The following is a 55,044-nucleotide window of genomic DNA, read 5'->3' on the forward strand; positions in this document are numbered from 1 at the left end:
CAACTTTGTTTTTCGTCGCTAATTGGATAAATGTGGCAAATACAGGTTGAACAGTTTTGTTGTCTTCAAGGCCAATTATTATATTTGTGTCAATTAGATATATTTGTCTGCTCATCCATGAGGGCTCTGCGTACTTCCTGCTTGGCATAAATAAAGGACTGAGGCGGGGTAAAATTAAAGCGCTCTCTAAGTTCTTTAAGGTTGATCGGGGTTTCAAAAGTTTGTGCGTTCTTTAACTCTAGCGCATAACCTTCGGTTAATCCCTGGAAATATGCTTCAAAGTCCTTCTTTTTGATGAATGCGGATTTTGAATATTTTTCCCAGATGTTTTTGATTGGAAGCTTGATTATGTCGGATATTTCTGCGCATCCAACGATAGCTCTTACTGGTGATGTGGAGTAAATATAGATCTTTGTCCCTCTGGCTGTAGATATAGGGAATCTTCTACGAAGCTCTACTGTCTTTTTGCCTTCGAGGATTTTTTCTGAATAAGTTGGATGTATGCTGATGATAAAATCTTTAGTTGTCCCTAAGGCTAGTTCATCACTGCTGAATATTGGTAATACTAACTGTCTGTTAGAGTGCTGATCCAAGTTTAGCTCGTCATACAGACGAGCTGAAATTTCGCTATCTTTATTAAATGCAGCCTCGATACGCAATGAGGCTCCAAGAGCTTCAACGTACTTTGTTAATGAAGATATTTGCACATCGCCTCTAGCTTCGATTTTCGAAACAGCCCCTTGGCCTATACCTAATCTTTCCGCCATTTGAAGTTGAGTATAGCCAACAGCCTCTCTCAAGCTTTTTAGCGATTGACCAACAACCCTGCCAGCATCGTTTTCTTTTCCGTATACGGCAGCGATTACTCTATTTTTTTGAGCCATACCAACCTCCATGCGCGGAGCGGACCATATCACAGGATATATTCCGTTAACGGAATATATCTCCTTGCGGAGTGTGAGGCCACAGCATCTACCACTCCTATCCTCCCCGGATTCTCTACCTCTTGGTGCCTCTGGACGTGTACCAGCGCCTAGTCACTTCCTTTGTGATCGCTATACCACGTTTAGATCCGTCAAGTTTCGATTGGCTTCATCGTAGTCAGGACTTCGGTGGCCATTTTCAGGCTCGATTCGCCCAGAGATGAGCCACAGCGCGTACTCAGGGTAGGCACCCGCAAGAACCCCTACTTCTACTGTGCTGATCCGGATTGCACCTCGGCTGATGTTTTTCCACCTGTCGTGGTTCTTACCGCCAAGCTCGCTTAGCTGCTTGGGGCCAATCTGTTTGATCAATTGAAGAGCTCTATCTCTCACTGCATCCATTTATCAAAAAATCAATAGGCGTAAAATTTACTCCAGGTGAATATTGGCGTAATATTCACTCCAAGCGTAAATATTACGCTTTCTGGAGGGCTCTTATTAGCTCCCAAAAAATTGAAGCTTTGGGCCGGATTATAGGGGTAATTGCATGGAACAGTCTGGGGTAGTGGGGTTCAACGCAGAGGGAAATGCACAGCGCGTCACTGACTTCCGTGATTCGCCTTTTTGCTCCCAGCTGGTTTTCGCCGAAATGATCGGTTTGGAAGAGGTTAGCCCAGACGTAGTGCGCGGTTGGGTCGAGTCCCACGCCATACCTACCGTCAAAATCGGCCGCCGCCGCGTCATTAACCTGCACCGCATCCGCCGCGATATCGACCGTGGCAAAACCATCTTCTGCTCAGGGGATTACGCCGATGACTAACTCCGTCGAGCTGCTGCCCCCAGAGTTGCAAAGTGCGTTGCTGCAACTGGTGCACGCCCAAGACTTTTACGACCTCTGCGTTGTCGAGCCTTCAAACCGCGAAACCGGCGCGCTCCGTGACGCCAAGGTTCAGCTGCGCGAAGCCGCCTATGACGTGGTGGCAATCCTGCGAGGTGAGCAATGACCCATGCACAAGTATCTGCATCTGCCGCACTCCGTGGACTGTGGCTGCTCTGTCTGCTGGTCAAAGGCCGCGATGGTGAGCGTCGCTTCCTCCCCATCCACACGATGCGAGCACTGCCGCCCCGCATCAGCACACCCGACACGCCCCTTAAAGATGGGCCTGGTAGCTGGCGTGTGGCGAGTCTTGCTATCGGAGTGGGAAGTAACGCCGGCCTTTACCTGCGAGAAACATTCGCCACCGCTCCGGCCCCCGAAGTACTGGCACGTTGTGTACGACACCGGCAAGCCAACGCCCTACGTGCCCCGGTACGACCTGTTCGAGCTGGAGAGCTGAACTGATGGCCATGAACGAATGGGCGCTGCTTGGCGTGGTGCTCAACCTGCCGTTGTTGGCCTACCTGCTTATTCGCTGGTGGTTCAACAACCGCTTTACCTATGTGGGGCCTAGCCCCCAACCGAATGCTCCGTTGGTCGACCGGCATAAACATCAATCGCCGCCCGTGTCCGGGGCTGGCCCGCCAGACGCGGGCACGGGTGGCGAAACGGGATAACAAGGGCATGGCCCTTGGTTTTAAAGCTTCAAGCGGCCACGTAGGCCGGTAACCAAAACCCCAGCAATCCGATTCACCCCAGCGGCTTTGAAATTTCAAAGTTCATCCGCTCGGGATCGCTCGGCCTGCTGAAAGGCAAAACCGCGCAATAACGCGCAACTAAGCGAGGAAACAACGATGGCTCGTTCGACTATGGAAGTGGCATTTCTCGGCACTCAGCGCTTCGACGGTGAAGGCGGCACCAAGTACATCAAAGTGTTTTACGGCGATGAGCCGGACGGCAAAACCGAACACGGCCTGTCGATTATCGGCATGGCGGCTGACGACAACGTGGCCGATGAAATCTTCGCCGCCGGTGCTCACTTCTCGCCCCTGGAACTGGTGCGCATCACCTTCGACGTGGCCCGTGGTGGGCAGAACAAGGGCAAAAATCTCGCCCTGCACATTGAGTCGGTCAAGCCCCGCGCTGCCACTCAAACCGCCCAACAAACCCCAAGCAAACCCACTGCCGAAGCGCCCAAGGCGTAACGGCTAACCGGGAGGGTTTGCCATGTATCGCTATCTGTTCATCGCTGCGCTTGGGGCCATTGGCGGCTACCTGTGGGGCCTCTCTGACGGCCTCGCCATTGCCGATTCGGTGATCGCCCAGGTGCAAGCGTTCGGCGGCCTTCCCCTGGTGGGTAACTACTGATGGTCGTTGCTGTTCAGGTTTGCATGGAGTGGGTCACCAACGCTGATGCCTCTATCAGCTGCTCCCAACTTGGATGGCAACAGGCCTACCTGATTCCGCCTGAGGCCGCTGGCTATGTAGACATTCTGGTCTCGGGTGGATTTTCGGCAGAAGCCTTCGCCATTGGTTTTGGCGGTGTGCTCCTGACGTTCGTAATCGGGCTATCCGGTGGATGGATAGCCTCAATCCTTCGACGTATGAGGTAAGAAACCATGAAACAACTGCAACTGCGTAACAAGTTCTCCGCTCTGGGTCTGGCTGCTGGTTTGGCTGTGTTCTCTGCTGGTCAGGCGATGGCTGCTGCTATCCCAATCGAGATCACCGGCATTCAGGATCAAATCACCGCAGGCGGTACTTCCGCTGGCACCGTCGCTGGTTATGTCGCACTCGCCCTGGCTGTACTCGCGTGTGCTGGCGTGATCTTCGGCATGTTGCGCAAGGCGTAACCCGTGCTCTGGTCAGTGTGGCTCGGCGCATTCGTGGCCGGGGCCTTCATCACCGGTTACCGCTGCGGCGAGTTCTTCTGATCTGGAGGGAAAAGGGGCCGAAAGGCTCCTTTTTTATTGCATGCGATCTTTCATATTTTTACTGCTTCTAGCCTTTGGGCCCCCGGCTCTTGCAGTCGACTATTACTGGCAGTCAAACACGGTTTCAGGTGGTGTATTCCCCGATAGGGCTTCAGCCTGTGAGGCTAGTAGGGTCGCCTATGCCGCTGGGTCCACCAACTTCACATTTACGATCAAATCGATCACCCGCGTTAATGACACCACTTATACCTGTGTCATTGATCGAGTTCGTAAGTCAGACGGTCAAGTCACCAATCCGACTTCAACCCTTTTTCGCCTTGGTACATCTTGCCCCGCCGGTGGGTTGTACAACCCAGACACTGGCGGCTGCGATATTCCTCCCTGCCCAGTAGGGCAGATCCGCGACACCATGACTGGGTTCTGTGTCCCGGCACCGTCTGAATGCAAATCCAAGATCGGTCAAAGCCACAGCATGTGGCTGCACTCATTCGACTTTGAAATGTGCGTTTCTGGCTGCGCCTTGGCCATCACCAGCGCTCAGCCCGTAAAGCGCCTGGTCGACGAGGGTGTCGACTACGACGTGCAAGGCGAATACACCGGCGAAACCTGCACGGCAAACACGCCGATCGACGCAACCTGCGGCGACAACTGCCAAATGTCGCCGCCTACCGAGTCGTCCACCGATACCGAGTGCACCGCCACGGTGACCGATGCGGAAGGTCGTCAGCAGTCCAACTGCCAGACCACCGACATCATGAAAGACAACCAAGCCTGTGCAGCCAAAGGGGGTGCCGTTGGTGAAATCAACGGCATGCTTACGTGCGTACAGGCCAACAAAGGCCCCAAGGCCACGCAGTCCACAAAGGAGGTCAAACAAACCACCGAGGCAACGCCAGATGGTGGGATGAAGACCACGACAGAAACCACCACGACCACCAAAAACTGCATCGGCATTAAAGCGTGCTCGACCACCAGCACCACCGTGACCAACGTCAGCAACACCAACTCAAACGGCACCAAGGGCAGTGAGTCTTCCAGCTGCAAAGGCGATAACTGCGGCTCCGGCGGTAAGGAGTCAACCACCCCTGGTGAGTCGGAAGAGAAGGAAGAAGAAGGCGTTGCCGGCCCGACCAAGTCCCTGGTGAAAATCGACTCCGTGGGCTTTGGCCAAACCGGTAAAGAGTGGGAAGACAAGATTGCTGCCGGCCGCCAGCAACTGGATGGCCTGATTGATCAATATTCAAACCTCTTCTCGGGTGCCTTCGATCTGAACATCGGCACCGGTGGCGGCGCGTTGCCTTGCTACAAAATTCCGGTCAACGCCCTAAAGATCAACACCACCCTCGATTTCTGCCCCGCCAAGTTTGAAGACCAACTCATCTACCTCAAATACATCCTCCTAGCCTGCGCCACGATCCTGGCCGGCTTCTTCATTCTGAGGGACTAACTCATGGAATGGCTCAGTGGTGCGCTCGACCAAGTTTTTACCTTCTTCCAGTACGTGTGGGATTTCCTAACCACCGGCATCTACACGCTGATCAAAGAGACCATGGTGATTCTCACCAAGGCGGCTTTGTACTCGTTTATTCAGATGCAGATTTTTGCCCTTGAGGTCGCGTTCGAAGCGGCTCAGGACATCGTCAACAGCATCGGCATTACCCAGCAGATAAAGCAGATGTATTCAGGGCTTCCGGCTGAGGTGCTGTCCGGTCTGTCCTTCTTCGGCATCCCGCAGGCGCTAAACATTCTGTTCTCCGGGCTCTCTACCCGGTTCGTTCTGCGCTTCGTACCGTTCATAGGGCGCTGACCATGGCCATCAAAATTCACCATGGCCCCAACGGCTCCTACAAGACTTCCGGCGCTATCCAAGACGATGCTGTACGCGCCTTAAAGGCCGGTCGGCTGATCATCACCAACATACGTGGCTTCACCCTGGAAAGGGTCCTGCAGGTGATGCCGGAGCTGCCCGAATCGGTCGACATCATCAACCTCGACCTCGAGGTTCGGGCCGACATGGAAAAGATGCGTTCGTGGTTCCAATGGGCACCGCGGGGCGCGTTCATCATCTTCGACGAAACCCAGCTGGTGTTCCCCAAGGCGTGGCGGGAAAAGGACCTGGCTCAGTTCGATTTCCCTGGTGGGAGTGAAGCGGCGGCCGCTGCCGATCGGCCGATGGATTGGCTCGACGGCTGGACCCGTCACCGACACTGGAACTGGGACGTTGTTCTGACCACGCCGAACATCAGCTACATCCGCGACGACATCCGCATGACCAGCGAGATGGCCTACAAGCATTCCAACCTCGCCGTGATCGGCATATCCGGCCGCTACAAGGAGGCCCAGCATGACGCCCAGCTCAACCGTGCCCCCGCTGAAGGCACCATCATTGAATACAAGCGAATCAAGCCCGACACCTTCAAGCTCTACCAGTCCACCGCCACCGGGGTCTCCCAAGACACCACGGCCGGGAAAAGCTTTTGGCGCCAACCTAAATTACTTTTTCTCCTGGCATTTATTGCCGCTGTTTTTGTCGCTGTATTTTCTCTTGGCGGCGTCGATTTCGGCCCTGCTAACGCCCATAAAGAAACACCTGCTCCCGCCGCTGTTAAAGCTGCTCCGCCTGGTCCTGCGCCTGCTCAAAATATTGGTGACGTGGCTGCTGATGTACTGCCTGTTTCTTTGGGTGGCCGCCAAGCTGCTGCACCACCTGTTGAGCTAAACCACCCATTCGCACCACGTAGCTTTGTTATCCGGGCCATCCTCGAAACCAAGACCGAACCGCTCGGCTTGGTCGATGTGGTGGATGAAAGCGGGGCGGTGCTCAGGCAATCGCTCAAGGATCTGGCCAAGCTGGGGTATCAGGTCAGAGTCCGCTCACCGTGCCTGGTGGATATCTCGCACCCGCTGGGCTTCAAGGGCCAAGCCACGTGCCCTGGCATCGCGCCGCAGGTCAACCAACGTGGCCAGCGCGTCGAAATGGCGGGCATCAACGCTGCGCCGACCATCACCCAGCCAACCACTCAGAACACCCCGCCAGAGGCTCAAACGGGCACGCGTGTTGTGGGCATCCCGTACACCCCTGCACCAAGAACATTGCTCGATTGAGGGCTAGCCAGGCGGCGAGCGCGCGGCTCGGTACAGAGCAAGCGAGCCGCCAGGTGACGTCCCTGTAACACGTCATACAAAACGAACTGAACGACCAGACTAAACCAGAGTAATTGGAAAAAATGGCCAAGATAAAAGACTTCACACGCATCAACTTGCTGACCGGTTTGGTCGATTCGGCAAGCCGTCTTTTTGTCGACCCAGAGCAGATGGGTTTCGTGGATCTGGCAGACGTTCGCCTGCTCCGATGTGGTGTCGATACCGTGCGCCAGTTGTACAAAGGCATGATCCGTCCGGAAATCATGGCCCTGTTTGAAACCCCTGGTGCCATTGTCGATTTCGCTGGTCACCGTTGGCATTCCGGCAGGGTAGGGAAGGACTCTGGTTACCAGTACAAGCTCCAGAATGCTGACCTCGGCATCATCCTATTGGTGAAGAACTTCAACGCCAAAATCGACAGCATTGGCCCACACCTGAAAATCGAAGTCTCGCCCCACGCCATCGACAACTTGTCGCCTGCGCGCCTGCAAGCGCGGCTCGACTTCTACGCTGACGCTGTGCTCTCCCACTTGGAAATCAACCAATGCGCCGTGCACCTGGCGCTAGATCTACAGGGCTGGGTTCCACCGCAGGATCTGGTGGCACGCATGCACTGCCGGGCTCGTACCCATCGTGATATCTCGGGTATCAATGAACTGCACTGGCACATGAAATCCAGCGTCTACGGGCGTGGTGAAACCTCGATGTTTGGCTCGGCCAACGGCGTGCAACTCTGCCTCTACAACAAAACCGAGCAAGCCCGAGCCACTGACAAACTGGACTACTGGGAAAGCGTGTGGCGTCGCCGTGACTCGTTCGATCACGACGACCCCAACAACTACAACCCAGAGCAAGACGTCTGGCGCATCGAGCTGCGGTATCACCATTCCATCATCCAGCAGTTTGCGAGTGGATCTACTGATCTGGCTACCGGCAACACTATCGACACCCGGTCGTTTGAGGCGTTTTCCTCCCATCTGGACGGCCTGTGGCGGTACGGCTTGGCCCAGTTCAAGCTGCTGGCCCGCCCGGGTTATTTCATGCCCATCTGGTCGCTTATTCGCGATGACGTGAAGGTCGAAATTGAGGCCGATTCGCTGCTCGACGAGACCGACTACAAACGCTATTACAAGACCAGCAGAGGCTTTAGCGGTAAGAACGTGGAGCTTTTCCTGGGCAACTTCGTCAGCTTGCTGGCAAGGGAAAAGGTGGGCGCAAAAAAGGCGTTTGAGACGCTCACGCAATGGGATTGCTGGGCAGTCATCCGCGATCATTACGCCGCTAAGGACATGACTGAACACGACCTCTACAAGCACATCAAAGCCCTTCTTGAAGAGCGCAGTGTTCGGTGGGGAAGGGCTGTATGACGGTTCGCAAGGATGGCAAAACGTGGACCGCTGATTTCTATGAGGATGGTCGGTCCGGGCGTCGGGTCCGCAAGAAAGGGTTCGCTACGAAGTCTGCTGCGCAGCGGTATGAGGCCGACTACTTCAACACCCTGAACCAGACCGGACGGCCCCTGGATGATCGCCTTTTAGATCTGGTGCAGGTTTGGTATGACCTTCACGGGTGCTCGCTTAAAGACGAAAAAGCGCGACTTGCTCGTACTCAGGCTGTCGTCGAACGTTTGGGGAATCCTAGGGCTTCGCAGTTCGACTCGTTGGCCTGGGCCAGGTACAGGCAAGCCCGCCTCAAAGACGTTTCTCCGCACACGGTTAACCATGAACAGCGCTACCTGTCGGCGGTGTTTTCCGAGCTAATTCGCCTTGGTGCATGGATTGGCACCAACCCACTAGCCAACATCCGGCAGATCAAGACCGACCAAACGGAGCTGTCGTTTCTCACCCTGGAGCAAGTCGGCCAATTGCTGAGTGAGTGCCGCAAATCGACCAATAACCACACGTACCCGGTTGCCCTGATTTGCCTGGCTGCTGGCGCTCGCTGGGATGAGGCGGAAAGCCTGACACGCTCGGCCATCTACGGCGGGAAGGTGCATTTTCACCGCACCAAGAATGGTAAGTCTCGCTCGGTGCCGATCCCGCCAGAGGTTGAGGCGGAAGCGTTTAAGGTGGGGATGCCTGGGGGAGGGCGGTTGTTCATGTCCTGCCGTGCTGCCTTCCGTGGTGCCTATGAGCGCTGCGGCTTCAACACGCCAGGCCAGCTGACCCACATCCTGCGGCACACCTTCGCCAGCCATTACATGATGGGCGGCGGTGACATTCTCAGCCTTCAGCGGATCTTGGGGCATTCGTCGATCGCGATGACCATGCGCTATGCCCACTTGTCACCTGATCACCTTGAGTCGGCGCTAAGGTTTTCACCGTTGGCACAGTCAGGTTTTTCTAGAGCTTCCATTACCTGATTGAATAATTCCTGGCCTTCTGCTGAGGCGAAGTACTCAGCAAGCCGCCGTCTACTTTTGTCGATTCTGTCTGCGATTGCTTCGATATGCAGCACTGACCTTTTGGCCTCAGCATTTAGGCTATCAAGGAAAGTTTTCGCCGCTAAACAGTCGTCTTCGCTTTGAAGCTTATAGTGGTCACGGAAATGATGGATCAGTAGATTTCTCTTTGCGACCAAGTCTGTAAGGTCGTTCTTTATCTGCTCGACTTCACTTGCGTCGGCTCCGACGCTGAAACGAGTGGTAAATCTCATGGTAGTGGCTGGCGTTAGTGGTCGTTCCTGCTTGGCCTCGTGTTCATAGGCCTTGTCCACCAACTGACCGACAAGGCCGCCCAACGTCATTTTAGAAAACTTTTCTGTCTGCTCTTCGATGGTGGGGCCATCGCTCGAGAACTCAAAATGAGGCAATACGCGCTTGAGCCTTCGCTCGTAGAGCTGAAGGTTAAGCATGCATTTCCCGATCAGAACGAAAACATCGTTTCGAACTTGATCAAGGGCGCTGTTTGTTTGCTCGATCATCCGTTATCCAGCCAGTTGGTATTTGCGGGAAGTCTAAACGGGGATTCGATGGAATTCGAGGGAGGGGAGAAGGCGTAGACAGTCTGTAGTCTGTTTGTAGTCTGGACCCAGAAACAACAAAGGCCTACCCGAAGGTAAGCCTTTGTTTTGTTTGGTGGCTACACAGGGACTTGAACCCCGGACCCCAGCATTATGAAAAAGCGCCGCTTCCCCTTGTGGGATGTGGAGGCGAGGTAATCAGCAGCGCGCCCAGGAAATGCGCGTGACCATTAGGAGGATGAGTTGTGAGCGAAATTTATACAATTGACCCGCCGTTGAGCGAGGCTCAGGAGTTAGCGGTAAGTAAGCTTTCTTCGTCAGATGTAAACGAAATTGATAATGGGCTTTTAGAAAACGTTATAGAAAGCTGGCGCAAGAATGCAATGGTTGTGGGGCTAACCATGATCAAGACACAAGGCCGATTCAATGACATTCCAGATGTCTACTACTCGCAGCGACTGGTAAGTCTTTTTGAGCAAGGACGGATTGAGGCGCAAGGGGACTTGCTGAAAATTGGGCGCGGTGAGGTAAGGCGTTTACCGCGTACCTGATCCTGACGAGGTTTGCTCGGAGGCTGTGCGGTCGCAGGTGTCGCGAAGCTGCTAGCTTCCGCTGTAGACAAGCTGTAGTCACTTTGTAGTCACTACCCAGAAACAACAAAGGCCTACCCGAAGGTAAGCCTTTGTTTTGTTTGGTGGCTACACAGGGACTTGAACCCCGGACCCCAGCATTATGAATGCTATGCTCTAACCAACTGAGCTATGTAGCCAAGTGGCGCGCATTATTCTTGGCTCGGGCTTGGCTGTCAAGCTTAAATTCCTTCCTTTTTTCACGCACGATCAAGCGCTTAGGTATTTAGTGGGTGTCGCTCTGGGCGACGCCGTTGGGCTGCATGAGCGGGTTTTGGGTGAGTTGCTCAAGGGCCAGGGGTTTGGCGAAGAAGTAGCCTTGTGCTTGGCCGGCGCCGATCTCGCGCAGCAGTTGCAGGGTGGCTTCGTCTTCGACGCCTTCGGCCACTACCGACAGTCCCAATGATTCGGCCATGCGCACGATGGCGCGCACGATGGCGCGGCTGCGTGAGCTGGTGGTGAGTTCGAAGATGAAGGATTTGTCGATCTTCAGGCCACTGAATTGGTACTGGTGCACGTAGCTCAGGGATGAAAAGCCGGAGCCGAAGTCGTCGAGTACCACGCTCATCCCTTGGTCGGAGAGCTGCTGCATGGTCCGTTGCGCTTGTGCGGGTTCGGCCACCAGGGCGCCTTCGGTGAGTTCCAGGCAGATGCGCGCCGGGGCGATCTGGTGGCGGGCCAGCAGGGCCAGGACTTCTTCGGCGAATTCCGGGCGGGTGATGCTGTAGCTGGAGCAGTTGACGTGCACCGGTGGCCAGTTGGCGTGTTCGGGCTGGGCGAGTATTTCCGCGACGCCGTTGAGCATGTACAGGTCGAGCCGGCCGATCAGGCGCAGGCCTTCCAGGGCCGGCAGGAAGTAGCCGGGGGCGAGCACGCTGCCGTCTGGTTGGTGCCAGCGAATCAATGCTTCCAGGGCCACCAGTTCGCCGCTCCGTACGTTGACGATGGGCTGGAAGTAGGGAATCAGTTCGTCGCTGCGCTTCAGGGCGTTGCGCAGGGCGCCTTCGCGTTCCATCTGGTCGGAGACTTCGCGGCGCAGTTCCTGGTTGAACACGGCAAAGCTGTCGCGGCCGGCGTTTTTTACCCGGTACATGGCAGTGTCGGCGTCGCGCAGCAGGTCGGCGGGTTCCTGGTGGAACTGTTGGTCGGCGCTGACGATGCCGATGCTGCATGACGAAAACAGGGTGTGGCCGTCGATGGCGAAGGGCACATCGAATTCGGTGAGGATGCGTTCGGCAATGCCGATGGCCACTTCCAGCGGGGCGCCGGGGGCGAGCACGGCGAATTCGTCACCGCCCAGGCGCGCCAGCAGGTCGCTGCCGCGCAGGCAGGCGCGCAGGCGGGCGGCGGCTTCGGTGAGCAGCAGGTCGCCGAAGTGGTGGCCGAGGCTGTCGTTGATCAGTTTGAAACGGTCGAGGTCGATGAACATCACCACCAGTTGCTTGCCGTGGTCGTGGAAGTCGTTCCAGGCCAGGTTCAGGCGGTGTTGCAGGTGGCTGCGGTTGGGCAGGCCGGTCAGCGCGTCGTGGGTGTTCTCGTGCTGCAGTTTGGCGTTGGCGTAGTCCAGTTCGCGGGTGCGGCTTTGCACCCTTTCTTCAAGCTGCAGGTTGGCGGCCTGCACCGCTTCGGCGGCGTTGCGGCGGGAGAAGGCGGTGTCGATGTGCCGTGATACGAAGGTCAGCAAGTCCTGGTCGCGCAGGCTGTAGCGCACGTTGGGTTCGTAGCTTTGTACTACCAGCACGCCGCGCACGTCGTTGTCGGCGAACAGTGGAATGCCCAGCCAGGATTGCGAGCGCACCGGTTCTTTGGTCCGTTCGATCTCGCCGATGTCCATCAGTCGCGAAGCTTCGTCGTAGTCGATCAGGCAGGGGCGGCGCTGGCGAATCACGTATTCGGTCAGGCCTCGGCGGCCGCGGCGCGAGGGCGGTGGGTCGCTGCGTTGTTCGTCGACGAAGTAGGGGAAACTCACTTCGTCGGTCTGCCGGTCGAACTGGGCGATATAGAAGTTGAGGGCGAACAGCAGCTCGCCGACGATGCTGTGCAGGCCGCGGAACAGGTCGACCATTTCCCCCGGCTGGCTGGACAGTTCGGTGATCTGGAACAGGGCGCTTTGCAGGTGTTCGGCGCGTTCGCGGTCGGCCACTTCCTGGCGCAGGGTGTGGTTCAGTTCGGACAGTTGCAGGGTACGGCGCGACACCGTTTCTTCAAGGTCGGCGCGGTGCAGGATACGGTCCAGCGCCATGGCCACGTGGCGCACCACCACCAGAAACAGGGCGCGGTCTTCGGAGCTGTAGACCCGCGACTTTTCGTACACCTGCATGGCGAGCATGCCGAAGACTTCGTCGGAGGCGTTCTTCAGCGGCGCCCCCATCCAGAATTCCGGTTTGTGCCCCACGCAGAAAAACCGCCCCGCGGCTTCGGCGGCATAAATGCCTGCTGCGTCGATCAGCAGTGGTTGGCCGCTGGTGAGCACCATGCCGGTAAGGGACAGGTGGTCCGGGTTCAGGTACTCGTAGGTCTCGGCTTCCAGCGCCTCGGTGTCGATGATGTCGACGTAGTAGGGGTAGGTGATCTTGCGGGTGTCGCAGTCGTACAGCGCCAGGTAGAAGTTTTCCGCGTCGATCAGGCTGGCCAGTTGCTGGTGCACGCCCATTAGAAATTCGGAGCGCTCGCGGGTGGAGGTGGCCAAGTAGGTGATTTCGTACAGCACCCGTTGGGTCAGTTGCGCCCGCGCCAGGGTTACGGCCTGGGTGTGCAGGGCCAACTGTTGGGCCAGTTCGCCCAGAGCACGGTTGTCGTCGTCGCTGCAGTGCTGGGGAGCGAGGAGCCAACCCAGAACGTGCTCACCGCTGCCAGTGGCCCAGCGTTTCAACTGGCGGCTCTGGCAGAGGCGGTCGAGTTGCTCTGCCGCCATATGGGCTGGCCATTCGGCGTTGGCTTCGCCCTGGCCGCTGAGGTGCAAGTGATCGTTCACCCGGTACCAGGCCCACTCATGCGTCTGCGGCCATTGGCTGGCCGCCTCGAGCAGGGTGTCGATGGCGTTGGCAAACGCCGCCGCGTGCGGCGAGCCGTGGGGCAGGGTGGACGAATTCATTGGCGCTCCAAGCCAGATACTGACTGGGCCCCATCTTCGGGCCATACGCCGGGGCTGGCAAGCCGCTTGTCGGCATGGCGCTGTGCCGTCGGCCGCGCCATAGACCAAACGAAAGGATGCAGGAGCAGTATTTTTTATTTCCAAAAATGGAATAGATGGGTAAGTGCAGCTAGTGTCGATGAGTCGATGGCGAGATGAGGCACCCGCTGATCTGCCGGTAGTACGGTTCTTAGAATTCTTGGTCTTGGCAAATGGACGCCGAGCCAAAGTTGGCGTCGAGTGCAGGCCTGGTCTGCGCTGGCGCGGGAACTGACTGCAGGAGGGGGCTTCAGTTTGGAATAGGCAGAATGTAGAAGGAATTGCAGCGCTTATGGATGTTTTATTCGTCACGCCAGACTCGTCAGCCAAGGCCTATCAGGGGCTGGCGGATGTGTACTCAGCAATAGAGCCGCCCACCTGGTCTCTGCTTTTAGCGGAGTCGTGCCGCAGCCTGGGTTTTGCCACGGCGATTCTCGATTGCGATGCCCAGCGCCTTAGCCTGGAGCAGTCGGTGTTGCGCATCGAAGAGTATCGGGCGCGTCTTGTGGTCTTTGTGGTCTACGGGCAGAACCCCAATTCCGGCACCACTAGCATGATCGGCGCGCTGGAGCTGGCGAGTGCGCTGAAGGAGCAGTCGCCGCTCTTCAAGATCTGCTTTGTTGGCTCACACGTCAGTGCCTTGCCTCGCGAGGTATTGGCGCATGGCTGTGTCGATATCGTGTTGCTCAACGAGGGTGTGTACGCCCTGCATTCCCTGCTCAGAAGCAACCTGGGCGATGACCTCAGCTCAATAAAAGGCATCGGTTACAAGCAATCGGGCCCGGCCAACTTCAGCATGCCGATGCTCAATCCACCGGAGCGCCTGGTGCCTCAGGAACGGATGGACATCGATCTGCCGGGCTATGCCTGGGATCTGCTGCCCTACAAAGAACGCCCGCTGGATCTGTACCGCGCGCACTTCTGGCACGCCGGCTTCGATCACGGCAACCGCACTCCCTTTGCGGCGATCTACACCTCGCTGGGCTGCAACTTCGGCTGCAACTTTTGCATGATCAATATCCTCAACCGCACCGATAACTCCGATGACGTCGATGCCGCGAGCTTTCGTGGCATGCGCTTCTGGAGCCCGGCGTGGGTGATGCGCGAAATGGAAAAACTGGCGCGTCTGGGCGTGCATACCCTGCGCATCAGCGATGAGATGTTTTTCCTCAATCGCAAGTTCTACCAGCCGATTCTCGATCAGGTCATCGAGCGCGAATTCAATTTCAATATGTGGACCTACTCGCGCGTCGACACGGTTCGTCGCGATGCCCTGGAGACGTTCAAAAAAGCCGGGGTGAATTGGCTGGCGCTGGGTGTCGAGGCAGGCAACCAGATGGTTCGTCAGGAGGTATCCAAAGGTTCATTCAAAGAGGTGAACATCCGCGAGGTGTGCGATGGCATTCGCGACACCGGCATCAACGTCATCAGCAATTTCATTTTCGGCTTTCCCGACGACACGCTGGAAACCATGCAGCAAACCCTCGATTTGGCCATCGAGCTGAATTGTGAAATGACCAATATGTACCCTTGCCAGGCACTGCCCGGCAGCCCCATGCACAGGGCCGCACGGGAAAACGGCTGGAAGTTGCCGTCCCGCTATGAGGGTTTTGCGTTTTTGTCGTACGAGTGTGAGCCACTGCCTACCAAGTATTTGTCAGCCGCTCAGGTGTTGAAATTTCGCGATGAAGCCTGGCAGCAGTACTTCACCAATCCGCTGTATTTGGATCTGGTCCAGGAAAAGTTCGGCCTTGTGCAGCGCCAGAACATCGAAGCGATGACGCGCATAAAGCTCCGCCGCCAACTGCTTGGGGACTAGCCGGTGATATTGACTCGCACGCCGTACCGCATCTCTTTTTTTGGCGGGGGCACTGACTACCCCGGCTGGTATCGCAACGAGGGTGGGGTGGTGATATCCACCTCGATCGACAAGTACTGCTATATCAACTGTCGCCACCTGCCGCCCTTCTTCGATCACAAGTACCGCATCGTCTACTCCGCCATCGAGAACGTGATGGAGCCAAGCGAGATTCAACACCCCGCGGTGCGCGAAGTGCTGCGCTATATGTGCTGTGACCAAGGCCTGGAGATTCACCATGACGGCGATCTGCCGGCACGCTCGGGGCTGGGCTCGAGCTCGTCCTTTACCGTCGGCCTTCTGCATGCCTTGAAAGCGCTTAATGGCGAGCAGGTTTGCCACGATTCGTTGGCGAAGATGGCCATTCATGTTGAGCAGAATCTGATCAAGGAAAGCGTCGGCTCGCAGGATCAGGTGGCGGCGGCCTACGGCGGTTTCAACCGTATCGACTTCCATCGAAACGGTGATTTCAGTGTGGCACCGATCATCCTGCCGGCCGCGCGCCTACAGGACCTGCAGGATCATTTGATGCTGTTCTTCACCGGGTTTTCGCGCATCGCCTCTGAAATTGCCCAGAGCCAGATTCAGAACATTTCCGCCCGCCACAACGAGCTGACGCAGATGATGCAGATGGCCGATGAAGCCATGTCCGTGCTGCAGGCCACTGGCTCGCTGGATGACTTCGGTGCCCTGCTGCATGAGGGCTGGTGCCTGAAAAAGAGCCTGTCCAATCGCGTCAGCAACCCGGACCTCGACCTCATCTATGACACCGCCCGATCAGCAGGGGCCATGGGCGGCAAGTTGCTAGGGGCGGGGGGCGGCGGTTTTATGTTGTTTTTCGTCAAGCCCGAGTTGCAGCGGCAGGTGCGTGAGTGCATGGGCGATCTGGTCCACGTGCCGTTCCGTTTTGAGAACTCGGGAAGCCGTGTGGTTCTTTACCAGCCCAATGGATTTTGAGCATGCCGCTGCTTCTTTCTAAGCACACACGGATATTCATCGCCGGGCACCGGGGCATGATCGGTTCGGCGTTTGTCCGGCACTTTACCGCGGCCGGTTTCAGCCAACTGATTCTGCGCGGGCACGAAGAACTGGAGCTGACTGACAAAGCGGCCGTCGCTGCATTTTTTGCCGAGCAACGTCCGCAGGTGGTGATTCTCGCCGCGGGCAAAGTTGGTGGGATTGTCGAGAACCTCACCTACCCGGCGGATTTCATTACCCGCAATCTGGAGATCCAGACCAACGTCATCCACAGCGCCCACCACAACGGGGTAGAGCGCCTGCTGTTTTTCGCCTCGTCCTGCATGTACCCGCGCGAGTGCCCGCAGCCCATGGCGGAGACAGCGCTGCTCAGTGGCAAGCCGGAAGTCACCAGCATGGCCTATGCCATGGCCAAGCTGGCCGGCGTGCAGATGTGCCTGGCGTACAACCAACAGTACGGCGAACAGCGCTTTATTCCGGTGATCCCCAACAGCGTCTATGGGCCCAACGACAACTTCGATCCACAGACCGGGCATGTGCTGTCGGCCTTGATCAACCGCTTTCACCGCGCGGTGCAAGCCGCCGACCCGATCACCACGCTCTGGGGTAGCGGTCGGCCACGGCGCGAGTTTTTGCATGCCGCCGACCTGACGGCTGCCTGCCATTTGCTGTTGGACGCAGACCTTGGCGCCGTCGAACTGCCGATCAACATCGGCAGCGGCTATGACTTGCCGATCAGCGAGCTGGCTCAGTTGATCGCCCGCATCCTGGGCTACCAGGGCGATATCAGCTGGGACACCGAACGCCCCGACGGCACTTTGCGCAAGCTGCTCGACAGCTCACGCATCCAGGCCCTCGGCTGGCAGCCGGGCATCGCGCTGGAAGCCGGCATCCGCCAAACCTATGGGTCTTTTTTGGAGAGCGGCCATGCATGAAATTGAATCGGCGGTAGCCGCAGAGTTGGCGGAAAAAGCCCATTGGGTCTGGCGCGAAACCTTGAAGATCCACCAGCGTTCGCCTGAGACCCGAGTGGCGTCCTCGCTGTCGCCCATCGAGATTTTCGTCACCCTGTACTACGGTGGTTTCCTCCGTCAGAACCCGGCCGAGCCACTCTGGCCAGGCCGCGACCGCTGCATCATCAGCAAGGGCCACGGCTCTTTGTGCATGTATCCGATCCTCGCCGATCTGGGCTACTTCCCGGCGGCCGAATTGGAACGGGTGTGCATGGCGGGCAGCTTTCTCGGTGGCATCCCCGACCCGGTGATTCCGGGTTACGAAACCATCAACGGTTCACTGGGGCATGGCGTCGGGGTGGCTGCCGGTATGGCGTTGGCGCTCAAGCGTCGCGGCCAGACGCAACGCGTGCATGTGCTCACCGGTGATGGGGAGCTGCATGAGGGCTCGAACTGGGAAGCCTTTATGTTTGCCGCGCAGCATCGCCTGGACAACCTCACGGTGCTGGTCGACAACAACCAGATCAGCATGCTCGGCGCCACCGACGAGATCATTTCCCACCGTGATCTGCAGGCCAAGTTCAGCGCCTTCGGCTGGCAGGCGCAGGTGGTGATTGACGGGCACTCGCCCCAGGCGATTGCCACGGCGCTGAATGCCAGTCGCGCCAGTACCGAGGAAAAACCCCAGGCCATTATCGTCAACACCCGCAAGGGCCACCGGGTGCCGGGGCTGGAAAACGCGCCCCTGTCGCACGTGACCCCCATCGCCCCGGAACTGATGGCGCAATTGCTGGGGGGCCGAGCATGAGCGAACTGCAAGCGCCGATAAAACCACGCGCCATGCGCGACACCTTGCTCACCTCGATTCTCGAGGCCATGGAGAGTGACGATGTGTTTTTCGTCACCGCCGATTTTGGCTCGCCGGTGCTCGACCATATTCGCGAGCGTTACCCGCAGCGCTTCGTCAATGTCGGGATTGCCGAGCAGAACCTGATCAACGTCTCGGCAGGGCTGGCGCTGGAAGGCTTCAAGGTGTTTGCCTACGCCATCGCGCCCTTTATCACCATGCGCTGCTTCGAGCAGATCCGCGTCAACCTGGCGTTGCTCTCCACCGTGCGGCCGTTGAACGTCACCCTGATCGGCGTGGGCGCCGGCTACAGCTATGTGGTCTCGGGGCCGACCCACCAGTGTTATGAAGACATTACCCTGATGCGCAGCATGCCCAACATGCAGCTGTTTTCTCCGGCGGATCAGGTCACCTCCAGCCTGCTGGCCAGCGCCTGCCTGAGCCGCCCCGGGATCAAATACCTGCGCCTGGATGCCCAGGTTCTGCCGGTGCTCTACAGCCAGCAGCGGCCGGATTTCAGCCGCGGTTTTCATGTCCACGGCGAGGGCCAGGCGCTGTGCCTGGTGGCGACCGGCTACATGACCCACACGGCGCTCAAGGTGGCGGATCAGTTGGCCGAACAGGGCGTGAAGGTGAACGTGATCGATCTGTTCGATCTCAGCCGCTTCGACGAAGAAGCCCTGGTGACATGCCTTCAGCGTGCCCGGGGAATCGTCTCGCTGGAGGAAGGGTTCCAGGGCGCCGGTGGGGTGGATTCGCTGCTGTTCAACCTGCTGTCGCGGCGGCTGCCGGGCAAGCCGTTCCTGAATATCGGCGTGGCGCCGCACTATCGATTCGAACTGGGCGACCGGCAAACCCTGCATGAACAGGTGGGTATCGGCAGTCAGGCAGTGCTGCAGAAAGTCCGCGATTTTGACCAATCACTCTGACCACATAGCCACTTTGACCACGGAGCATCCGTTGCCGATGAAATATCCCCTGATGCGCAACAACATCTTGCGCGAAGACCTGGATGCAGTGATCGAGCACCTGCGCCAGGACGACCCCAAGCTGACCCACGGCGAACACGTGAAAGCCTTCGAGCAGGAATGGTCCCAATGGCTGGGGGTCAAGTACAGCGTGTTCGTCAATTCCGGGGCCTCGGCGAATCTGCTGACCATGGCGTTGCTCAAGCTCCGCCACCCGGAGGGCGGTGAAGTGCTGGTGCCGCCGCTGACCTGGGTGTCGGACATCGCCAGCGTGCTGCAGAACGGCTTCACCCCGGTGTTTGCCGATATCGATCCGAGCACGCTGGCGATGGCGCCGCAGGGCATCCTCAGCAAGCTGAACGAACGCACCCGCGCGGTGTTCCTTACCCATGTGCAAGGCTTTGACGGCATCGACGACGGGGTGCTGCAGGAGCTGGAGCGCCGCGGTATTCCCTTGATCGAGGACGTCTGTGAGTCCCATGGCGCCGAGCACAACGGGCATCGCCTGGGCAGCCTGGGCTGGATCTCCAACTTCTCTTATTACTACGCCCACCATATGAGCACCATCGAGGGCGGGATGATCTGCACCAACGACCCGTTGGTTTACCAGCAGGCACGCATGCTGCGCTCACATGGCATGGTCCGCGAGGCAAATGACCCGGAGTTTCGCGCCGAGTATCAGCAGGCCAACCCGCAGCTCAACCCGGATTTCATCTTCGCCTTCCCGGCGTTCAATACCCGCAATACCGAGATCGGCGGCATCCTCGGGCGCAAGCAACTGAAGCGCCTGTCGGCCAACGTCGAGCGTCGAACGCAGAATCTGCGGCGCTTTCTCAATGGCATCGACCCGCTGAAATTTCGCACTGACTTCAAGCTGGAAGGCTCGAGTAACTACGCCTTCAACCTGATCCTGCGCGAGCCGGATGAGGCGCTGGTGCAGCGCCTCATGGTGCATATGAAAGAAGGTGGTATCGAGTTTCGCCGCGGCAGTGCCGGCGGCGGCAACCAGCTGCGCCAGCCGTACCTCAAGGGAATCGTACCGGCGGACTACCACCTCGAGTTTCCACAGACCGAGCACGTGCACTTCTACGGGTTTTACATCGGCAATTTTCCGGACCTGCGGGATGAGGAAATCGATGAACTGTGCCACTACCTCAATCGCGTGTAAGCGATGACGGTCACTACCGCGGTGATTCTCGCTGGCGGCCTGGGCACGCGCTTGCGCAGTGTCGTGTCGGCGGTGCCCAAACCCATGGCGCCGATCAACGGCCGGCCGTTTCTCGAGTGGCTGATGGACTACTGGATCGACCAGGGCATCAGCCGTTTCATCCTGTCAGTGGGTTACCAGTACGAAGTGATTACCGCGCATTTCGGCAGTGCCTATCGCTCTGCGCAGGTGCACTACGCCATCGAGCACGAGCGCTTGGGCACCGGTGGCGGCTTGCTGCTGGCCGCCGCAGAACTGGGGAGAGAAGACGCTTTCCTGTTGCTCAACGGCGATACGTTTTTTGCCGTGCCACTGGCCGCCCTGGATGGCTTTGCCCGGCAAACGCAGGTGGACTGGACGCTGTCGCTGTTTCGCGCGGAGGAGGCGAACCGTTACATGGGGCTGGAACTGGATGAAGGGCAGCGAATCGTCGCGCTGGCGTCTCAGCGCGGGTCGCCCGGTTGCCTGGCCAATGGCGGCGTCTACTGGGTACGGCGCAGCAGTCTTGCCGGGCTGCCGTTCACTGCGGGTCAGGCAGTGTCCCTGGAAGATGAGGTGTTGCCGACCCTGCTGAGGTCGGGGGCCGCGCTGTCGGGTTTCGCTGTCGACGGCGCCTTTATCGATATCGGCATTCCACAGGACTACCAGCGGGCCGCCCAGGTGTTGGCCGCCACTGAATCGCACGCCTGAGCGGCCTGATCTCGGGTCGTTTAGGCATTTACCGTTTTTATAAAAAGGAAGCAGACGATGAGCCACAACATTCTCGTGACCGGTGGGGCGGGTTATCTGGGGTCGACGCTGGTGCCGGCATTGCTGGAGGCGGGGCATAAGGTCACGGTGCTGGATAACTTCCTGTTCAAGCAGGCGAGCCTGAACCATGTCTGCCATGCGCCCAATTTCACCGTGGTGAAAGGCGATATCCGTTTGGAAAGCGTAATCAAGCCGCTGCTGAGCAAGGCCGACGTGGTGATTCCGCTGGCCGCTCTGGTGGGCGCGCCAATGTGCAACGCCGACCCGGTTGGCGCGTCGAGCATCAACCACGATGCGATCGCGATGATGCTGCGTCTGCTGTCTCCCGAGCAGGTGGTGCTGATGCCCACCACCAACAGCGCCTATGGCACCGGCGATGCCGACAACTTCTGCAGCGAGGAGTCGCCGCTGCGACCGATTTCGCAGTACGCCAAGGAAAAGGTCGAAGTGGAAAAACTGCTGATGCAGCGCGAGAACGCCATCAGCTTCCGTCTGGCGACGGTCTTCGGCATGTCGCCACGGATGCGCACCGACCTGCTGGTCAACGACTTCACCTACCGCGCAGTGCATGACCGTTTTGTGGTGCTGTTCGAGAGCTCCTTCAAACGCAACTACATTCATGTGCGCGATGTGGCGCGGGTGTTTCTGCATGGCCTGGAAAACTTCTCGGCGATGACCGGGCAGATTTACAACGTCGGCTTGTCGGACGCGAACATTTCCAAGCGTGAACTGTGCGAGCGCATTCAGGCGCAGATCCCGGATTTCGTGTTTCTCGACGCCCCGGTCGGCAAGGATCAGGACCAGCGCAATTATGTAGTCTCCAACGCCAAGCTGGAGGCGACCGGCTACCGCACGTCCATGTCGCTGGATGACGGCATCCAGGACTTGATCAAAGGTTTCACCATGATCAAGAACATGGTGTACGGCAACGTCTGACCGCCGTGCGGGTTTCGACAAGACCCGGGCTTCGACAAAAAAGGACTGTGATTTGGCTAGCCATCTTTCTGCGAGGCAACTGTTGCGCGACGCCGCCCGCCATCGCTCGATGATTCTGGCCTTGGCCATGCGTGAGCTGCAGAGCCGTTATATCGGCACCCTTGGCGGCATGTTCTGGGCGCTGGCCCACCCGCTGGCGATTGTCGTGGTGTTTTATTTTGTCTTCGCCGTAGGTTTCCGTGCCCAGGCGCCGGTGAATACGCCGTTTATCCTGTGGTTCGTCTGCGGGCTGGTGCCCTGGTTCTTTTTCAGCGAGGTGTTGCCGGCGATTACCAACTCGATCACCGGCAATGCCCACCTGGTGAAAAAAACCGTGTTTCCCACCGAAGTGTTGCCCTTGGTTCACGTGATAGCGGCGCTGATTCCCCACGGCATATTTCTGCTCGTCCTCGGTGCCATGATGCTGCTCTACCAGGTGCCGCTGGCGCCCGAGCGCTTGCTGTTTATCTATTTTCTGCTGTGCACCTGCTTGCTGTTGCTGGGCTTGGGCTGGCTGCTGGCGGCGTTGCAGGTGTTTTACCGTGACATCGGTCAGGCCCTGACCATCGGCCTCAACCTGTGGTTCTGGAGCACGCCCATCGTCTGGTCGCTGGAGATCATGCCGGCGCCTATCGCGCAGTGGATGGTCTACAACCCGATGTACTACATCGTGCAGGGCTATCGCGGCACGCTGATCTTTCCCACCGTCACCTGGCCGCCTTTGGATCAGACCCTGGTGTTCTGGGCAGTGACCCTGACGCTGTTGTTTCTCGGCGCCTTTGTCTTTCAACGCTTGAAACCGGAATTTGCCGATGTCCTTTGACGCGATGGCCAAAGAGCCGGTTATCCGCGTGCAGAACGTGTCGAAGAAATTTCGCCTGTTCTCCTCGCCGCGCGAGCGCTTGATCGAAAGCCTGCATCCGCTGCGCAAGCAATACCACAAAGAGTTCTGGGCGCTGCATGACGTGTCGTTCACGGTGGCCAAGGGCGAGTTTATTGCCATCCTGGGCCGCAATGGTTCGGGAAAATCGACCTTGCTGCAGATCATCTGTGAGGTGATGCAAGCGACCACCGGCAGCGTCGCCGTGCAGGGCAAAATCTCCGCGTTGCTGGAGTTGGGGGCCGGCTTCAATCCGGAATTCACCGGCCGGGAAAACGTGATTCTCAACGGCTCGATCATGGGTTTCAGTCGCGCGGCGATGGAAGCGAAGATGCCCGCCATCGAAGCGTTTGCCGAGATCGGCGAGCACTTCGATCAGCCGGTGAAAACTTACTCATCCGGTATGTTTGTGCGCGTGGCGTTTGCCGCCGCCATTCACGTCGAGCCCGAAATTCTGATCGTCGATGAAGCGTTGAGTGTCGGTGACGCGAAATTTCAGCACCGCTGTTTTCAACGTGTTCGCGAGTTCGTCGAGCAGGGCAAGACCATCCTGTTTGTTTCCCACAGTGTCGATACCGTCTTGCGCCTCTGCCATCGGGGCGTGGTGCTTGAGCAGGGGCGGATGTCGTTTGATGGGCCGATTGTCGATGCCGTTAACCACTATCAGGATCTGCTTTCCGGCGGGGCCGCGCTGCCATCGCAACCGGGCGATGCAGAGCACCTGATTGCTCCTGGCGACGAGGGTGAAGCCTTGCACTTGCTCAGCAGCACGGGCGATGTGATTTGTGACAAGCCTTCGTATAACGCGCACGAAACCCGGTTGGGCAGCGGCGAAGTGAAGATCGTGGATTTTGAAATCATGGCCAACGGCTGCCGGGATCCGGCCACAGTCCCTTCGGGGCAGACGGTCGATCTGATGGTCAAAGTGCTGTTCCACAAAACGCTGGAGAACGTGTCCGTCGGCTTTGCCATCGTCTCGCTCGACGGCACTTACGTGTTCGGCACCAACCTGCTGATGCGGGAGGCGCCTTTGCTGTCGGCCAGGGCGGGGGAGTGCCTGGTGGTGCGTTTTTCGCTCTACACGGCGTTGGTCGGGGGCGAATATTTTCTCGACCTGGGCTGCACTCAGCCGTCAGCCAGCGAAGACCGATTTCTCGACGTCAGGCGCTCCCTGGCGGTGCTCAGAATCGCGCAGACGCCCGGAGTGGTGGGCTTTGCCAATCTGCAGGTCAAACATGAGGTTCTGTCAGTGGCCGGTCTGCAAGAGCATCTGTTGTGAGCGGCGTAGCCAGCAGCGACTTCTTCTCCAGCAAGGCCCAGTACTCGATCAAGTCCGCCGGAAAACCGTTTTCAGCGAGGAAATCGGTTTGCATGGCCTGATAACGCTGATGGGCCTCCTCATACAACTCGGGCCAGGTGTTCAACAGCTCGTCGATGCGTTTCTCCCACTGGTTCGCATCCAGTTGAAAACAGCATCGCGAGATAGCCGACGTGTCATTGGATCCGATGGAGATGGTCGCCCGTCCGCAGCGTAAGCCGGCGATGATCCGCATCAGCGACAGCCAGCGCCATTCGGACCGCTGAGGAATATTCAAGACGATCCGGGCTGAAGCGTTGAGCTGATCCCGACCTTTACGCGACAGGAAGTGCGTCGTATGCGTCAGCGTATGGCGCGTTGCCACCGACTGCAGGACTTGCTTGCGAAAGGTGGTCAGTCCACCGGTAAATACGAAGTCATGCTGGGGCGCTTGTCCGGCAAGATCTCCCCGCGCTAATGAGGGAAACGGTAAGGCTCGAATCGGTATGCCCGGAAACATGCGGTCGGAGCCGATCAGCTGCGGCAGATCACCCAGCACCCAGATAGCACGCAGGCAAGGTAAGCAGTCCATCAGGTTCTTGATACGTGCCGCTTGGGTGGCGGGGTGCATATAGTCGTTGTTGTTCCAAAGTGGCTCGCCGTGAATAAACAGGTCGCCGCCCTGCAGATCCAGGTGCTCGGTCATGATTAGCGCCACCCGCTTGCCGGTTCGCTGACAGAACTCGATCAGTATCTGACTGGTTCTTTCGGAGAAGTTTTCGATCACCACATTCAAGGCATCAAGCCGCGGCTTGCGGCTCATGGAAACCCGGTAGCCATGCTGCTGCATCAGCAGAAAAAAGAACTCCACCTGATCGCTGATACCGACCATGGGGTGGTTGTAGACCCACAGATGCAGACGGGGCAACGTTCGTTCGTTATTCATAGTGCGCTCTCGATAATCGCCGCTTTCACGGTGTCTGCGGACTGTCCTGAATGGATGCGGCTATAAAAGCCGGCTTGAACGCGTGCGATATCAAACTCGCCCTCCAACTCCGGGATTGCGTAAAAGACGCTGCCGTAGCGAACCAGGTTGAAACCTGCCACCGCTTTCTCCACCACCTCGACATCGTCGCCCCCCGGCAACTCCTCCAGTTTGCGCAGTAGGTCTTTGAGGGTGGTTCCCACCATACAGGGGTCGTATTTCCCGGCTTCGGCGAGTTCAGGGTTGAACTCCCCGACCGAAGGCGAAATGGCATAGAACATATCGCCATGGCGGATGACGTTGAGCCCTTTTATATTCGCCGCAACCAACTGGATATCAAACGACGCAAATCTGTTCTGAGGCGGTGTTACAGCGTCGTTGCCGGGCAGTATGCGCCCGAGCACACGGCGTGCCCGACGTAACCCATTCAGCGAAATGACTGCGGCGGAGAACAGCCGCGGATAGGGCATCAGCACATTGGCGATGTGGTCTTTCAGCAGATGGAATTTGTGCCGGGGAAAGTGGGTGAGGGGCGGCGTTATCAAATAGCAGCCTTTTAGTCCTTTGATGCTGGCGGCGAACGTGAGTGACGGTGCTCCGTGGTCGATGTACCGGGCAATCGGCGACCAGTGATATAGCGGCATCGGGCCGCCGCTGGGGTTAAAAATCACACACCCGCCCAACTCGGTCACCCCACCACTGCCGGCATCCAGGCGTGGCACTGGTTGCGGCGCACTGGTAAACAGGCGTGGCCAGTCACCTGTATCCACCAGGCAACTGGACATCTGTAGCGGCCTACGTGCGCTCAGGTTTGCTTTATCTACGCTCAGGGAAGAGTCGGAAGCGGACTCGTAGCACTGCTGAACCTGCGACCAGAAATCCTGGCAGAACTGTATGCCTGAGAACGCATCACGCGCTTTGGACAAGGCTGCACGTTGCAGCGCCGCATACTCGGCTGGATTGGCCAGCAACCTGCCCACCCGCACCGTCAGTTGCTCGACCAGGTCATCTTCCAGCTCATGGCTACGTTGGAAGCGATTGAAGACCAACCCGGTGTCCGCATCGTGCCGCCAGTTATTCGCATAGATGCCGCGCAGCACCACACCATCGACCGCATCAGCGACATAGCGATCCGTGCCTACGGTATCTGACACTACCGGCACGGCGCCTGCGGCCATCGCCGACATAATGGATACCGAATGCAGGGAGACGCTCGGTAACAGAAGAACGTGCGCCGCCTGCATCAGAGCGTCGAGTTCGCCTTCACTCAGGTAGTTCTCGATCCAGATGACCGAGCGACCTTCATGGCGACGCAGCCACTGCAGATCAACGCGGTACTCGGCAAGCTCGCTATCGAGGGGCCGAGCGCAACGCATGATCAGACGTCCGGCACCTGGTTCCGGGTAGGTGCGTTGCCAGTAGCGCAAGGCCAGGTGCCCACCGCGCAGGAAAAAATTCTTGGGGTTCTGGTTCGCTGAATTGACGAACAGCAAGATCGGCGCATCCAAACCGTTTTTGTCCACCGCCGATGGTGTGGCGTCGCTGCCATGCAGACCAATTCTTGATGCGCGTAATTTGCTGTCGATGATCGGTGATAAGAAGAAACGGCGAATATCGTCGAGTGTCTGCGGTATATGGGAAAAAATCCCCAGGCACAGTGGATGCTCGAAGATCGCTCGGTAGTGATCGCGCACCTGTTTCACTTCACGCGAATCGAAGCCACCGCTTCCCTGGTGCGCGAGCGGAAAGAATATCGGAGCAAAGGCCTCGCAATGGAACACAAAAGGGCGCTTGAGGCTGGGGAAGGGCGCCGTATGGTGAAACTCGATTTCTCCTGGCAGCAACCGTGTCAGGGTGAAGTTGGCCTGCCAGAAGTGCTTGAAGTAGCCCTTTTGTACGGGGCTCGCGCGCGGCCCAAGTCGGGTTTTATCCCGCGCCAGCTCCTGCAATAAATCTTTTCTGAAATCATGCTCGCTGCGGAGCTTGCGAGATAGCTTGATATTGTCCCAGGCCGATAGCGTCACCCATTCGGGCTTGGACTCAAACAGTGCGCGATACAGCGGGTGGAAGCCATTCAACGGCATGTAATGCGTCAAGCTCCAGGGAGCTGCCACTGACAACTGTGCGTTCATTTATTTCTCCGCAGCGAGGTTGCTTTGCTAGTTGGCTGTGAACATGTAAGCGAGTGGCCCCTTATCACCTGGCTGCTATTGCTGCTGAACATCAAGCGAGCGACTTAACTCTTTTTCCGCCATTTCGTAGAGCTCGCTCAAGCTGTTGGCACACAGAATGTTTTCCATGCCGTGGATGTGTTGCAACGCTTGCCCCCCCAGCCTGACCTCGACGGGGCCTAGTGTTTTTCGTAGCGAGTAGTACTCATCTTTCCAGCGAAAAAAATTCCAGGTGGAGTCTTCGCCGACCATTACTGGGGGGGCGACTTTAATGGGGATGGTTTTCGCCTCAGAACTACCGGTGCGGTAGTTGAGCGTTTTATCCAGTACCTGCTCCAGAATCAGCGCCATTGGCATTTCCGCCTGGTAGCGTTGGAAAACTCTCTCGGCTTTTTCACGCCAATCCGTATCCAGGATATGCAGCGCATGCTCGTGAAACGGTACGGTTTGTGGGCATATCCCGGCGATATCGCCCTGCCGAGTCGGGACGGGAACGTACTCGGCAGCTACTGCCCGTTTGGCCATCATCAATCGTCCCAGGCGCGTTGGTGAGGGGATGGGCCATTGATCGGACTGCTTGAAGTTAAGCCCCACGCGGCTGTTGCTGATCAGCTCGGCGATGGCGGTAGGTGAAAGCAAACCCCGGGGCCAGACAACCTTTGCATGTTTCTCCAGTTGGCTAACCACCGTCTCCCGATAGGGCGTTCTCAGGCCAAAAAAGCAGAAATCAATATGGGGGGCCTTGTTCAGGCCGCCGGGAATAAGCCGTTCTGAAAAGCCCAGTTCGATGAAGGTGGTTGGGCAGAACTGAGCGTAGAACTGCACCGAGCTTTCAATCATCGTCCAGATAAATTTCGCGTGCGGTGCTATTTCGACAAAGCAGTTGAAGCGGGTTGTCCACGTGGGATCGCTGCGCCAATTAAACCCCTGGCCGTCTGGAAGTTCGGTGGCGATCAAGCCGAAGTCGACACCCGCGCCAAGCAGTTCTTCGCGCATTCCTGGCTCGAAGTACTCCCAAAAAAGATTGATAGCGGAGCGCTCCACCGAGGTTTCGGAGAACGTCACCTTATGGCCGAGCTCAAGCAAGCCAGCCTCGAACCAGGCGGCCATGTCGCTCAGGGTCGATCTACCTACTTTGTTGTGGTTGGCGGTGCAAAAGTGGAACCAGGCCATATCCGTACTTCCCTAAAAAGCTTATCCCGCGCCGGCTCCTTGTTGTATGGGGTGCGTCACTTATCACTCGGACAACTTAGGTTCGCCCCCACCTTTGACCACAAACCTTAATAGCCCATGGGCGGCGGAGTGGCGCAGGGTGAACCAGATCCACAGATAGATGCGCCAGCGCAGCGGCAAGTCGAAATCAAGAAAGAGGCGTTTGAAGTAAAAAAGCAACGGGCTGCGGCCCGGTGCAAGCGGCGCTTCGACTGCTGTGTCCGACGGAGTCGTGTCTGCTGGCTGTCCATTCAGTGCGCGCAGAAGACGATTAGCGGCAGTAGCCCGAGCGGTACTCAAACAAATAAAGATCGAGTCATCCTGAAAGCGGCCGCGCTGCTTATACGTGTCGTCGTAAGCCGCCTTGCCTGTTCGGTAGTGCAGGTGCTCAAAGACCACATCGTTCAAATAAATAAAACGATCAAAGCCCTGATGCTGGAGGCGTTTGAAGATGTCGAACAGATGAACGTCGATAAAGGCGCCCGCGTAGGCGGCGGGGTAGGGGTCAACCAATAACTCGCAGGTTTTGCGCGACAGTATGGGGAAGGTCGCCAGGCCGCCCTTTTTCAGCAGGTCATTGCAGTAGCCCAGGTAAATCCGGTCGGAAAAACGCTCGTCCATTGCACGTAGAGCAGTGTCCCAGCCGACGGTGCGCATCACCATATCATCGTTGACCAAGACAATGATCTGCCCTCTCGAGGCACGAAAGCAGGTGGTGTTGTAGGCCCCCATCGATTGTTTGGGGCCAATGATACGGTGCGTGTACAACGCGCGCCCATCCAGATGATGGCTGCCCGTGTCATCGTCATCGACATACAGAATGACTTCCACTGCGTGCAGTGCTTCTGCCGTTTTTACTACGCTCTCTAGAAAGCGCTTGGCCAGTTCCGGTCGGCCACGAGTCGGCAATAACAGCGATATTTGCACGACTTCAACAGTGGCTTTCTTTTTCCCTGGCATCGAAGTGTGTGTAGCGACGGATAGCCCGGCGTCCATGTGTCTCTTTCCTGTCAGGTATCCCATCAAACATAGCCGAAGATCCGTCTTATGCCCGGTTGATCTAGAAGCAGGGCTTAGATCGCTTTTGCCAGCTTAGCCGTTGGTTACCGAACTGAAAGCGGAAGTAGGCAAACTCCATGCGCGCTGACCGGAAAATTGTTTGGCCCAAGAGCCAGGGCGGTCTGTGCAGGCTGCTGCGCTTGGTTAACGGAAGAAGCCAGCTATGATTTTCTGCGAGTGTGCGGCCGTCATGGAATTCATGTACGCGTCGTTGGGCAACTACCTGAGTTGGCTCGGTGAGCGAGACTCCATACGTTCTAGGAAGGGAATCGACAAGAATGGGCGTACTTCGGTTGTTTCTGGCGTTGTCGGTGGTCTTCCATCACATACCGCAATCTCCTTTTCACTGGCTGCACGGCTCCGTTGCAGTGATCGGTTTTTTTATGGTCTCGGGGTTTTACATGACCCTGGTGATCAATGAGAAATATCGAATGGCCGAAGGGCCATGGATCACCCGTTTTTACCTGTCGCGGGCGTTCAGGATTTTTCCGGTATATCTGGCCGTGGTGCTGGCCGTGGTGCTCTGGTATTTCGTTTCCCATACACCGAGTGTCTTTACCGCCAATATGGGGCATGGTTTCTGGGGGCAGCTCAGCCTGGTCTGGATGAACCTGTTCATCTTCGGACAGGACTGGCATCAGCTGACCGCGTTTTCGCTGGCTGAACATGACGTCAATGGCTATACGGCGTTTATGGCGGGGCACTTCGGTACGGCCTACTTCGGCAACAGCATGATGCTGATCGGGCAGGCTTGGACGCTCGCCATCGAGCTGCTGTTTTACCTGCTAGCTCCCTTCGTAGTGCACAGTCGCCGCCGAATTGTCGTTCTCTTTCTTGCCAGCCTGTTGGTCCGTGCGGCGTTTCGGCCGCTGGCAGACACCTTCAATCCGCTGGCCTGGGGCTACTATTTCTTCCCCTCGGTATTGTGTTTCTTCCTGATGGGCAGTCTGGCTTATTACCTCTATCGGCACGTGAATCAGCGCGCCTGGGCAAACAAGGCTGCCCTGCCGGTAAATCTGCTGCTGCTGAGTGGCGTTTTGTACGTGATGGCCGTGAAAGGTTACCCAATCATTGAGAAGGCTACGGGCTATGACACCGTCGCGTTGTGGCTGCGCTATGGCGCCTTTGCCCTGTGCCTGCCGTTTGTATTTCTGCTGTGGAAAAACAACCGTGTGGACCGTTGGCTGGGAGACTTCAGTTATCCCGTCTATATCGTCCACGGTTTGGTCATTGGTCTCGTACTGGGGAAAACTGGCCTGGCACAGGGAAGCTACGCCGCTCAGATAACGATCCTGACTGTTTCGCTGCTTGTGGCCGGATTCGCCTGCGTAGCAATCGAGGTGCCCTTTGACAGGTGGCGGCAGCGCCGATTTGTCGCTCAAGTTTCTTCCAGGCAACCCCTGCATCCGGCAACACCCTTGAAGTGGGTAGGGGCGATGACGCTGGCGGTCTGTATTTATATCGGTTGGTTGACCATGTACTCACCCTTGCAAGCACCGCCCGCCAGGCTGGTAAAGGTCGAACAAGTGCTGCGTTACAACATCGTCAATTACAACGACAGGTTCTATGGCATCGCGTTTGGCATCCCTATCGAGTGGGGTGGCCCCAACTATGAAGCTACCCCTGGCCTGATCATCGCCAAGACCCAGGAAGAGGTGAGCGACGCGATCCACAAGCAGGCGGGCAGTGCGCCTCAATAGTCGATGTGCCGGAAAAACAAAAACCCCTTGCGGCGTGAGCCGGCAAGGGGTTTGGTGTAGCGGGGAACGGTGGGGTCAGACGTTGAAACGGAAGTGCATCACGTCGCCATCTTTGACCACGTACTCTTTACCTTCCAGGCGCCATTTACCGGCTTCCTTGGCGCCGGCTTCACCTTTGAACTGGATGAAGTCGTCGTAGGCGATCACTTCGGCGCGGATAAAGCCTTTTTCGAAGTCGGTGTGGATCACGCCAGCGGCTTGCGGGGCGGTGGCGCCGACGCGGACGGTCCAGGCGCGGACTTCTTCAACGCCGGCGGTGAAGTAGGTCTGCAGGTGGAGCATTTCGTAGCCGGCGCGGATCACGCGGTTCAGGCCCGGCTCTTCCAGGCCCAGGGCCTCGAGGAACATGTCTTTCTCTTCGCCGTCATCGAGCTCGGCGATTTCCGCTTCGATCTTGTTGCACACCGGCACCACGATCGCGCCTTCTTCCTCGGCAATGGCTTTCACCACGTCGAGCAGCGGGTTGTTGTCGAAGCCGTCTTCGGCGACGTTGGCGATGTACATCACAGGCTTGGTGGTCAGCAGATGGAAGCCGCGCACGATCAGTTTTTCGTCGGCGCCCCAGTTCTTCATCAGGCTGCGCGCGGGCTTGCCTTCGGTGAAATGGTTGATCAGTTGTTCCAGCAGGGCCTTCTGCGCAACGGCGTCTTTGTCGCCGCCCTTGGCGTTGCGGGTAACTTTCTGCAGTTGTTTTTCGCAGCTGTCGAGGTCGGCGAAAATCAGTTCGAGGTCGATGATCTCGATGTCGCGCTTGGGGTCGACGCTGTTGGAAACGTGAATCACGTTTTCGTCTTCGAAGCAGCGCACCACGTGGGCGATGGCGTCGGTCTCGCGGATGTTGGCGAGGAACTTGTTGCCCAGGCCTTCACCTTTCGAGGCGCCGGCTACCAGGCCTGCGATGTCGACGAATTCCATGGTGGTCGGCAGGATGCGCTTGGGGTTGACGATGGCGGCCAGAGCGTCAAGGCGCGGGTCGGGCATCGGCACGATGCCGCTGTTCGGTTCGATGGTGCAGAACGGGAAGTTCTCTGCCGCGATACCGGATTTGGTCAGGGCGTTGAACAGGGTGGACTTGCCGACGTTGGGCAGGCCGACGATGCCGCAGTTAAATCCCATGGTGTAATCCTCGCGGAAGAAATTTCGCTAAAAAGAGTGGTCAAGCCTTTTGGCTGTGCAGAAGTTTCATCGCCCGGTTCCATTCCCCGGCGTAAACCTCTGGCATCACGCCAAGGGCAAAGTCGATGCTGGCGTCCAGTTTCTCCTGTTCGGCGCGTGGCGCACGACCCAGAACAAAGCCGGAAACCTTACTGGCTTCACCGGGGTGGCCAATGCCAAGCCGCAGACGGTGAAAGGTATTCTGATTACCGAGTTGCGCAATGATGTCGCGCAAGCCGTTGTGGCCACCGTGCCCGCCGCCTTGTTTGAATTTGGCGACGCCCGGTGGCATGTCGAGTTCGTCGTGGGCTACCAGAATGGCGTCTACCGGAATGCGGTAAAAACTGGCCATGGCTGCAACCGCCTGGCCACTGCGGTTCATAAAGGTAGTGGGGATCAACAGACGAATATCGTGGCCTTGATGGCTGAAACGAGCCGTCAGACCGAAAAATTTGCGCTCTGCCACCAGATTGACCCGTTGGGCCGCGGCGAGACGCTCAACAAAAAGGGCCCCTGCGTTATGCCGGGTCTGTTCGTATTCAGCGCCTGGATTACCCAGGCCGACGATCAGTTGTACGGCAGTCACGACAGGAGCCCTTCCTTAGACCCAGCGAGGATTACTCGGCTGCGCCTTCTTCTTCTTTCGGTACGCGCGAAGCGTGGATGTTGGCAACTGGCAGGTCTTTGCCATGCGCCAGGGCAACCAGTTCAACGCCAGCCGGTACGACCAGGTCGGACAGGTGAACGATCTGACCGATTTCTACTTTGGCCATGTCGACGTTGATGAATTCCGGCAGGTCTTTAGCCTCGCAGGAAACTTCAACTTCAGCGGCGGTGTGGGAAACTTCGCCACCTTGCTGCTTCACGCCAACCGAAGATTCTTGGTTGATGAAGTGCAATGGAACGTGAACGGTCAGTTTCTGGCCAGCCACTACGCGAATGAAGTCAGCGTGCAGTACGTGACCTTTAGCTGGGTGACGTTGCAGCGCTTTGATCACTACAGTTTCAGTCGCGCCGCCAACGGACAGGGCGATTACGTGGCTGTAGGCAGCTTCGTTTTCCAGCAGTTTGGCTACTTCTTTAGCCAGCAGAGTGATGGAAACAGGAGCTTTGTCACCGCCGTAAACTACGGCAGGAACTTGGGCGGCGAGACGACGCAGGCGGCGGCTCGCACCTTTCCCCAGGTCGGAACGCACTTCAGCATTCAGGGCAAAATCAGTCATGGTGAATCTCCAAAATAAACTTCGCCGCCTGCATTGCTTGCGACCGGCAATGGTAGGCGGTGAGGCAAAAAGCCCCGCACGAGGCGGGGCACTTTCGTTCTGCGTTATGCAGCCAGGGGTTTAGCCCTTAGCGGAACATCGCGCTGATCGATTCTTCGTTGCTGATGCGGCGTACCGCTTCAGCGACTACCGGCGCGATATCCAACTGGCGGATACGTTTGCAGGCTTGAGCAGCTGCCGACAACGGGATGGTGTTGGTCACCACCAGTTCGTCGAGCATGGAATTTTCGATGTTCTCGATGGCACGACCGGAGAGAACAGCGTGGGTTGCGTAGGCGAAAACCTTGGCAGCACCGTGTTCTTTCAGGGCCTTGGCCGCGTGGCAGAGTGTGCCGGCGGTGTCGACCATGTCATCCACGAGGATGCAGGTACGGCCTTCAACATCACCGATGATGTGCATCACTTCGGAGTGGTTGGCCTTCTCACGACGTTTGTCGATGATGGCCAGATCCACGCCCAGGGATTTGGCGACAGCGCGAGCACGCACTACACCGCCAATGTCCGGGGACACGATCATCAGATTTTCGAAACGTTGATCTTCGATGTCGTCCACCAGTACTGGCGAACCGTAGATGTTATCTACCGGGATATCGAAGAAACCCTGAATCTGGTCGGCGTGCAAATCAACAGTCAGAACGCGGTCGATACCGACGACGGTCAGCATGTCAGCCACCACTTTGGCGCTGATAGCAACGCGAGCAGAACGCGGACGGCGATCCTGACGGGCGTAACCGAAGTAGGGGATCACGGCTGTGATTCGAGTAGCCGAGGAGCGGCGGAAGGCATCAGCCATTACCACCAGTTCCATCAGGTTATCGTTGGTTGGCGCGCATGTCGGCTGGATCAGGAAGACGTCTTTACCGCGAACGTTTTCGTTGATCTCAATGCTGATTTCGCCGTCGGAAAACTTTCCAACGGAGGCATCGCCGAGTGGGATATGCAGCTGACGTACGATACGTCGCGCCAGATCGGGGTTAGCATTCCCCGTAAAGACCATCATCTTGGACACGCGCAGTACCTGCCGGCTGAGGGTATACCTGGATGAGTATAGAAAATGGCAGGGGCGGCTGGATTCGAACCAACGCATGGCAGGATCAAAACCTGCTGCCTTACCGCTTGGCGACGCCCCTGTAATGTGCAACTGGATGCTTAGCATCCGCTTCTCAGGACAGTTTTTGTAACCGCTGGTGCAACATCGAAACGTTACAACCTTTAGCAACAAACCCTGGCAGGGAGGCTGGAAGTTGGGCCGCGACTTTATCAGCTTCGGCTTTGTTAGGGAAGCTCCCAAAAACACAACAACCAGTGCCGGTTAATCTAACTGAAACAAATTTGTTTAGCAAGATCAAAGCGTTACGAACATCTGGGTAACGCTTCTCGACCACCGACTGACAGTCATTACGACCGCCCCGCTCGAGAACGGCCGACAATGTAATCGCCGGAGTATCGCGTGTCAACTCCGGGTCAGAGAAAATTTCTGCTGTGCTGACAGATACTTGCGGTATCGCCACGAGAAACCACGGTTCGTCCAACTTCACCGGAGTCAGCACTTCGCCCACGCCTTCAGCAAATGCGGCGTGTCCACGCACAAACACCGGTACATCGGCACCTAAACCGACGCCCAGTTCAGCCAATTGATCGAGACTCCAGCCCAGCTGCCAAATGTGATTGAGGCCGAGCAGAGTGGTCGCAGCATCCGAGCTGCCACCGCCAATTCCACCGCCCATGGGCAGCTTTTTTTCCAGCCAGATATCGGCGCCCAGACGGCAGGCGCTTTTTTCTTTTAGCTGGCGTGCGGCTTTTACGATCAGGTTGCTGTCGTGGGGCACCCCTTCAATTTCGCTATGCAAACGGATTTCGCCGTCGTCGCGCAGGGCGAAAGTCAGCTCGTCGCTGTAATCGAGAAATTGAAACAGGGTCTGCAACTGGTGATAACCGTCGGCGCGACGGCCGAGGATATGCAGCATGAGGTTGAGTTTTGCCGGTGCCGGCAGTGTTAGGCGTACAGCTGCCATTACTTGCCCAGCTGGCGCGGTTGCCAGTCCTTCACCACCAGGGTGACGTCGAGGTCGCGGCCGTGCAGCTTGATGCGCTCAGGCAGCCAGTAGCCGTTCTGCTCGGCGTAGCTGAGGTACTCCACGTCCCAGCCGTCCTGGTTCAGGCGCTGCAAGTGGCTCTCGCTGTCGAGGGTGACGGTGCTTTTGCTGTCCGGTGCGGGCAAGCCGCGAATCCACCAGGTCAGGTGCGAGATCGGCAGTTTCCAGCCGAGCTGTTGCTCAAGCAATTCTTCCGGGGTGTTCGCCTGGTAGCGTCCCTGATTGGCGACCTCCAGGGTGACATCGCCAGCATGCCCGGTCAGGCGGGCGGCGCCGCGACCCAGCGGGCCAGACAGGCGAATGTCGAAGTAGTCCTGGCGTTGCAGCCAGAACAGCGTGCCGCTGCCGGAGTCTTTGGGCGCGCGAATGCCCACCTTGCCACTGATTTGCCAACCATTGAGGGCGACGGTGCGCTCTTTATGGGCTTGCCATTTGGCCGGGTCGCCCTGGCCTTCCAGCGATTCATGAGAGGTGAGGCCGGCGCAGCCGCTGAGGGCGGCGAGCAGGCCGATAACAAGGAGGTGGCGCAAACGCATTTAAAGCTTCTCGGAACCGGTCAGGCGCAACAGGGTTTCGCGCAGGATGGTGTTGTCGGGTTGTTCTTGCAGAGCGGCGGCCCAGACTTTGCGCGCTTCCGGCTGTTTGCCATTGGCCCACAGCACTTCGCCGAGGTGAGCGGCGACTTCCGCATCAGGGAAACGCTCCAGCGCTTGGCGCAGCAAACGTTCAGCTTCGTCGAGGTTGCCGGTGCGGTAGTTGGCCCAGCCCAGGCTGTCGAGAATGGCTGGGTCATCCGGGCTCAGCTTATGGGCTTTCTGGATCAGGTCGCGACCTTCGGCGTAGCGCGTGGTGCGGTCCACCAGGGTGTAACCGAGTGCATTGAGCGCCATCGAATTATCCGGTTCGCGGCTAAGGATGGCGCGCAGGTCGGCTTCCAACTGGGCCAGGTCGTTGCGCTTTTCCGCCAGCATCGCACGGGTGTACAGCAGGTTGAGGTCGTCGGGGTATTGCTTGAGGGCCTTTTGAATCACTGCCCAGGCGTCGTCGTAGTGCTGACGACTGGAATGGGCTTCGGCCTCAATCAGGTACAACTGGATGGCGAAGTCTGGCTGGCTGTCACGCGCTTCGGCGAGCAGTTTCGAGGCTTCGCTGCTGCGGCCGCGATCAAACAGGATGTTGGTCTGGCGCAACTGCGCCGGCAGGTAATCATTGCCGGGGCCGACCAGGCCGAATTCCTGCAGGGCGCTGTTCGGGTCCTTGAGTTCTTCGTAGGCGCGGCCAAGGTTGAAGTGGGCGGCGTCGACGTGGCTGTTACGTTCCACCAGGTCTTCGAGGTAGCCAATCGCTTCCTGCCAGGCTTCGGCTTCCAGGCAGACGAGTGCCAGGGAGAAGCGCAGGTCATCGTCATCGGGGAACTGCTGCACCAGCGAGGCGAACTCGGCTTTGGCGTCGTCCAGGCGGTTCTGTTCCACCAGCAGGCGTGCGTAGGCCAGGCGCAGGCGTTTGTCGTCCGGGTGTTGCTTGATGCCTTTTTCCAGCAGCGGAATGGCTTCATCGCCACGCTTCATGCCTTGCAGCAAGCGGGCGCGCAGCAGCAGCGGGGCGACGTCGTGGGTCGCGGCCTTCTGCTCTTCGAGCAGTTGCAGCGCAGTGTCAGGGTGGCCGTCTTGCTGCAGGAGCAGGGCCTTGCCGAACAGCAGTTGGCCGTTGTCCGGGTATTTCACCAGCAGGCGGTCGAAGCTGTGCAAGAGACCTGCGCGGGTGTCCGGGTCGGTTTCGGCGGCAGATAAAGCGAGGAAATCGAAGTGGGTGTCGCCCTGGCCCTGCAGGACTTTCTCCATGTACACCATCGATTCGTCGTAGCGGCCGGCGCGTGCCAGTTGAATGGCCGCGGCGCGTTGCGCTTCGAGGTTGTCCGGGGCGTTCTTGGCCCAGATCAGCGAGGTTTCGAGTGCGGGCTCATCGGCGCCCAGGTATTCGGCAATCCGGAAACCCCGCTCGGCGACGCCGGCATCCTGGGTTTCGTTGGCTTGCTGAATGTAGTTTTCCAGGGCGATATCGAAGCGGTTGCGTTGCCCGGCAAGCTCGGCGGTCAGCAGGGAAAGCAGGGTTTCCTCGCTGAACGAGCCGTATACCTGGGGTTTGGCAACGGCAGCCGGCGCGGTGTCTTCCACCGGCGGTGAGCCGTCCTGGCTGGAAGGGCTCAGGCTGGCGCAGCCCCCGAGAAACAAGACGGCGGCGAACAATGGCAACGATTTATTCATATATAGGAAAGGGCGACTTACCTGCGGTTTGGGCATCATGACACAAGCCGTGGGGCAAAACCCATGGGGCAAGCGCCTATCTATGGTTGGCTCTGTACGAGTCAGGCTACCGGCAATTAGGACAATGGTCAGCGGTGGTTGTTCTCAATCTGGTGAAGTAGGACAATTGGCGGCTTCCCGATTCTGTCAGCGACCCTGCATGACCTTTCTTGCCCTCGGTATCAACCATAAGACCGCCTCGGTGGATGTCCGCGAACGTGTGGCGTTCACCCCGGAGCAGTTGGTTGATGCATTGCAGCAGTTATGTCTGCGCACCGCCAGCCGCGAGGCGGCGATTCTCTCGACCTGCAACCGCAGCGAGTTGTATATCGAGCAGGACAGCCTGACTGCCGATGGTGTGCTGGCCTGGCTGGCTGACTACCACAAGCTGAGCCTCGACGAACTGCGCGCTTGTGCCTATGTGCACCAGGACGATTCCGCCGTGCGCCATATGATGCGTGTGGCCTCCGGGCTCGACTCGATGGTGCTCGGCGAGCCGCAGATTCTCGGCCAGATGAAGTCTGCCTACGCTGTGGCGCGTGAAGCCGGCACCGTCGGTCCGCTGTTGGGGCGGCTGTTTCAGGCCACCTTCAGCACCGCCAAGCAAGTGCGCACCGACACCGCCATTGGCGAGAACCCGGTTTCGGTGGCCTTTGCCGCTGTCAGCCTGGCCAAACAGATTTTCTCCAACCTGAATAACAGCACTGCGTTGCTGATCGGTGCTGGCGAAACTATCACCCTGGTAGCTCGGCACCTGTATGAGCAAGGCGTAAAACGCATTGTCGTCGCCAACCGCACCCTGGAGCGCGCCAGCCAGTTGGCTGAACAGTTCGGCGCTCACGCCGTGCTGCTCTCGGAAATTCCCCAGGAGCTGATCCATAGCGACATCGTTATCAGTTCCACCGCCAGCCAGTTGCCGATTCTGGGTAAAGGCGCGGTGGAAAGTGCGCTGAAACAACGCAAGCACAAGCCGATCTTTATGGTCGATATCGCCGTGCCACGGGACATCGAGCCGGAAGTGGGCGAGCTGGATGACGTCTACCTCTATACCGTCGATGACCTCCACGATGTCATCGCCGAGAACCTGAAAAGCCGTCAGGGTGCCGCTCAGGCTGCCGAAGAACTGGTGGCCATCGGCACCAGCGACTTTATGTCGCGCCTGCGCGAGCTGGCCGCTGTCGATGTGCTCAAGGCGTACCGTCAGCAAGCCGAGCGCCTGCGAGACGATGAGCTGGCCAAGGCGCAGCGTCTGCTCGCCAATGGCGCTTCAGCGGAAGAGGCGCTGGCGCAACTGGCCCGCGGCCTGACTAATAAATTGCTGCACGCCCCGAGCGTGCAACTGAAAAAACTCTCGGCTGACGGGCGCATCGATGCGCTGACCGTGGCTCAGGAACTCTTTGCGCTCGACGAGAGCACCACGGATAAAACCCCGCAATGAAAGCGTCACTGCTGAACAAACTGGACATGATCCACGACCGCTATGAAGAGCTGACGGCGCTGCTGGGCGACGCCGAAGTGATCAGCGATCAGAGCAAGTTCCGCGCGTATTCCAAGGAGTACGCTGAGGTCGAGCCGGTAGTGCAACTGCTGCTGGAGTTCCGCAAGGTCAACGCCGACATGCAGGGCGCCCAGGCGCTGCTCAAAGACAGCGACCCGGACATGCGTGAAATGGCCGAGCAGGAAGTGGCCGACAGCAAGGAATTGCTGGTCGATCTGGAAGCGCGCCTGCAACGCATGCTGCTGCCCAAAGACCCCAATGACGGTCGCAACGTGTTCCTCGAGGTGCGCGCCGGCACCGGTGGCGACGAGGCGGCGATTTTCTCCGGCGACCTGTTCCGCATGTACTCGCGCTATGCCGAGAAACGCGGGTGGCGGGTGGAAATTCTGTCCGAGAACATCGGCGAGCACGGCGGCTATAAAGAAGTGATTGCCCGTGTTGAAGGCGACAACGTTTACGCCAAACTCAAGTTCGAATCCGGCGCGCACCGCGTACAGCGGGTGCCGGAAACCGAGTCGCAAGGGCGCATCCATACCTCGGCCTGCACCGTCGCCGTGCTGCCCGAGCCCGATGAGCAGCAGGCCATCGAGATCAACCCGGCGGACTTGCGTGTAGATACCTATCGCTCCTCCGGCGCCGGTGGTCAGCACGTCAACAAGACTGACTCGGCGATCCGTATTACCCACATTCCGTCCGGTATTGTCGTCGAGTGCCAGGAAGAGCGTTCGCAGCACAAGAACCGCGCCAAGGCTATGGCCTGGCTGTCGGCCAAGCTCAACGATCAGCAGGAAGCTGCGGCGCACAAAGAAATCTCCGACACCCGCCGTTTGCTGGTGGGCTCCGGTGACCGTTCCGAGCGCATCCGCACCTACAACTTTCCCCAGGGCCGGGTCACCGATCACCGCATCAACCTGACCCTCTATAACCTGGACGATGTGCTGGCCGGTGGCGTCGACGCGGTGATCGAGCCGTTGCTCAGCGAGTACCAGGCCGACCAACTGGCGGCGTTGGGGGACTGACCCTTGAGCGGCCACAGCGGCGCGTCCAGCATCCAGAATCTGCTCGCCAGCGTTGCGCTGCCAGGTTCGGACACTGCACAGCTGGATGCCGAATTGCTGCTCGCCGCCGTGCTGGGCAAGCCTCGCAGTTACCTGCGTACCTGGCCGGAGCGAGAGCTCAACGCTGAGCAGTTAAGGCAGTTCGAGAGCGCCATTCAGCGCCGCCAGCAAGGCGAACCAGTGGCTTATATCCTTGGCCAGCAAGGCTTCTGGAGCCTGGATCTGGAAGTGGCGCCGCACACCCTGATCCCGCGCCCCGACACCGAACTGCTGGTGGAAACTGCGCTCGAGCTGTTGCCGCACAACCCCGTCGCCGCCCTCGACCTGGGCACCGGTACCGGTGCTATTGCGCTGGCGCTGGCCACCGAGCGGCCGGGCTGGACCGTCACCGGCGTGGACCGGGTGCCGGAAGCTGTCGCCCTCGCCGAGCGCAACCGCAGCCGCCTGAACCTGCGCAATACGCGCTTCAGCGAAAGCCATTGGTTCAGCGCGGTGGCCGGGCAGCGGTTCAAATTGATCGTCAGCAACCCGCCCTACATTCGTGCCGATGACAAGCACCTGGGGGAGGGCGATGTGCGCTTCGAGCCGGCCAGTGCACTGGTTGCCGGTATCGATGGGCTGGACGATATCCGCCTGATTATTCAGCTGGCCCCCGTGCACCTTGTGGCGGGTGGTTGGCTATTGTTGGAACACGGTTTTGACCAGGCTGCCGCCGTCCGTGAGCTGCTGGCAGCACAAGGCTTTTTAGCCATTGATAGTCGTCGCGATTTAGGCGGCCATGAACGAATCAGCCTGGGACGGTACGGTAATGAATGACTCACTGAGCGACGAAGAGCTGCTTCGCTACAGCCGGCAGATTCTTCTCAGTCAAATCGATATCGACGGCCAACTGCGCCTGAAAAACAGCCGCGCGCTGATCGTCGGGCTTGGCGGACTTGGCTCGCCGGTGGCGCTGTATCTCGCGGCGGCCGGGGTGGGTGAATTGCACCTGGCCGACTTCGACACCGTCGACCTGACCAACCTGCAACGGCAGATCGCCCATGACACTGCCAGCATCGGGCAGAGCAAGGTCGACTCCATGAGCGCGCGGCTGCTGGCGATCAACCCGCACCTGACGCTGCACGCGCACCGCACGGCCCTGGATGTCGACAGCATGGCGGCGGCGGTCGAAGCCGTGGATCTGGTGCTGGACTGCTCCGACAATTTCGGTACCCGCGAGGCGGTGAACGCGGCGTGTGTGCTGGCGGGAAAACCGTTGGTGAGCGGGGCGGCGATTCGCCTGGAAGGGCAGCTGTCGGTGTTCGATCCGCGCCAGCCCGGCAGCCCCTGCTATCACTGCCTGTACGGGCACGGCAGCGAAGCCGAACTGACCTGTAGCGAAGCCGGCGTGGTCGGTCCACTGGTGGGCCTGGTCGGTTCGTTGCAGGCGCTGGAAGCGTTGAAACTGTTGGCTGGGTTCGGTGAGCCGCTGGTGGGGCGTCTGTTGCTGATTGATGCCCTCGGTTCGCGCTTTCGTGAGTTGCGGGTAAAGCGCGATCCAGCTTGCGCCGTGTGCGGGCCCGTATGAATAAATCGGCGCCCATCGGTGTCTTCGACTCCGGCGTCGGTGGCCTCTCGGTGCTGGGGGAAATCCAGCGCCTGCTGCCCAACGAAACGTTGTTGTATGTCGCCGACAGCGGCCATGTGCCCTATGGCGAAAAAACGCCGGAGTTCATCCGCCAGCGCAGCACGGTGATTACCGATTTTCTCCTTGAACAAGGCGCCAAGGCGCTGGTGGTCGCCTGCAACACGGCCACCGCCGCCGGCATAAACGAGTTGCGCGCGGCCTACCCGCAACTGCCGATCATCGGCATGGAGCCTGCCGTAAAACCGGCAGCTGCCGCGACCCGCACGGGGGTGGTCGGCGTGCTGGCCACCACGGGTACGCTGCAGAGCGCCAAGTTCGCCGCCTTGCTCGACCGTTTTGCCAGTGATGTGCGGGTGATTACCCGCCCATGCCCGGGCCTGGTGGAATTGATCGAAGCGGGTGAGCTGCACGCGCCAACTACCCGCGAGTTGCTGCGCAGTTACGTCGAGCCGTTGTTGGCTGAAGGGTGTGACACCCTGATTCTCGGCTGCACCCATTACCCTTTTATCAAGCCGCTGTTGCTGGAATTGGTGCCACCCTCGGTGACTCTGATCGACACCGGCATGGCGGTGGCTCGGCAGCTGCAACGGCTGTTGGGCGAGCGCGACCTGTTGGCCGAAACCCCTGGGCACGAGACCCGACTGTGGTCCAGTGGAAATAGTTCGAACCTAATTCAGGTACTGCCGCTCCTACTTGGCAGAGAGGCCAGCGTCGCTGCGCTGCTGCGTTAGTGGCGCGGGGGTTCAGGGCCGTCAGGCTTTGAGAAAAGGCGGCGGTTCTTTCAGATGCGTTATGCCCAGCTGAGTCTTTTCTTTATAGCGAAGATTTCTATACTCGAGTCCGTACGCAGATATCTGTTATCAGCCTGATACAAAAGGATGTTGCGATGAAGTTGATTTCCTTGGTTGCGACTGCAGCCCTGTCCCTTGGTATGTCCCTCTCCGCCAGCGCCGCCGACGTCACCTTTGCCATTGGTCAAACCGGTGAGTCGACCATGGTCTACCGCCTTGGCACCCAGTTCGATTTCGGTACCCGCTGGTGGGAAAGCGATGTCGGGCACCTGACCGGCTATTGGGACGCGGGTTACACCTATTGGCAGGGCGATAAGACGTCCAGCAATCACAGCCTGTCCTTCGCTCCGGTATTCGTCTACGAGTTCGCGGGGGAGAACGTCCGCCCTTATGTGGAGGCCGGGGTTGGCGTGGCGCTGTTTGCCGACACCGAGCTGGAAGACAACGACCTGGGCTCCTCCTTCCAATTCGAAGACCGCCTGGGCGTGGGCCTGCGCTTTGCCGGCCAGGAAGTCGGTCTGCGTGCCATTCACTACTCCAACGCTGGCATCAGCCAGCCTAACGATGGCGTAGAGGCCTATACCGTTCATTACCGCGTGGCCTTCTGAGGCCGTCGCTGTGAACGCAAAAAGCCCGGCTTGAGCCGGGCTTTTTTGTGTCGCCGAGAAAGGTGTTCGGTCAGTTCTGCGCCACCTTCTGCTCATGTTCTTTGAGCAGGTCTTTGGCATGGGCCACTTCCAGTGCCTCCATGGCATTGATGGGCTTGATCGCCGCCGCCTCTTTCAGGTGCTGGATCACTTTGGCTTCTTCGTCATCGCCATACACATAGCCCAGGGCGTTGGCATATTCGTAGTGGCCGATGGGCAGGTTGTTGGACTGCTTGAAGGAGCGAGCGAAGTAGCCTTCCATTTTGTCGGCGCTGACCCCGTAGGTCATGCTGCCCACCAGTTTGCCGACCTTACGAATCACGCCGGCCTCATAGCCACCGTACAGCGCCAGGGCGAACGGCTGCTGCGGTTGTTTGGCCAGCAGGGCATCCAGCTCCTTGGGGATCTGGTTGGTGTAGCCGCGCTTGAGTACCACCGGCACCGACAGCTCTTCACCCAGGCGTGCCTTGGCATAGACGCGGCCGAATTGCGCCACGGTATCGGCCTGGACCAGCTCGCCGGCCTTGTCGGTGTAGTCGATCACTTCTTCCAGCAGGCGGTGTTTTTCATCCTGATTGGGCACCAGGAACATGGCGTACACCACTTGGGCGAACATTGCCGGAATCTGCCCGCCAACGCCGAGGGCCAGGCCTTCTTTCTTGGCTTGGGCAAAATCGCCTTTGAACATCAGGCGCCAGACGTTCTGCAGCTTTTGCGCATAGATTTCGGCTTCTTCCGGTTTGCCGGTAAAGCCGGTGTCACCGGCGACCGTCATTTCCAATGCTTTGGGATAGGTGGTGGCCATCTTGATCACCCATTCCGCATCGGGGTACGGGTAGTTGTCGCCGAACCCGCGGGTCAGCTGGGGCCAGGCCTGACGCAGCTTGTCGCCCGAGTAGTCATAGGCGGCCTGGTCGTAGGGGAAGGGTTTCCATTGTTCGTCCGCGACAGCCACCAGGCTGCACAGCGTAAGCACGGCAAAAATTAAAGGGCGCATGACAAGTACCTGTTTTTGTTAGAGGTTCACACGCCGATCATAGGTCGCAGGGCAGGGCGACCAACCCCCATCCTAGGAATGGCTGTCCTTTTGCTGAAACTGGCGTCGGTACTGGTTGGGCGACAGTTCTGTGTGCTGACGGAACAATCGGGCGAAGAAGCTGGCATCGTCGTAGCCCACTTCGTAGCTGATGGTCTTGATGCTTTTGCGCGTGGCGCTGAGCAGGCCTTTGGCTGTTTCGATCCGTAACCGTTGCAGGTAGTGCAGCGGTTTATCGCCAGTGGCCGTTTGAAAACGCCGCATAAAGTTGCGAATGCTCATGCCGTGTTGGCGGGCAACGTCTTCAAAGCGGAATTTCTCCGCGAAGTTTTCTTCGAGCCATTGTTGAATCTGCAGGATGGTCACGTCCTGGTGCAGCTTCTGCCCGCCAAAGCCGATGCGCCCCGGCGTGTAGTTGCGCTGCACCTCATAAAGGATGTCGCGGGCCACGGCCTGTGCCACGCTGGCGCCGCAGAAGCGTTCGATCAGGTACAGGTACAAGTCGCATGCCGAGGTGGTGCCGCCGGCGCTGTAGAGGTTGTCGGCGTCCGCCAGGTGCTTCTCCTGATTCAGTAATACCTTGGGGAAGCGTTCGCTGAACTCGCGGAAAAAGCGCCAATAGGTGGTGGCTTCCTTGCCATCCAGCAAGCCGGCCTGGGCGATGAAGAACACTCCCATGGCTTCACCGCAGATCACGCTGCCGGCGGCGTGCTGCTTGCGCAGCCAAGTAAGTATCTGCGGATACCGCTGGCACATGACATCGAAGTCGCCCCAGTAGGCGGGCAGGATGATGATGTCGGCCGGCTCCAGGCCACCGCTCACGGGCAGCACCACGTCGCTGAAGCTGCGTGGTGGCAGGCCGTCGGGGCTGACCAGGTGGATGTCGAAGGCGGGTGTCAGGCCCAGGCCCAGTTGCCGGCCATAACGCAGGCTGGCCATGTGGAAGAAATCCTTGGCTTGCATGAGGGTGGAGGCGAACACACCTTCGATGGCCAGAATGGCGACGCGCTTGAGTGCGCTGGGCTGAGCAGTCGGCATGGGTACTTGTTCTTATTAGGGGATAGTGGTCAGTGACTGGCTGGATCGTCTTATTTTTTGTCGCATGTGTCCAGTGTGTCGAAACGTTTGACTGTCCTACAGTCGGGGCCTTGCCAATCCCGGCGTTAGACGTATCCAGTGGGTAAAACAATGATTCCAAGAACCCTGTTCAGCTCCGATCACGAGCTGTTTCGTGACAGCGTGCGCAAGTTCCTCGAGCAGGAAGCAGTGCCTTACCACCACCAGTGGGAAAAGGACGGGCACATCGATCGGGCGCTGTGGAACAAGGCGGGCGAGGCCGGCATGCTCTGTTCGCACTTGCCGGAGGAATATGGCGGCATGGCGGCCGACTTTCTGTACAGCACGGTGGTGATCGAAGAGATCAGCCGCTTGGGCTTGAGCGGCATCGGCTTCTCGCTGCACTCGGACATCGTCGCGCCGTACATCCTGCATTACGGCTCCGAGGAGCTGAAACACAAGTACCTGCCCAAGCTGGTTTCGGGCGAGATGGTCAGCGCCATCGCCATGACCGAGCCGGGCGCTGGCTCCGACCTGCAGGGCGTGAAGACCACTGCGGTGCTGGATGGCGATGAATATGTGATCAACGGCTCCAAGACCTTTATCACCAACGGCTTCCTCGCCGACTTGGTGATTGTGGTCGCCAAGACCGATCCGAAAGCGGGCGCCAAGGGCACCAGCTTGTTCCTGGTGGAAGCGGGTACACCGGGCTTTGCCAAGGGCAAGCGTCTGGAGAAAGTCGGCATGAAGGCGCAGGACACCTCCGAGCTGTTCTTCCAGGATGTGCGCGTTCCCAAGGAAAACCTGCTGGGTCAGGCGGGCATGGGCTTCGCCTATCTGATGCAGGAGCTTCCGCAAGAGCGCCTGACCGTTGCCCTTGGCGCGCTAGCCAACGCCGAAGCGGCGCTGCAGTGGACCCTGGATTACACCCGCGAGCGCAAAGCCTTTGGCAAAGCCATCAGCGAATTCCAGAACACCCGTTTCAAGCTGGCGGAAATTGCCACTGAAGTGCAGGTCGGTCGGGTGTTTGTCGATCGCTGCCTGGAGCAGCATCTGCAAGGCAAATTGGATGTGCCGACCGCCGCCATGTGCAAATACTGGACGACCGACCTCCAGTGCAAAGTGCTCGATGAGTGCGTGCAGTTGCACGGTGGCTACGGCTACATGTGGGAGTACCCGGTGGCGCGCGCTTGGGCCGATGCGCGGGTGCAGCGGATTTATGCCGGTACCAACGAGATCATGAAAGAGATCATTTCGCGGGCGCTGTGAGAGCGTTGCTGAGATAAAAAAGCCCGGCTCATTGGCCGGGCTTTTTGGTTTTCAGCGACTGTTACGGCGCCGGGTTTGGCTGAGTTTTATGAATGGCGTCAATCTGTTCAAGCAACTCGACGCTCAGCTTCAGCTCTGCACTGGCGAGGTTGCTTTGCAGTTGTTCGTTGCTGGTGGCGCCGATAATGTTGCTGGTGACAAAGGGGCGGGCGGTGACAAACGCCAGCGCCATTTGCGCCGGGTCCAGACCGTTCTCACGGGCCAGTGCGACATACCGCGAGCAGGCCGCTTCGGCTTGTGGGTTGGTGTAACGAGTAAAGCGGCTGAACAGGCTGATGCGTGCATTGGCTGGGCGAGCGCCGCCTTCGTATTTGCCCGAGAGCATGCCGAAGGCCATCGGCGAATAGGCCAGCAGGCCGCATTGCTCGCGCATCGCCACTTCCGCCAGACCCACTTCGAAGGTGCGGTTGAGCAGGTTGTAGGGGTTCTGGATCGACGCGGGGCGGGGCAGGCCTAGTTGTTCGGACAGCTGCAGAAACTTCATGGTGCCCCACGGTGTTTCGTTGGACAGACCGATGTGACGGATCTTGCCGGCCTTCACTTGCTCGTCCAGCGCTTCGAGGATTTCGCTGATCGGGGTGAAGTCCTGCTCTTTATGCTGGTAGCCGAGCTGGCCGAAAAAATTGGTGCTGCGTTCCGGCCAATGCAGCTGATAAAGGTCAATGTAGTCGGTTTGCAGGCGTTTCAGGCTGGCGTCCACGGCAGCGACGATATGCGCACGGTTGTGCTTCAGTTGGCCGTCGCGGATATAGTCGATACCGTTGCCGGGGCCGGCGATCTTGCTGGCGAGAATCCAGTCGCTGCGATTGCCGCGCGCCTTGAAGTAATTGCCGATGATCTGTTCGGTACGGCTGTAGGTCTCGGCGCGCGGCGGCACCGGGTACATTTCGGCGGTGTCGATAAAATTGACCCCGGCGGCACGGGCCATATCGATTTGCTCGAAGGCCTGTTCCTGCGTGTTTTGCTCGCCCCAGGTCATGGTGCCCAGGCAGATTGCGCTGACGTCGAGATCGGTGCGGCCGAGCTTACGAAACTGCATGAATTTCTCCTCGTGCAAAAGTGCCATCAAATCAGGTTGATATTTTTCCTGCAATCGGCATAATTCCGCAGCTGTTTTCAGCAGGGGATGCCAAGCCTGCTTGAACTCGCCGTACGGACGTGATGACCCGAGCCCCCGATAGCGTCCGTCTCTGGCTGCCTTTGCTTGTCAAAGCGCGCACTATTCAGTAAGATCCGCCGTCTTATTTTCAGGGCGGCCCCTGAGGCTATTAAAGAATGAAAACTTTTACTGCTAAACCGGAAACTGTTCAGCGCGACTGGTTCGTCGTCGACGCTGCAGGTCAGACTCTGGGTCGTCTGGCCACAGAAATCGCTAGCCGTCTGCGTGGCAAGCACAAAGCTGAGTACACTCCTCACGTTGACACCGGTGACTACATCGTCGTCATCAACGCTGAGCAAGTACGTGTAACCGGCGCTAAGACCACCGACAAAATGTACTACTCTCACTCCGGCTTCCCGGGTGGCATCAAGTCGATCAACTTCGAAAAGCTGATCGCCAAGGCGCCTGAGCGTGTGATCGAGACCGCGGTTAAAGGCATGCTGCCGAAGAACCCGCTGGGTCGCGACATGTACCGTAAGCTGAAAGTGTACAAGGGTGCTGTTCACCCACACACTGCTCAGCAGCCCCAAGAACTGAAGATTTAACGGAATAGTTCATTATGTCGGCGACTCAAAATTACGGCACTGGCCGTCGCAAGACTGCAACCGCTCGCGTTTTCCTGCGTGCAGGTACTGGCAAGATCTCCATCAACAACCGCACCCTGGAAAACTTCTTCGGTCGCGAAACTGCCCGCATGGTAGTTCGCCAGCCGCTGGAGCTGACTGAGACTGTCGAGAAGTTCGACATCTACGTCACCGTTCTGGGTGGTGGTGTCAGCGGTCAAGCTGGCGCAATCCGTCACGGCATCACTCGTGCTCTGATGGACTATGATGAAGCTCTGCGTCCTGCTCTGCGCAAAGCTGGTTACGTCACTCGTGACGCTCGTGAAGTTGAACGTAAGAAAGTCGGTCTGCGTAAAGCGCGTAAGCGTCCGCAGTACTCGAAGCGTTAATTCGCACTTCGTTCAAAAGCGCCCAGTCTCCCAAAGGAGCTGGGCGTTTTTTATGGGCGAAAGTTTTACTTGCGACAACTTGCCGCACGCGCAAATGCCGCGTCCGGCAAGGCTTTCAGCCATTTTGTATCCAGTAATTGCCTTGTCAGAAATGGGGCTTTTCTTTACCATTTGGCAAATTTTTTGCGCGGCTTGAATTTTACTTAGTAGATGCCTGAATAACAGGCCACAAAGCTGATGGGAGACGACTGAATGAGCAATGACGGCGTGAATGCAGGCCGGCGTCGCTTCCTTGTAGCAGCCACTTCGGTGGTTGGTGCTGCAGGAGCGGTGGGTGCTGCGGTCCCGTTCGTGGGGTCATGGTTCCCGAGTGCCAAGGCCAAGGCCGCTGGTGCTGCGGTGAAGGTGAATGTCAGCAAGGTCGAGCCAGGTCAGCAGATGATTGCTGAATGGCGCGGTCAGCCGGTGTTCATCGTTCGCCGTACAGAAGAAATTCTGGGCAACCTGACCAAGATCCACGATCGGATGTCTGACCCGGAGTCGAAAGCTTCCGTACAGCCCACCTACGTCGATCCGACGGTGCGCTCGATCAAGCCAGAAATCCTGGTGTTGGTCGGTATTTGCACCCACTTGGGTTGCTCGCCATCCTTCCGTCCCGAAGTGGCTCCGGCCGACCTCGGCGCTGAATGGGTCGGTGGCTATTTCTGCCCTTGCCACGGTTCGCGTTACGACCTCGCCGGTCGTGTGTATAAATCGCAACCAGCTCCGTTGAATCTGCCAGTGCCGCCTCACTCTTACGAGTCCGAGTCCGTCATTGTCATCGGTGTGGACCAGGAGAAAGCCTGATGAGCAAATTCATGGAGTGGGTAGATGCGCGCTTTCCCGCCACTAAAATGTGGGAAGACCATCTCAGCAAGTATTACGCACCGAAGAACTTCAACTTCTTCTACTTCTTTGGCTCCCTGGCCCTGCTGGTTCTGGTTAACCAGATTCTGACCGGTGTCTGGCTGACCATGAGCTACACCCCGTCCGCCGAAGAGGCTTTCGCCTCTGTTGAATACATCATGCGTGATGTGGAATACGGCTGGATCATTCGTCTGATGCACTCCACCGGCGCTTCGGCGTTCTTCATTGTGGTCTATCTGCACATGTTCCGTGGCTTGCTCTACGGTTCGTACCAGAAGCCGCGTGAGCTGGTGTGGGTCTTCGGCATGCTGATCTACCTGGCCCTGATGGCTGAAGCCTTCATGGGTTACCTGCTGCCGTGGGGCCAGATGTCCTACTGGGGCGCCCAGGTGATCATCTCGCTGTTCGGTGCCATTCCGGTGATCGGCGACGACCTGACCCAGTGGATTCGTGGTGACTATCTGATCTCCGGTATCACCCTGAACCGCTTCTTCGCACTGCACGTTATCGCACTGCCAATCGTGATCCTGGGCCTGGTGGTTCTGCACATCCTGGCACTGCACGAAGTGGGTTCGAACAACCCGCAAGGCGTGGATATCAAGAAGTTCAAAGACGAAAACGGCGTTCCGTTGGACGGCATTGCTTTCCACCCGTACTACACCGTTAAAGATATCGTCGGTGTGGTGGTGTTCCTCTTCATCTTCTGCTCGATCATCTTCTTCTTCCCGGAAATGGGTGGTTATTTCCTCGAGAAGCCGAACTTCGAAGTAGCGAACTCGTTCAAGACCCCAGAGCACATTGCCCCGGTCTGGTACTTCACCCCGTTCTACGCAATTCTCCGCGCTGTTCCGGATAAGTTGCTCGGCGTAATCGCCATGGGTGCTGCTATTGCCGTGCTGTTCGTGCTGCCGTGGCTTGACCGTAGCCCGGTCAAATCCATGCTCTACAAGGGCTGGATGAGCAAAATCTGGCTGGTGGCCTTCTGCGTGTCCTTCATCATCCTCGGCGTGCTGGGCGTTCTGCCGCCTACCGACGAGCGCACGCTGCTGGCGCGTATCTGCACCACGCTGTACTTCGCATACTTCATCCTCATGCCGTTCTACACCAAGCTTGAGAAGACCAAACCGGTTCCGGAAAGGGTGACTGGCTGATGAAAAAGCTATTTGCTGCACTAGTTTTCGCTGTTCTGCCGGCCATCGCGTTCGCCAACAGTGGTCATGGTCCTGAGTTGGAGTCGGTCGATATCGACCTCACCGACAAAGCTGCCATGCAAGACGGCGCACGTACCTTCGCCAACTACTGCATGGGCTGCCACAGCGCCAAGTTCCAGCGTTACGAGCGCGTTGCCGATGACCTCGGTATCCCGCACGAGCTGATGCTGAGCAACCTGGTTTTCACCGGCGCCAAGATTGGCGATCTGATGAAAAACAGCATGTCGCCTGTTGACGCCAAGAAGTGGTTCGGTGCGGCTCCGCCCGATCTGACCCTGGTTGCCCGTGTACGTGGCAACGACTGGCTGTACAGCTACCTGCACGCCTTTTATGAAGACCCGACACGCCCATGGGGTGTGAACAACAAGGTCTTCCCGAACGTGGGCATGCCTAACGTTCTGGTCGGTCTGCAAGGTCGTCAGGTTGTAGGTTGCAAGCAAGTACAAGTGGTTGAAGAGGGCAAGAAGCAGTACGACCCGCTCACCGGTACTCCGCTGACCCACGAAGCCTGTGATCAGCTCACCATCGTGCCGAAAACCGGCAAGCTGAATGAGGCCGAGTTCGACGAGAAGGTCAAAAACCTGGTGACCTTCCTGGCTTACTCCGCCAACCCAGTGAAACTGAAAAGCGAGCGCATCGGCACCTACGTGTTGCTGTACTTGGCCTTCTTCTTCGTGTTCGCGTATCTGCTGAAACGTGAATACTGGAAGGATGTGCACTAAGTAACTGGTATTCTCCGCTGTCGACTTGCGCGCCCTATTGGGCGCGCACGTTTTTGTGCTTCAGATAACTTTAACAAGCGAGGAGGATCGCCATGGGCGTGACCAACCGGTTGGCCTGCTACTCCGACCCCGCCGATCACTATTCCCATCGCGTACGTATCGTGCTCGCCGAGAAAGGTGTAAGCGCGGAAATCATCAACGTGGAACCCGGGCGCACGCCGCCCAAACTGGTTGAGGTCAATCCTTACGCCAGCTTGCCGACGTTGGTGGACCGTGACCTGGCGTTGTATGAATCGACCGTGGTGATGGAATATCTTGACGAGCGCTATCCCCATCCACCGTTATTGCCGGTTTACCCGGTAGCACGTGCCAATAGCCGTCTGCTGATGCATCGCATCCAGCGCGACTGGTGTGGTCTGGTGGACCTGATTCTTGATACGCGCAGCAAAGAGCCGGCGCGTGTTCAAGCGCGCAAGGAGTTGCGTGAGAGCCTGACCGGCGTGTCGCCATTGTTCGCCGACAAGGCTTATTTCCTCAGTGACGAGTTGAGTTTGGTAGATTGTTGCCTGTTGCCGATCTTGTGGCGCTTGCCGATTCTTGGCATTGAGCTGCCCAAGCCGGCCAAACCGTTGCTCGATTACATGGAGCGCCAGTTTGCCCGCGAGGCCTTCCAGGTCAGCTTGTCGGGTGTTGAGCGCGATATGCGCTGAAGCTGAAGGAGCTTTCGATGAACTCCAGTCGTCCGTATCTGATCCGCGCCTTATACGAGTGGATCGTTGACAACGATTGCACGCCCCACCTGCTGGTGAATGCGGAATACCCGAACGTGCAAGTACCACAGGGCTTTGCAAATGACGGCCAGATCGTCCTCAACGTGTCGCCCAGTGCAGTGCGTCACCTGCACATGGATAACGACGCAGTGAGCTTCGAGGGACGTTTTGGTGGGGTTGCTCACACACTGTTCATCCCGGCGTCGGCCGTTTTGGCGATTTACGCACGGGAAAATGGCCAGGGCATGGTCTTCGACTTGGAGTCGCCAGTGGCAGACGAAGAGCCGGAAGACGATCCGGATGGTGATGGTCCGTCCGGTGGCGAGCCGCCGCGGCCAAGTGGTCGGCCCAGCCTGAAAGTGGTCAAGTAAGACGTTGTTTGCGGCAATAAAAAAGGCGATCTCTGGATCGCCTTTTTTATTGCCTGTCGTTCAGGTCAGTCCACGTATTCGAACAGTTTGACGATCTTCTGCACGCCCGACACACCCTGCACCAGGTTGGAGGCCAGTTGCGCCTGCTGGCGGCTGACGACGCCGAGCATGTAGACGATGCCGTTCTCGGTGATCACTTTGATGTTCGAGCTGGATACGCTGTTGTCAGCCAGCATCTCGGTTTTGATCTTGGTGGTCAGCAGCGCATCGTTGCTGCGCGCCAGGGCCGAGGAGGGGGCGATCACTTGCAGTTCGTTGTACACCTTGCGCACACCCTGAACCGACCGCGCCGCCTGTTCGGCGGAGGCTTTCAGTTCGGCGCGCGGGGTTTGCCCGGCGAGCAGAACGATACCGTTGTAGCTGGTGACAACGATGTGCGAGCCGTTGGCCAGGTCGGGGCTGGCCTGGTTGATTTTCTGCTCGACATTCGAGGGGATGAATTGGTCATCGATCTTGTTGCCGAACGAACGGCTGCCGCACCCGGAAAGCACCAGGGTGACGGCAAGAGCGGCAAGGATTAATGGCGAACGGGTCATTCTTCACTCCCAAACAGTTGGCTATCAATCAGGTCGCAGAGGCAGTGGATGGCCAGCAAGTGGACTTCCTGAATGCGTGCGGTAACTTTCGAAGGAACACGGATTTCGACGTCTTCGGGCAGCAGCAGCGAGGCCATGCCGCCGCCGTCGCGACCAGTGAGGGCGACTACCACCATTTCGCGGTCGTGGGCGGCCTGGATGGCCTGGATGACGTTGGCGGAGTTGCCGCTGGTGGAGATCGCCAGCAGCACGTCGCCCGGTTGGCCGAGGGCGCGAATCTGCTTGGAGAACACCTCGTTGTAGCTGTAGTCGTTGGCGATCGAGGTAATGGTCGAGCTGTCGGTGGTCAGGGCGATAGCCGGCAGGCTTGGGCGTTCGCGCTCGAAGCGGTTGAGCAGCTCTGATGAGAAGTGCTGCGCGTCGCCGGCTGACCCGCCGTTGCCACAGGTGAGAATCTTGCCTTCATTGAGCAGGGCCTGAACCATGGCCAGACTGCCGTGCTCGATGTAGGGAATAAGCACTTCCATGGCTTGCTGTTTGGTTTCGATACTGGCTTGAAACAGCTGGCGGATACGGGATTGCATGTCCATCGGAGATGACCTTCAGTGTGGCTGCTGATCAGGTGGCCCAGGGTGATTCTGGTGCCTGCCTGTTACAGGTAAAAATCGCTCGGCGCCGCAGCGTGCTGGGCTGTGCCGAGACCGGGTTCGGTCTTGCACTGGGTTGCTGCCGCACAGCGTACTGCCGGCAATCGATTGTGGTTAATCAGGCTTCAAAGGCGTTGCGAATCCAGTTCAGTCGGCCCGCTTGTTCGGTTCCGGTATTGATGGCTACGACATCGAAACGGCACGGATGTTTGGCCCAGCGTGACTCCTGTTGCAGAAAGCTGGTGGCGGCTAGGATCAGCTTTTGCTGCTTGCGGCCATCAACACTTTCTA

At 58.3% G+C, this 55,044-nt stretch carries 59 protein-coding genes and 2 tRNA genes (2 of these 61 cut by a window edge); 38 read left to right on the top strand and 23 right to left on the bottom strand.

The window, feature by feature from the left end:
* Together C8K61_RS22010 and C8K61_RS22015 are read right to left on the bottom strand one after the other, a co-directional pair.
* Positions 1-115: the 5' end (the start) of a GNAT family N-acetyltransferase gene (locus tag C8K61_RS22010; protein WP_108098446.1), read on the bottom strand. 1,427 nt of this gene lie to the left of the window's left edge; the window shows 115 of its 1,542 coding nt (coding positions 1-115); it begins with the start codon at positions 113-115; its stop codon lies off the left edge, out of view.
* A complete protein-coding gene (locus tag C8K61_RS22015; RefSeq protein WP_108098447.1) occupies positions 90-884 on the bottom strand; it encodes a helix-turn-helix domain-containing protein in 795 nt (264 codons plus the stop codon). Before C8K61_RS22015 ends, C8K61_RS22010 begins: the two co-directional genes overlap by 26 nt.
* A gap of 586 nt (positions 885-1,470) precedes the next feature.
* Here C8K61_RS22015 and C8K61_RS22025 point away from each other — a divergent pair.
* The 12 genes from C8K61_RS22025 to C8K61_RS22080 all read left to right on the top strand — a co-directional run bounded on the left by C8K61_RS22025 (position 1,471) and on the right by C8K61_RS22080 (position 9,240).
* Positions 1,471-1,743 carry a helix-turn-helix domain-containing protein gene (locus C8K61_RS22025; RefSeq protein ID WP_108098449.1) on the top strand — a complete coding sequence of 91 codons (273 nt, stop codon included), beginning with the start codon at positions 1,471-1,473 and terminating at the stop codon, positions 1,741-1,743.
* The gene (locus tag C8K61_RS22030; RefSeq protein ID WP_108098450.1) at positions 1,736-1,927 is read left to right on the top strand and encodes a hypothetical protein; all 192 of its coding nucleotides are present in this window, start codon (positions 1,736-1,738) and stop codon (positions 1,925-1,927) included. Before C8K61_RS22025 ends, C8K61_RS22030 begins: the two co-directional genes overlap by 8 nt.
* 3 nt (positions 1,928-1,930) lie before the next feature.
* Positions 1,931-2,260, top strand: a complete 330-nt coding sequence (locus tag C8K61_RS22035) for a DUF5447 family protein (protein WP_108098451.1) — start codon at positions 1,931-1,933, stop codon at positions 2,258-2,260.
* 4 nt (positions 2,261-2,264) lie between these two features.
* Positions 2,265-2,477, top strand: a complete 213-nt coding sequence (locus C8K61_RS22040) for a hypothetical protein (RefSeq protein WP_108098452.1) — start codon at positions 2,265-2,267, stop codon at positions 2,475-2,477.
* A 177-nt stretch (positions 2,478-2,654) separates the two neighbouring features.
* Positions 2,655-3,005 carry a hypothetical protein gene (locus tag C8K61_RS22045; protein WP_108098453.1) on the top strand — a complete coding sequence of 117 codons (351 nt, stop codon included), beginning with the start codon at positions 2,655-2,657 and terminating at the stop codon, positions 3,003-3,005.
* A gap of 22 nt (positions 3,006-3,027) precedes the next feature.
* On the top strand, positions 3,028-3,168 hold the full coding sequence (locus tag C8K61_RS26770; RefSeq protein WP_156684114.1) for a hypothetical protein: 141 nt from the start codon (positions 3,028-3,030) through the stop codon (positions 3,166-3,168).
* Between the two features lie 251 nt (positions 3,169-3,419).
* The gene (locus C8K61_RS22055; RefSeq protein ID WP_108098455.1) at positions 3,420-3,653 is read left to right on the top strand and encodes a major capsid protein; all 234 of its coding nucleotides are present in this window, start codon (positions 3,420-3,422) and stop codon (positions 3,651-3,653) included.
* 601 nt (positions 3,654-4,254) lie between these two features.
* Positions 4,255-5,181, top strand: coding sequence for a hypothetical protein (locus C8K61_RS22060; RefSeq protein WP_146174328.1), 927 nt, complete (start codon positions 4,255-4,257; stop codon positions 5,179-5,181).
* Between the two features lie 3 nt (positions 5,182-5,184).
* Positions 5,185-5,541, top strand: a complete 357-nt coding sequence (locus C8K61_RS22065) for a DUF2523 family protein (RefSeq protein ID WP_108098457.1) — start codon at positions 5,185-5,187, stop codon at positions 5,539-5,541.
* A gap of 2 nt (positions 5,542-5,543) precedes the next feature.
* Entirely contained in the window at positions 5,544-6,839 is a 1,296-nt protein-coding gene (locus C8K61_RS22070) for a zonular occludens toxin domain-containing protein (RefSeq protein WP_108098458.1), read from the top strand.
* A 122-nt stretch (positions 6,840-6,961) separates the two neighbouring features.
* Positions 6,962-8,245 carry a hypothetical protein gene (locus tag C8K61_RS22075; RefSeq protein ID WP_108098459.1) on the top strand — a complete coding sequence of 428 codons (1,284 nt, stop codon included), beginning with the start codon at positions 6,962-6,964 and terminating at the stop codon, positions 8,243-8,245.
* Positions 8,242-9,240, top strand: a complete 999-nt coding sequence (locus C8K61_RS22080; RefSeq protein WP_108098460.1) for a tyrosine-type recombinase/integrase — start codon at positions 8,242-8,244, stop codon at positions 9,238-9,240. The genes C8K61_RS22075 and C8K61_RS22080 overlap by 4 nt, the downstream gene beginning before the upstream one ends.
* On the opposite strand, the gene C8K61_RS26700 is transcribed toward C8K61_RS22080, so the two are convergent.
* On the bottom strand, positions 9,171-9,800 hold the full coding sequence (locus tag C8K61_RS26700) for a hypothetical protein (protein ID WP_146174329.1): 630 nt from the start codon (positions 9,798-9,800) through the stop codon (positions 9,171-9,173). The two genes, C8K61_RS22080 and C8K61_RS26700, sit on opposite strands and share 70 nt — an antisense overlap.
* Positions 9,801-10,084: 284 nt before the next feature.
* Here C8K61_RS26700 and C8K61_RS22090 point away from each other — a divergent pair, with 284 nt between their 5' ends.
* A complete protein-coding gene (locus tag C8K61_RS22090) occupies positions 10,085-10,390 on the top strand; it encodes a DUF3658 domain-containing protein (RefSeq protein ID WP_108098462.1) in 306 nt (101 codons plus the stop codon).
* 141 nt (positions 10,391-10,531) lie between these two features.
* On the opposite strand, the gene C8K61_RS22095 is transcribed toward C8K61_RS22090, so the two are convergent.
* Together C8K61_RS22095 and C8K61_RS22100 are read right to left on the bottom strand one after the other, a co-directional pair.
* Positions 10,532-10,608, bottom strand: a tRNA-Met gene (locus C8K61_RS22095).
* Between the two features lie 86 nt (positions 10,609-10,694).
* The gene (locus C8K61_RS22100) at positions 10,695-13,562 is read right to left on the bottom strand and encodes an EAL domain-containing protein (protein ID WP_256589518.1); all 2,868 of its coding nucleotides are present in this window, start codon (positions 13,560-13,562) and stop codon (positions 10,695-10,697) included.
* A gap of 370 nt (positions 13,563-13,932) precedes the next feature.
* Here C8K61_RS22100 and C8K61_RS22105 point away from each other — a divergent pair, with 370 nt between their 5' ends.
* The 10 genes from C8K61_RS22105 (at position 13,933) to C8K61_RS22150 (ending at position 24,335) form a co-directional block, all read left to right on the top strand.
* Positions 13,933-15,459: a B12-binding domain-containing radical SAM protein gene (locus C8K61_RS22105; protein ID WP_108098464.1), complete on the top strand. Its 1,527-nt coding sequence runs from the start codon at positions 13,933-13,935 to the stop codon at positions 15,457-15,459.
* An 87-nt stretch (positions 15,460-15,546) separates the two neighbouring features.
* Positions 15,547-16,455: a kinase gene (locus tag C8K61_RS22110; RefSeq protein WP_256589519.1), complete on the top strand. Its 909-nt coding sequence runs from the start codon at positions 15,547-15,549 to the stop codon at positions 16,453-16,455.
* Positions 16,456-16,457: 2 nt separating this feature from the next.
* Positions 16,458-17,411, top strand: a complete 954-nt coding sequence (locus tag C8K61_RS22115; RefSeq protein WP_108098466.1) for a GDP-L-fucose synthase — start codon at positions 16,458-16,460, stop codon at positions 17,409-17,411.
* On the top strand, positions 17,404-18,237 hold the full coding sequence (locus C8K61_RS22120; protein ID WP_108098467.1) for a transketolase: 834 nt from the start codon (positions 17,404-17,406) through the stop codon (positions 18,235-18,237). The genes C8K61_RS22115 and C8K61_RS22120 overlap by 8 nt, the downstream gene beginning before the upstream one ends.
* The gene (locus C8K61_RS22125) at positions 18,234-19,205 is read left to right on the top strand and encodes a transketolase family protein (RefSeq protein WP_108098468.1); all 972 of its coding nucleotides are present in this window, start codon (positions 18,234-18,236) and stop codon (positions 19,203-19,205) included. Before C8K61_RS22120 ends, C8K61_RS22125 begins: the two co-directional genes overlap by 4 nt.
* 37 nt (positions 19,206-19,242) lie before the next feature.
* Complete coding sequence (locus C8K61_RS22130; RefSeq protein WP_218277833.1) at positions 19,243-20,412, top strand: DegT/DnrJ/EryC1/StrS aminotransferase family protein; 1,170 nt, start codon at positions 19,243-19,245, stop codon at positions 20,410-20,412.
* A 3-nt stretch (positions 20,413-20,415) separates the two neighbouring features.
* Positions 20,416-21,141 carry a sugar phosphate nucleotidyltransferase gene (locus tag C8K61_RS22135; protein WP_108098469.1) on the top strand — a complete coding sequence of 242 codons (726 nt, stop codon included), beginning with the start codon at positions 20,416-20,418 and terminating at the stop codon, positions 21,139-21,141.
* 57 nt (positions 21,142-21,198) lie between these two features.
* On the top strand, positions 21,199-22,137 hold the full coding sequence (locus tag C8K61_RS22140; protein ID WP_108098470.1) for an NAD(P)-dependent oxidoreductase: 939 nt from the start codon (positions 21,199-21,201) through the stop codon (positions 22,135-22,137).
* Positions 22,138-22,219: 82 nt separating this feature from the next.
* Positions 22,220-22,999, top strand: a complete 780-nt coding sequence (locus tag C8K61_RS22145) for an ABC transporter permease (protein WP_108098471.1) — start codon at positions 22,220-22,222, stop codon at positions 22,997-22,999.
* Positions 22,989-24,335, top strand: a complete 1,347-nt coding sequence (locus tag C8K61_RS22150; RefSeq protein WP_108098472.1) for an ABC transporter ATP-binding protein — start codon at positions 22,989-22,991, stop codon at positions 24,333-24,335. The genes C8K61_RS22145 and C8K61_RS22150 overlap by 11 nt, the downstream gene beginning before the upstream one ends.
* Here the strand turns inward: C8K61_RS22150 and C8K61_RS22155 are convergent.
* The 4 genes from C8K61_RS22155 to C8K61_RS22170 form a co-directional block, all read right to left on the bottom strand.
* Complete coding sequence (locus tag C8K61_RS22155; protein WP_108098473.1) at positions 24,286-25,299, bottom strand: hypothetical protein; 1,014 nt, start codon at positions 25,297-25,299, stop codon at positions 24,286-24,288. The genes C8K61_RS22150 and C8K61_RS22155 overlap by 50 nt on opposite strands.
* The gene (locus C8K61_RS22160; protein WP_108098474.1) at positions 25,296-27,470 is read right to left on the bottom strand and encodes a hypothetical protein; all 2,175 of its coding nucleotides are present in this window, start codon (positions 27,468-27,470) and stop codon (positions 25,296-25,298) included. The genes C8K61_RS22155 and C8K61_RS22160 overlap by 4 nt, the downstream gene beginning before the upstream one ends.
* A 75-nt stretch (positions 27,471-27,545) precedes the next feature.
* A complete protein-coding gene (locus C8K61_RS26775) occupies positions 27,546-28,682 on the bottom strand; it encodes a hypothetical protein (protein WP_158272533.1) in 1,137 nt (378 codons plus the stop codon).
* 63 nt (positions 28,683-28,745) lie between these two features.
* A complete protein-coding gene (locus tag C8K61_RS22170; protein WP_108098476.1) occupies positions 28,746-29,717 on the bottom strand; it encodes a glycosyltransferase family 2 protein in 972 nt (323 codons plus the stop codon).
* A 341-nt stretch (positions 29,718-30,058) separates the two neighbouring features.
* Between C8K61_RS22170 and C8K61_RS22175 the strand changes: the two genes are divergently transcribed.
* Positions 30,059-31,480 carry an acyltransferase gene (locus tag C8K61_RS22175; RefSeq protein WP_108098477.1) on the top strand — a complete coding sequence of 474 codons (1,422 nt, stop codon included), beginning with the start codon at positions 30,059-30,061 and terminating at the stop codon, positions 31,478-31,480.
* 75 nt (positions 31,481-31,555) lie between these two features.
* Here the strand turns inward: C8K61_RS22175 and ychF are convergent, their stop codons facing one another.
* From ychF to C8K61_RS22215, 8 genes are all read right to left on the bottom strand, one after another.
* Positions 31,556-32,656: a redox-regulated ATPase YchF gene (ychF, locus tag C8K61_RS22180; protein ID WP_108098478.1), complete on the bottom strand. Its 1,101-nt coding sequence runs from the start codon at positions 32,654-32,656 to the stop codon at positions 31,556-31,558.
* A 40-nt stretch (positions 32,657-32,696) separates the two neighbouring features.
* Positions 32,697-33,281, bottom strand: a complete 585-nt coding sequence (gene pth / locus C8K61_RS22185) for an aminoacyl-tRNA hydrolase (RefSeq protein WP_108098479.1) — start codon at positions 33,279-33,281, stop codon at positions 32,697-32,699.
* 31 nt (positions 33,282-33,312) lie between these two features.
* The gene (locus C8K61_RS22190) at positions 33,313-33,918 is read right to left on the bottom strand and encodes a 50S ribosomal protein L25/general stress protein Ctc (protein ID WP_108098480.1); all 606 of its coding nucleotides are present in this window, start codon (positions 33,916-33,918) and stop codon (positions 33,313-33,315) included.
* 127 nt (positions 33,919-34,045) lie between these two features.
* On the bottom strand, positions 34,046-34,987 hold the full coding sequence (locus tag C8K61_RS22195) for a ribose-phosphate pyrophosphokinase (protein WP_108098481.1): 942 nt from the start codon (positions 34,985-34,987) through the stop codon (positions 34,046-34,048).
* Between the two features lie 46 nt (positions 34,988-35,033).
* A tRNA-Gln gene (locus tag C8K61_RS22200) sits at positions 35,034-35,108 on the bottom strand.
* A gap of 33 nt (positions 35,109-35,141) precedes the next feature.
* Positions 35,142-35,993 carry a 4-(cytidine 5'-diphospho)-2-C-methyl-D-erythritol kinase gene (ispE, locus tag C8K61_RS22205; RefSeq protein ID WP_108098482.1) on the bottom strand — a complete coding sequence of 284 codons (852 nt, stop codon included), beginning with the start codon at positions 35,991-35,993 and terminating at the stop codon, positions 35,142-35,144.
* Complete coding sequence (lolB, locus tag C8K61_RS22210) at positions 35,993-36,610, bottom strand: lipoprotein insertase outer membrane protein LolB (protein ID WP_108098483.1); 618 nt, start codon at positions 36,608-36,610, stop codon at positions 35,993-35,995. Before lolB ends, ispE begins: the two co-directional genes overlap by 1 nt.
* Positions 36,611-38,338, bottom strand: a complete 1,728-nt coding sequence (locus C8K61_RS22215) for a tetratricopeptide repeat protein (RefSeq protein WP_108098484.1) — start codon at positions 38,336-38,338, stop codon at positions 36,611-36,613. It abuts the gene before it with no gap.
* A gap of 199 nt (positions 38,339-38,537) precedes the next feature.
* On the opposite strand from C8K61_RS22215, the gene hemA reads away from it, so the two are divergent.
* The 6 genes from hemA (at position 38,538) to C8K61_RS22245 (ending at position 43,959) form a co-directional block, all read left to right on the top strand.
* Positions 38,538-39,815: a glutamyl-tRNA reductase gene (hemA, locus tag C8K61_RS22220; RefSeq protein WP_108098485.1), complete on the top strand. Its 1,278-nt coding sequence runs from the start codon at positions 38,538-38,540 to the stop codon at positions 39,813-39,815.
* Positions 39,812-40,894 (top strand): peptide chain release factor 1, encoded by a 1,083-nt coding sequence (prfA, locus tag C8K61_RS22225; protein ID WP_108098486.1) that lies wholly within the window; start codon positions 39,812-39,814, stop codon positions 40,892-40,894. Before hemA ends, prfA begins: the two co-directional genes overlap by 4 nt.
* A gap of 3 nt (positions 40,895-40,897) precedes the next feature.
* The gene (gene prmC, locus C8K61_RS22230; RefSeq protein ID WP_108098487.1) at positions 40,898-41,749 is read left to right on the top strand and encodes a peptide chain release factor N(5)-glutamine methyltransferase; all 852 of its coding nucleotides are present in this window, start codon (positions 40,898-40,900) and stop codon (positions 41,747-41,749) included.
* Positions 41,742-42,500 (top strand): molybdopterin-synthase adenylyltransferase MoeB, encoded by a 759-nt coding sequence (locus tag C8K61_RS22235; protein WP_108098488.1) that lies wholly within the window; start codon positions 41,742-41,744, stop codon positions 42,498-42,500. Before prmC ends, C8K61_RS22235 begins: the two co-directional genes overlap by 8 nt.
* A complete protein-coding gene (gene murI / locus C8K61_RS22240; RefSeq protein WP_108098489.1) occupies positions 42,497-43,291 on the top strand; it encodes a glutamate racemase in 795 nt (264 codons plus the stop codon). The genes C8K61_RS22235 and murI overlap by 4 nt, the downstream gene beginning before the upstream one ends.
* 155 nt (positions 43,292-43,446) lie before the next feature.
* On the top strand, positions 43,447-43,959 hold the full coding sequence (locus tag C8K61_RS22245; RefSeq protein ID WP_108098490.1) for an acyloxyacyl hydrolase: 513 nt from the start codon (positions 43,447-43,449) through the stop codon (positions 43,957-43,959).
* 70 nt (positions 43,960-44,029) lie between these two features.
* Here the strand turns inward: C8K61_RS22245 and C8K61_RS22250 are convergent, their stop codons facing one another.
* Complete coding sequence (locus C8K61_RS22250; protein WP_108098491.1) at positions 44,030-44,995, bottom strand: hypothetical protein; 966 nt, start codon at positions 44,993-44,995, stop codon at positions 44,030-44,032.
* Positions 44,996-45,067: 72 nt separating this feature from the next.
* Positions 45,068-45,973 carry a GlxA family transcriptional regulator gene (locus tag C8K61_RS22255; RefSeq protein WP_178086494.1) on the bottom strand — a complete coding sequence of 302 codons (906 nt, stop codon included), beginning with the start codon at positions 45,971-45,973 and terminating at the stop codon, positions 45,068-45,070.
* 249 nt (positions 45,974-46,222) lie between these two features.
* Between C8K61_RS22255 and C8K61_RS22260 the strand changes: the two genes are divergently transcribed.
* Positions 46,223-47,359, top strand: coding sequence for an acyl-CoA dehydrogenase family protein (locus C8K61_RS22260; RefSeq protein ID WP_108098493.1), 1,137 nt, complete (start codon positions 46,223-46,225; stop codon positions 47,357-47,359).
* Positions 47,360-47,420: 61 nt separating this feature from the next.
* Here the strand turns inward: C8K61_RS22260 and C8K61_RS22265 are convergent, their stop codons facing one another.
* Entirely contained in the window at positions 47,421-48,458 is a 1,038-nt protein-coding gene (locus tag C8K61_RS22265) for an NADP(H)-dependent aldo-keto reductase (RefSeq protein ID WP_108098494.1), read from the bottom strand.
* Positions 48,459-48,694: 236 nt separating this feature from the next.
* On the opposite strand from C8K61_RS22265, the gene rplM reads away from it, so the two are divergent.
* From rplM to C8K61_RS22300, 7 genes are all read left to right on the top strand, one after another.
* Positions 48,695-49,123: a 50S ribosomal protein L13 gene (gene rplM, locus C8K61_RS22270; RefSeq protein ID WP_108098495.1), complete on the top strand. Its 429-nt coding sequence runs from the start codon at positions 48,695-48,697 to the stop codon at positions 49,121-49,123.
* A 14-nt stretch (positions 49,124-49,137) separates the two neighbouring features.
* Positions 49,138-49,530 carry a 30S ribosomal protein S9 gene (gene rpsI, locus C8K61_RS22275; RefSeq protein ID WP_108098496.1) on the top strand — a complete coding sequence of 131 codons (393 nt, stop codon included), beginning with the start codon at positions 49,138-49,140 and terminating at the stop codon, positions 49,528-49,530.
* A 252-nt stretch (positions 49,531-49,782) separates the two neighbouring features.
* Positions 49,783-50,376 carry a ubiquinol-cytochrome c reductase iron-sulfur subunit gene (gene petA / locus C8K61_RS22280; protein WP_108098497.1) on the top strand — a complete coding sequence of 198 codons (594 nt, stop codon included), beginning with the start codon at positions 49,783-49,785 and terminating at the stop codon, positions 50,374-50,376.
* Positions 50,376-51,587, top strand: coding sequence for a cytochrome bc complex cytochrome b subunit (locus tag C8K61_RS22285; protein ID WP_108098498.1), 1,212 nt, complete (start codon positions 50,376-50,378; stop codon positions 51,585-51,587). Before petA ends, C8K61_RS22285 begins: the two co-directional genes overlap by 1 nt.
* On the top strand, positions 51,587-52,369 hold the full coding sequence (locus C8K61_RS22290) for a cytochrome c1 (protein ID WP_108098499.1): 783 nt from the start codon (positions 51,587-51,589) through the stop codon (positions 52,367-52,369). Before C8K61_RS22285 ends, C8K61_RS22290 begins: the two co-directional genes overlap by 1 nt.
* Before the next feature lie 92 nt (positions 52,370-52,461).
* A complete protein-coding gene (locus C8K61_RS22295; protein ID WP_108098500.1) occupies positions 52,462-53,079 on the top strand; it encodes a glutathione S-transferase N-terminal domain-containing protein in 618 nt (205 codons plus the stop codon).
* Between the two features lie 17 nt (positions 53,080-53,096).
* Complete coding sequence (locus C8K61_RS22300) at positions 53,097-53,510, top strand: ClpXP protease specificity-enhancing factor (protein WP_108098501.1); 414 nt, start codon at positions 53,097-53,099, stop codon at positions 53,508-53,510.
* Positions 53,511-53,575: 65 nt separating this feature from the next.
* Here C8K61_RS22300 and C8K61_RS22305 read toward each other — a convergent pair whose 3' ends face one another.
* The 3 genes from C8K61_RS22305 to C8K61_RS22315 form a co-directional block, all read right to left on the bottom strand.
* Positions 53,576-54,106 (bottom strand): BON domain-containing protein, encoded by a 531-nt coding sequence (locus C8K61_RS22305; protein WP_108098502.1) that lies wholly within the window; start codon positions 54,104-54,106, stop codon positions 53,576-53,578.
* Positions 54,103-54,696 (bottom strand): phosphoheptose isomerase, encoded by a 594-nt coding sequence (locus C8K61_RS22310; protein ID WP_108098503.1) that lies wholly within the window; start codon positions 54,694-54,696, stop codon positions 54,103-54,105. Before C8K61_RS22310 ends, C8K61_RS22305 begins: the two co-directional genes overlap by 4 nt.
* A gap of 175 nt (positions 54,697-54,871) precedes the next feature.
* Positions 54,872-55,044: the 3' end of a YraN family protein gene (locus C8K61_RS22315; RefSeq protein ID WP_108098504.1), read on the bottom strand. It continues 199 nt past the right edge of the window; only the last 173 of its 372 coding nucleotides appear in the window; its start codon lies off the right edge, out of view — the gene reads right to left on this strand; it ends in the stop codon at positions 54,872-54,874.

Origin of the sequence: Pseudomonas sp. GV071 (assembly GCF_003050835.1) — a bacterium.
In the GTDB taxonomy this organism is placed as follows: domain Bacteria; phylum Pseudomonadota; class Gammaproteobacteria; order Pseudomonadales; family Pseudomonadaceae; genus Aquipseudomonas.

Excerpts from the sequence above, each read along its gene's own strand:
- C8K61_RS22015 (WP_108098447.1), bottom strand. The coding sequence starts at position 884 with ATGGCTCAAAAAAATAGAGTAATCGCTGCCGTATACGGAAAAGAAAAC.
- C8K61_RS22025 (WP_108098449.1), top strand. The coding sequence starts at position 1,471 with ATGGAACAGTCTGGGGTAGTGGGGTTCAACGCAGAGGGAAATGCACAG.
- C8K61_RS22030 (WP_108098450.1), top strand. The coding sequence starts at position 1,736 with ATGACTAACTCCGTCGAGCTGCTGCCCCCAGAGTTGCAAAGTGCGTTG.
- C8K61_RS22035 (WP_108098451.1), top strand. The coding sequence starts at position 1,931 with ATGCACAAGTATCTGCATCTGCCGCACTCCGTGGACTGTGGCTGCTCT.
- C8K61_RS22040 (WP_108098452.1), top strand. The coding sequence starts at position 2,265 with ATGGCCATGAACGAATGGGCGCTGCTTGGCGTGGTGCTCAACCTGCCG.
- C8K61_RS22045 (WP_108098453.1), top strand. The coding sequence starts at position 2,655 with ATGGCTCGTTCGACTATGGAAGTGGCATTTCTCGGCACTCAGCGCTTC.
- C8K61_RS26770 (WP_156684114.1), top strand. The coding sequence starts at position 3,028 with ATGTATCGCTATCTGTTCATCGCTGCGCTTGGGGCCATTGGCGGCTAC.
- C8K61_RS22055 (WP_108098455.1), top strand. The coding sequence starts at position 3,420 with ATGAAACAACTGCAACTGCGTAACAAGTTCTCCGCTCTGGGTCTGGCT.
- C8K61_RS22065 (WP_108098457.1), top strand. The coding sequence starts at position 5,185 with ATGGAATGGCTCAGTGGTGCGCTCGACCAAGTTTTTACCTTCTTCCAG.
- C8K61_RS22070 (WP_108098458.1), top strand. The coding sequence starts at position 5,544 with ATGGCCATCAAAATTCACCATGGCCCCAACGGCTCCTACAAGACTTCC.
- C8K61_RS22075 (WP_108098459.1), top strand. The coding sequence starts at position 6,962 with ATGGCCAAGATAAAAGACTTCACACGCATCAACTTGCTGACCGGTTTG.
- C8K61_RS22080 (WP_108098460.1), top strand. The coding sequence starts at position 8,242 with ATGACGGTTCGCAAGGATGGCAAAACGTGGACCGCTGATTTCTATGAG.
- C8K61_RS26700 (WP_146174329.1), bottom strand. The coding sequence starts at position 9,800 with ATGATCGAGCAAACAAACAGCGCCCTTGATCAAGTTCGAAACGATGTT.
- C8K61_RS22100 (WP_256589518.1), bottom strand. The coding sequence starts at position 13,562 with ATGAATTCGTCCACCCTGCCCCACGGCTCGCCGCACGCGGCGGCGTTT.
- C8K61_RS22105 (WP_108098464.1), top strand. The coding sequence starts at position 13,933 with ATGGATGTTTTATTCGTCACGCCAGACTCGTCAGCCAAGGCCTATCAG.
- C8K61_RS22115 (WP_108098466.1), top strand. The coding sequence starts at position 16,458 with ATGCCGCTGCTTCTTTCTAAGCACACACGGATATTCATCGCCGGGCAC.
- C8K61_RS22120 (WP_108098467.1), top strand. The coding sequence starts at position 17,404 with ATGCATGAAATTGAATCGGCGGTAGCCGCAGAGTTGGCGGAAAAAGCC.
- C8K61_RS22125 (WP_108098468.1), top strand. The coding sequence starts at position 18,234 with ATGAGCGAACTGCAAGCGCCGATAAAACCACGCGCCATGCGCGACACC.
- C8K61_RS22130 (WP_218277833.1), top strand. The coding sequence starts at position 19,243 with ATGAAATATCCCCTGATGCGCAACAACATCTTGCGCGAAGACCTGGAT.
- C8K61_RS22135 (WP_108098469.1), top strand. The coding sequence starts at position 20,416 with ATGACGGTCACTACCGCGGTGATTCTCGCTGGCGGCCTGGGCACGCGC.
- C8K61_RS22140 (WP_108098470.1), top strand. The coding sequence starts at position 21,199 with ATGAGCCACAACATTCTCGTGACCGGTGGGGCGGGTTATCTGGGGTCG.
- C8K61_RS22150 (WP_108098472.1), top strand. The coding sequence starts at position 22,989 with ATGTCCTTTGACGCGATGGCCAAAGAGCCGGTTATCCGCGTGCAGAAC.
- C8K61_RS22155 (WP_108098473.1), bottom strand. The coding sequence starts at position 25,299 with ATGAATAACGAACGAACGTTGCCCCGTCTGCATCTGTGGGTCTACAAC.
- C8K61_RS22160 (WP_108098474.1), bottom strand. The coding sequence starts at position 27,470 with ATGAACGCACAGTTGTCAGTGGCAGCTCCCTGGAGCTTGACGCATTAC.
- C8K61_RS26775 (WP_158272533.1), bottom strand. The coding sequence starts at position 28,682 with ATGGCCTGGTTCCACTTTTGCACCGCCAACCACAACAAAGTAGGTAGA.
- C8K61_RS22170 (WP_108098476.1), bottom strand. The coding sequence starts at position 29,717 with ATGGACGCCGGGCTATCCGTCGCTACACACACTTCGATGCCAGGGAAA.
- C8K61_RS22175 (WP_108098477.1), top strand. The coding sequence starts at position 30,059 with ATGGGCGTACTTCGGTTGTTTCTGGCGTTGTCGGTGGTCTTCCATCAC.
- ychF (WP_108098478.1), bottom strand. The coding sequence starts at position 32,656 with ATGGGATTTAACTGCGGCATCGTCGGCCTGCCCAACGTCGGCAAGTCC.
- C8K61_RS22190 (WP_108098480.1), bottom strand. The coding sequence starts at position 33,918 with ATGACTGATTTTGCCCTGAATGCTGAAGTGCGTTCCGACCTGGGGAAA.
- ispE (WP_108098482.1), bottom strand. The coding sequence starts at position 35,993 with ATGGCAGCTGTACGCCTAACACTGCCGGCACCGGCAAAACTCAACCTC.
- lolB (WP_108098483.1), bottom strand. The coding sequence starts at position 36,610 with ATGCGTTTGCGCCACCTCCTTGTTATCGGCCTGCTCGCCGCCCTCAGC.
- C8K61_RS22215 (WP_108098484.1), bottom strand. The coding sequence starts at position 38,338 with ATGAATAAATCGTTGCCATTGTTCGCCGCCGTCTTGTTTCTCGGGGGC.
- hemA (WP_108098485.1), top strand. The coding sequence starts at position 38,538 with ATGACCTTTCTTGCCCTCGGTATCAACCATAAGACCGCCTCGGTGGAT.
- prfA (WP_108098486.1), top strand. The coding sequence starts at position 39,812 with ATGAAAGCGTCACTGCTGAACAAACTGGACATGATCCACGACCGCTAT.
- C8K61_RS22235 (WP_108098488.1), top strand. The coding sequence starts at position 41,742 with ATGAATGACTCACTGAGCGACGAAGAGCTGCTTCGCTACAGCCGGCAG.
- murI (WP_108098489.1), top strand. The coding sequence starts at position 42,497 with ATGAATAAATCGGCGCCCATCGGTGTCTTCGACTCCGGCGTCGGTGGC.
- C8K61_RS22245 (WP_108098490.1), top strand. The coding sequence starts at position 43,447 with ATGAAGTTGATTTCCTTGGTTGCGACTGCAGCCCTGTCCCTTGGTATG.
- C8K61_RS22250 (WP_108098491.1), bottom strand. The coding sequence starts at position 44,995 with ATGCGCCCTTTAATTTTTGCCGTGCTTACGCTGTGCAGCCTGGTGGCT.
- C8K61_RS22255 (WP_178086494.1), bottom strand. The coding sequence starts at position 45,973 with ATGGCCAGCCTGCGTTATGGCCGGCAACTGGGCCTGGGCCTGACACCC.
- C8K61_RS22260 (WP_108098493.1), top strand. The coding sequence starts at position 46,223 with ATGATTCCAAGAACCCTGTTCAGCTCCGATCACGAGCTGTTTCGTGAC.
- C8K61_RS22265 (WP_108098494.1), bottom strand. The coding sequence starts at position 48,458 with ATGCAGTTTCGTAAGCTCGGCCGCACCGATCTCGACGTCAGCGCAATC.
- rplM (WP_108098495.1), top strand. The coding sequence starts at position 48,695 with ATGAAAACTTTTACTGCTAAACCGGAAACTGTTCAGCGCGACTGGTTC.
- rpsI (WP_108098496.1), top strand. The coding sequence starts at position 49,138 with ATGTCGGCGACTCAAAATTACGGCACTGGCCGTCGCAAGACTGCAACC.
- petA (WP_108098497.1), top strand. The coding sequence starts at position 49,783 with ATGAGCAATGACGGCGTGAATGCAGGCCGGCGTCGCTTCCTTGTAGCA.
- C8K61_RS22285 (WP_108098498.1), top strand. The coding sequence starts at position 50,376 with ATGAGCAAATTCATGGAGTGGGTAGATGCGCGCTTTCCCGCCACTAAA.
- C8K61_RS22290 (WP_108098499.1), top strand. The coding sequence starts at position 51,587 with ATGAAAAAGCTATTTGCTGCACTAGTTTTCGCTGTTCTGCCGGCCATC.
- C8K61_RS22295 (WP_108098500.1), top strand. The coding sequence starts at position 52,462 with ATGGGCGTGACCAACCGGTTGGCCTGCTACTCCGACCCCGCCGATCAC.
- C8K61_RS22300 (WP_108098501.1), top strand. The coding sequence starts at position 53,097 with ATGAACTCCAGTCGTCCGTATCTGATCCGCGCCTTATACGAGTGGATC.
- C8K61_RS22305 (WP_108098502.1), bottom strand. The coding sequence starts at position 54,106 with ATGACCCGTTCGCCATTAATCCTTGCCGCTCTTGCCGTCACCCTGGTG.
- C8K61_RS22310 (WP_108098503.1), bottom strand. The coding sequence starts at position 54,696 with ATGGACATGCAATCCCGTATCCGCCAGCTGTTTCAAGCCAGTATCGAA.